Source organism: Loktanella agnita, assembly GCF_046640325.1.
Lineage (GTDB): Bacteria > Pseudomonadota > Alphaproteobacteria > Rhodobacterales > Rhodobacteraceae > Yoonia > Yoonia agnita.
The window spans coordinates 1-57,671 of the sequence record NZ_JBJMBF010000019.1 but is presented as its reverse complement, the minus strand read 5'-3'; the positions used below and the strand labels follow the sequence as shown (position 1 = coordinate 57,671).

Annotated in this window: 40 protein-coding genes; 19 read left to right on the top strand and 21 right to left on the bottom strand. The window is 55.2% G+C overall.

Annotation, left to right across the window (positions count from 1 at the left end):
• Positions 1-255: 255 nt before the first annotated feature.
• Positions 256-1,821, top strand: a complete 1,566-nt coding sequence (locus ACJ5NV_RS17745; RefSeq protein WP_411645879.1) for a hypothetical protein — start codon at positions 256-258, stop codon at positions 1,819-1,821.
• 48 nt (positions 1,822-1,869) lie between these two features.
• Here the strand turns inward: ACJ5NV_RS17745 and ACJ5NV_RS17740 are convergent, their stop codons facing one another.
• Complete coding sequence (locus ACJ5NV_RS17740) at positions 1,870-2,919, bottom strand: glycosyltransferase family 2 protein (protein WP_411645877.1); 1,050 nt, start codon at positions 2,917-2,919, stop codon at positions 1,870-1,872.
• A gap of 163 nt (positions 2,920-3,082) precedes the next feature.
• Between ACJ5NV_RS17740 and aroQ the strand changes: the two genes are divergently transcribed.
• Positions 3,083-3,532: a type II 3-dehydroquinate dehydratase gene (aroQ, locus tag ACJ5NV_RS17735; protein ID WP_411645875.1), complete on the top strand. Its 450-nt coding sequence runs from the start codon at positions 3,083-3,085 to the stop codon at positions 3,530-3,532.
• Positions 3,525-4,286: a LuxR family transcriptional regulator gene (locus ACJ5NV_RS17730; protein WP_411645874.1), complete on the top strand. Its 762-nt coding sequence runs from the start codon at positions 3,525-3,527 to the stop codon at positions 4,284-4,286. Before aroQ ends, ACJ5NV_RS17730 begins: the two co-directional genes overlap by 8 nt.
• Before the next feature lie 318 nt (positions 4,287-4,604).
• Here ACJ5NV_RS17730 and ACJ5NV_RS17725 read toward each other — a convergent pair whose 3' ends face one another.
• From ACJ5NV_RS17725 to ACJ5NV_RS17710, 4 genes are all read right to left on the bottom strand, one after another.
• On the bottom strand, positions 4,605-6,131 hold the full coding sequence (locus tag ACJ5NV_RS17725) for a hypothetical protein (RefSeq protein WP_411645872.1): 1,527 nt from the start codon (positions 6,129-6,131) through the stop codon (positions 4,605-4,607).
• A 128-nt stretch (positions 6,132-6,259) separates the two neighbouring features.
• Positions 6,260-7,132: a translation elongation factor Ts gene (tsf, locus tag ACJ5NV_RS17720; RefSeq protein ID WP_411645870.1), complete on the bottom strand. Its 873-nt coding sequence runs from the start codon at positions 7,130-7,132 to the stop codon at positions 6,260-6,262.
• 75 nt (positions 7,133-7,207) lie between these two features.
• On the bottom strand, positions 7,208-7,990 hold the full coding sequence (gene rpsB, locus ACJ5NV_RS17715; RefSeq protein WP_411645868.1) for a 30S ribosomal protein S2: 783 nt from the start codon (positions 7,988-7,990) through the stop codon (positions 7,208-7,210).
• Positions 7,991-8,200: 210 nt separating this feature from the next.
• The gene (locus ACJ5NV_RS17710) at positions 8,201-9,592 is read right to left on the bottom strand and encodes a HupE/UreJ family protein (protein WP_411645866.1); all 1,392 of its coding nucleotides are present in this window, start codon (positions 9,590-9,592) and stop codon (positions 8,201-8,203) included.
• Between ACJ5NV_RS17710 and ACJ5NV_RS17705 the strand changes: the two genes are divergently transcribed.
• The 6 genes from ACJ5NV_RS17705 (at position 9,591) to ACJ5NV_RS17680 (ending at position 13,866) form a co-directional block, all read left to right on the top strand.
• Complete coding sequence (locus ACJ5NV_RS17705; RefSeq protein WP_411645864.1) at positions 9,591-10,391, top strand: DUF4198 domain-containing protein; 801 nt, start codon at positions 9,591-9,593, stop codon at positions 10,389-10,391. The genes ACJ5NV_RS17710 and ACJ5NV_RS17705 overlap by 2 nt on opposite strands.
• Complete coding sequence (locus tag ACJ5NV_RS17700; protein ID WP_411645863.1) at positions 10,388-10,606, top strand: DUF6500 family protein; 219 nt, start codon at positions 10,388-10,390, stop codon at positions 10,604-10,606. Before ACJ5NV_RS17705 ends, ACJ5NV_RS17700 begins: the two co-directional genes overlap by 4 nt.
• 42 nt (positions 10,607-10,648) lie before the next feature.
• Positions 10,649-11,542 (top strand): PfkB family carbohydrate kinase, encoded by an 894-nt coding sequence (locus tag ACJ5NV_RS17695; protein ID WP_411645861.1) that lies wholly within the window; start codon positions 10,649-10,651, stop codon positions 11,540-11,542.
• The gene (locus ACJ5NV_RS17690; protein WP_411645859.1) at positions 11,539-12,447 is read left to right on the top strand and encodes a pseudouridine-5'-phosphate glycosidase; all 909 of its coding nucleotides are present in this window, start codon (positions 11,539-11,541) and stop codon (positions 12,445-12,447) included. The genes ACJ5NV_RS17695 and ACJ5NV_RS17690 overlap by 4 nt, the downstream gene beginning before the upstream one ends.
• Positions 12,448-12,528: 81 nt before the next feature.
• The gene (locus tag ACJ5NV_RS17685) at positions 12,529-13,260 is read left to right on the top strand and encodes a DUF502 domain-containing protein (protein WP_411645858.1); all 732 of its coding nucleotides are present in this window, start codon (positions 12,529-12,531) and stop codon (positions 13,258-13,260) included.
• A 3-nt stretch (positions 13,261-13,263) separates the two neighbouring features.
• Positions 13,264-13,866, top strand: a complete 603-nt coding sequence (locus tag ACJ5NV_RS17680) for a LysE/ArgO family amino acid transporter (RefSeq protein ID WP_411645895.1) — start codon at positions 13,264-13,266, stop codon at positions 13,864-13,866.
• Here the strand turns inward: ACJ5NV_RS17680 and ACJ5NV_RS17675 are convergent.
• Complete coding sequence (locus tag ACJ5NV_RS17675; RefSeq protein WP_411645857.1) at positions 13,859-14,890, bottom strand: patatin-like phospholipase family protein; 1,032 nt, start codon at positions 14,888-14,890, stop codon at positions 13,859-13,861. The two genes, ACJ5NV_RS17680 and ACJ5NV_RS17675, sit on opposite strands and share 8 nt — an antisense overlap.
• On the bottom strand, positions 14,887-15,660 hold the full coding sequence (locus tag ACJ5NV_RS17670) for a 3-hydroxybutyrate dehydrogenase (protein ID WP_411645855.1): 774 nt from the start codon (positions 15,658-15,660) through the stop codon (positions 14,887-14,889). The genes ACJ5NV_RS17675 and ACJ5NV_RS17670 overlap by 4 nt, the downstream gene beginning before the upstream one ends.
• A gap of 268 nt (positions 15,661-15,928) precedes the next feature.
• Here ACJ5NV_RS17670 and ACJ5NV_RS17665 point away from each other — a divergent pair, with 268 nt between their 5' ends.
• The 4 genes from ACJ5NV_RS17665 to ACJ5NV_RS17650 all read left to right on the top strand — a co-directional run bounded on the left by ACJ5NV_RS17665 (position 15,929) and on the right by ACJ5NV_RS17650 (position 19,331).
• Complete coding sequence (locus tag ACJ5NV_RS17665; protein WP_411645853.1) at positions 15,929-17,746, top strand: extracellular solute-binding protein; 1,818 nt, start codon at positions 15,929-15,931, stop codon at positions 17,744-17,746.
• 70 nt (positions 17,747-17,816) lie between these two features.
• Positions 17,817-18,287: an arsenate reductase ArsC gene (locus ACJ5NV_RS17660; protein ID WP_411645852.1), complete on the top strand. Its 471-nt coding sequence runs from the start codon at positions 17,817-17,819 to the stop codon at positions 18,285-18,287.
• A complete protein-coding gene (locus tag ACJ5NV_RS17655; RefSeq protein WP_411645850.1) occupies positions 18,284-18,934 on the top strand; it encodes an aquaporin in 651 nt (216 codons plus the stop codon). Before ACJ5NV_RS17660 ends, ACJ5NV_RS17655 begins: the two co-directional genes overlap by 4 nt.
• A 49-nt stretch (positions 18,935-18,983) precedes the next feature.
• Positions 18,984-19,331: a hypothetical protein gene (locus tag ACJ5NV_RS17650; RefSeq protein ID WP_411645849.1), complete on the top strand. Its 348-nt coding sequence runs from the start codon at positions 18,984-18,986 to the stop codon at positions 19,329-19,331.
• Between the two features lie 67 nt (positions 19,332-19,398).
• Here ACJ5NV_RS17650 and ACJ5NV_RS17645 read toward each other — a convergent pair whose 3' ends face one another.
• Complete coding sequence (locus tag ACJ5NV_RS17645; protein ID WP_411645847.1) at positions 19,399-20,022, bottom strand: helix-turn-helix domain-containing protein; 624 nt, start codon at positions 20,020-20,022, stop codon at positions 19,399-19,401.
• Positions 20,023-20,273: 251 nt separating this feature from the next.
• On the opposite strand from ACJ5NV_RS17645, the gene ACJ5NV_RS17640 reads away from it, so the two are divergent.
• Positions 20,274-20,582 (top strand): type 2 periplasmic-binding domain-containing protein, encoded by a 309-nt coding sequence (locus ACJ5NV_RS17640; protein ID WP_411645845.1) that lies wholly within the window; start codon positions 20,274-20,276, stop codon positions 20,580-20,582.
• 310 nt (positions 20,583-20,892) lie between these two features.
• Here ACJ5NV_RS17640 and ACJ5NV_RS17635 read toward each other — a convergent pair whose 3' ends face one another.
• Positions 20,893-21,336: a tyrosine-type recombinase/integrase gene (locus ACJ5NV_RS17635; RefSeq protein WP_411645843.1), complete on the bottom strand. Its 444-nt coding sequence runs from the start codon at positions 21,334-21,336 to the stop codon at positions 20,893-20,895.
• Between the two features lie 1,142 nt (positions 21,337-22,478).
• On the opposite strand from ACJ5NV_RS17635, the gene ACJ5NV_RS17630 reads away from it, so the two are divergent.
• Both ACJ5NV_RS17630 and ACJ5NV_RS17625 read left to right on the top strand, forming a co-directional pair.
• Positions 22,479-24,737 carry an ATP-dependent nuclease gene (locus ACJ5NV_RS17630; protein WP_411645841.1) on the top strand — a complete coding sequence of 753 codons (2,259 nt, stop codon included), beginning with the start codon at positions 22,479-22,481 and terminating at the stop codon, positions 24,735-24,737.
• Positions 24,737-26,650: a UvrD-helicase domain-containing protein gene (locus tag ACJ5NV_RS17625; RefSeq protein WP_411645839.1), complete on the top strand. Its 1,914-nt coding sequence runs from the start codon at positions 24,737-24,739 to the stop codon at positions 26,648-26,650. Before ACJ5NV_RS17630 ends, ACJ5NV_RS17625 begins: the two co-directional genes overlap by 1 nt.
• Positions 26,651-26,776: 126 nt before the next feature.
• On the opposite strand, the gene ACJ5NV_RS17620 is transcribed toward ACJ5NV_RS17625, so the two are convergent.
• Complete coding sequence (locus ACJ5NV_RS17620) at positions 26,777-27,163, bottom strand: hypothetical protein (RefSeq protein ID WP_411645837.1); 387 nt, start codon at positions 27,161-27,163, stop codon at positions 26,777-26,779.
• 264 nt (positions 27,164-27,427) lie between these two features.
• On the opposite strand from ACJ5NV_RS17620, the gene ACJ5NV_RS17615 reads away from it, so the two are divergent.
• Complete coding sequence (locus ACJ5NV_RS17615) at positions 27,428-27,937, top strand: GNAT family N-acetyltransferase (RefSeq protein ID WP_411645893.1); 510 nt, start codon at positions 27,428-27,430, stop codon at positions 27,935-27,937.
• A gap of 604 nt (positions 27,938-28,541) precedes the next feature.
• Here ACJ5NV_RS17615 and ACJ5NV_RS17610 read toward each other — a convergent pair.
• From ACJ5NV_RS17610 to ACJ5NV_RS17600, 3 genes are all read right to left on the bottom strand, one after another.
• Entirely contained in the window at positions 28,542-28,946 is a 405-nt protein-coding gene (locus ACJ5NV_RS17610) for a hypothetical protein (protein WP_411645835.1), read from the bottom strand.
• 284 nt (positions 28,947-29,230) lie between these two features.
• On the bottom strand, positions 29,231-29,863 hold the full coding sequence (locus tag ACJ5NV_RS17605) for a tyrosine-type recombinase/integrase (RefSeq protein ID WP_411645834.1): 633 nt from the start codon (positions 29,861-29,863) through the stop codon (positions 29,231-29,233).
• 141 nt (positions 29,864-30,004) lie between these two features.
• Positions 30,005-30,475, bottom strand: coding sequence for an SRPBCC family protein (locus tag ACJ5NV_RS17600; RefSeq protein WP_411645833.1), 471 nt, complete (start codon positions 30,473-30,475; stop codon positions 30,005-30,007).
• A gap of 109 nt (positions 30,476-30,584) precedes the next feature.
• Here ACJ5NV_RS17600 and ACJ5NV_RS17595 point away from each other — a divergent pair, with 109 nt between their 5' ends.
• On the top strand, positions 30,585-30,923 hold the full coding sequence (locus ACJ5NV_RS17595) for a winged helix-turn-helix transcriptional regulator (protein ID WP_411645831.1): 339 nt from the start codon (positions 30,585-30,587) through the stop codon (positions 30,921-30,923).
• Between the two features lie 415 nt (positions 30,924-31,338).
• Here ACJ5NV_RS17595 and ACJ5NV_RS17590 read toward each other — a convergent pair whose 3' ends face one another.
• The 7 genes from ACJ5NV_RS17590 to ACJ5NV_RS17560 all read right to left on the bottom strand — a co-directional run bounded on the left by ACJ5NV_RS17590 (position 31,339) and on the right by ACJ5NV_RS17560 (position 54,760).
• The gene (locus tag ACJ5NV_RS17590) at positions 31,339-32,169 is read right to left on the bottom strand and encodes a hypothetical protein (protein ID WP_411645829.1); all 831 of its coding nucleotides are present in this window, start codon (positions 32,167-32,169) and stop codon (positions 31,339-31,341) included.
• A gap of 2 nt (positions 32,170-32,171) precedes the next feature.
• Positions 32,172-32,456, bottom strand: coding sequence for a hypothetical protein (locus tag ACJ5NV_RS17585; RefSeq protein ID WP_411645827.1), 285 nt, complete (start codon positions 32,454-32,456; stop codon positions 32,172-32,174).
• 646 nt (positions 32,457-33,102) lie between these two features.
• Positions 33,103-33,789: an IS6 family transposase gene (locus tag ACJ5NV_RS17580; protein ID WP_411645826.1), complete on the bottom strand. Its 687-nt coding sequence runs from the start codon at positions 33,787-33,789 to the stop codon at positions 33,103-33,105.
• Positions 33,790-34,119: 330 nt separating this feature from the next.
• Positions 34,120-34,722 (bottom strand): hypothetical protein, encoded by a 603-nt coding sequence (locus ACJ5NV_RS17575; protein ID WP_411645825.1) that lies wholly within the window; start codon positions 34,720-34,722, stop codon positions 34,120-34,122.
• Between the two features lie 114 nt (positions 34,723-34,836).
• Positions 34,837-36,615, bottom strand: a complete 1,779-nt coding sequence (locus ACJ5NV_RS17570) for a Hint domain-containing protein (protein WP_411645823.1) — start codon at positions 36,613-36,615, stop codon at positions 34,837-34,839.
• A gap of 96 nt (positions 36,616-36,711) precedes the next feature.
• Complete coding sequence (locus ACJ5NV_RS17565; RefSeq protein WP_411645821.1) at positions 36,712-46,674, bottom strand: Tc toxin subunit A-related protein; 9,963 nt, start codon at positions 46,672-46,674, stop codon at positions 36,712-36,714.
• Positions 46,675-46,735: 61 nt separating this feature from the next.
• Positions 46,736-54,760 carry a SpvB/TcaC N-terminal domain-containing protein gene (locus tag ACJ5NV_RS17560; RefSeq protein ID WP_411645819.1) on the bottom strand — a complete coding sequence of 2,675 codons (8,025 nt, stop codon included), beginning with the start codon at positions 54,758-54,760 and terminating at the stop codon, positions 46,736-46,738.
• A gap of 877 nt (positions 54,761-55,637) precedes the next feature.
• Here ACJ5NV_RS17560 and ACJ5NV_RS17555 point away from each other — a divergent pair.
• Positions 55,638-57,074: a family 1 glycosylhydrolase gene (locus tag ACJ5NV_RS17555; RefSeq protein ID WP_411645817.1), complete on the top strand. Its 1,437-nt coding sequence runs from the start codon at positions 55,638-55,640 to the stop codon at positions 57,072-57,074.
• 105 nt (positions 57,075-57,179) lie between these two features.
• On the opposite strand, the gene ACJ5NV_RS17550 is transcribed toward ACJ5NV_RS17555, so the two are convergent.
• Positions 57,180-57,590, bottom strand: a complete 411-nt coding sequence (locus ACJ5NV_RS17550) for a hypothetical protein (RefSeq protein WP_411645815.1) — start codon at positions 57,588-57,590, stop codon at positions 57,180-57,182.
• Between the last annotated feature and the right edge of the window lie 81 nt (positions 57,591-57,671).

The following is a 57,671-nucleotide window of genomic DNA, read 5'->3' as shown; positions in this document are numbered from 1 at the left end:
ATTCTCCGGAACTGTACATGTGCTACGTGACATAAGTTACCTATTACAATTCTGCTCAACGATTGATGACCAAGCGTTTGACGAAGTCTATCACCTACCATATTCAGTTGGAAACCGCGTCGGCGCAAAAACTTGCATCACCATCCCGATCAACATGTTGTTGGTCACCGTGTGAGCCGACCTTTCCGGGCCGCAGAGGTTCATTATTGTGAGCATTGTTTGGCTCATTCGGCTGAGAGATAGGAAGCTTCTGCTATGGCACGTGAAGAGTATACAATTGCGGCACTGTGGATGGAAGGCCCGCTCAGCTATCTGGAACAGCTATGCCTGAAATCCTTCATAGATGCCGGGCATCACGTACGGCTTTATCATTACGGTCCTTTGCAGAACGTGCCTGATGGCATAGAACTGGCATCTGCCGATGATATTCTTCCGCGCACCGATTTTTTGCAGCACAACCGAACAGGCAGTCCCGCACTGCATTCGGATCTGTTCCGGTACAGGTTGCTATCGATGTCGGAAAAGACGATCTGGGCCGATACGGACGCCTATTGCGCGCTTCCATTCCGCACCAAGAGTGGACATTTCTATGGCTGGGAGTCTGATGTAAACGTTAATGGTGGTGTTCTTGGCTTGCCACAGGACAGTGATACACTTGGTGCTCTGCTTGAATACACGCGTGACGAATTCGCCATCCCTAGCTGGTACGGTGAAAAATATCAGCGTAAGTTGCAGCATGCACGCGACGCGGGGCAGCCGGTACATGCGAGCGAACAGCCCTGGGGCGTGTGGGGGCCGCATGCACTAACGCATTTTCTTCATGAAACGGGGGAAATTGAATATGCCTTTGCACGGCATGTGCTTTATCCATTCAGCTTCAGCGATCGGCGTGAAATGCTGCGGCCTATCAAAAACATCGAGAATTATATCAAGCCGGACACGGCCTCCATTCACTTTTACGGACGTCGTGTCAGACCGCGCCTAGCCCGCCGGAACGATGGCCTGCCGATTCCGGGAAGCGTGATATACGATCTTGTAAAAATGCACGGGATTGAGCCTGAAAAAGCACCTGTCCCCCAGCCGAAAGGCATGCAAAGCGAAAAATCCGGGGGGTCAACAATGAAGACGGCCAACACTACACCATCTCCGCTGTTGAACCTTTCAGATCTTGCGTTGGAATTCGGATCGGACAAGGGGCCAAGCAAACACCGCTATACCGAACTCTATCAGATGTTGTTGCACCCTTTCCGTGACCAGCCTGTCAACTTTATGGAAATGGGGCTGCTGATTGGCGGGCCAGAGCATAATGTTGAAAAGGACCGCGAGACAAAGGATTTGCCCTCCATCCGGATGTGGCTGAAGTTTTTTGAGACGGCGCAGGTCCATGGCCTTGATATCTCCGATTTTTCTTGGTTCGAACATGAACGCTTTACCTTTCATCGTTGCGATATGGATAAGCGCGAGAATATCGCCTTGGTTGCGGAAACATTGCCCAAGATGGACATCATTCTCGATGATGCATCACACGCGTCACACCACCAACAATATGCGTTTCTAGAGCTCTTTGATCGTCTCAAGCATGGCGGCCTTTACATCATCGAAGACCTACGCTGGCAGCCGCCGCATATGGAAAGGCCAAATTTCACAAAAACGGCTGCACTTTTTGACGGTTTCCAAAAATCCAGGTTATTTGAGCATAGTGACAAGGCTCTTCAGGCCGAGCTAGAGCAGGTCGCAGACCAAATTTCCGGGTGCTTCGTCTTTCAAGCAAAATATAACAAAAAACGGCAGGATCAGGTGGCAGTCATTCACAAAAAATGACTGCCACCTGATCCTATACGTGCATCACGACCTTCATTCGCAAGCGCATTACGCGGTAGTAGACGGTCCAACATCTTGTATTTTAAGGTTCCAAGACGTTCTGGTTTGGCGGTCTTTTGGATGACAGGCAACCGGTGGTGAGTTGCAGATCTTATGATAGAGCCTTTTGTAATCGTCTTCTTTTGAAAGCTCTTTCAAAAGCGACTTATGCCAGCGGAAACCGCGACGATGGAGTTTATCCAACGCTTCATCCGCCCGAAAAACTGCCAGTTGTGAACGCATTGCAGCGGCGTATCGATGAATACTCTCATCAGGTACGCCACCGCGGTTCCACCTGTCCCAATAGCTGGTGTCAATCATCTGTCCTGTATGCGACGATCTACCGCGCAGACGTTTGAGAAGATATGACTGTGCAGAGCGTACAGCGTAGTGATTGACCTGCGCAACGTCGTGGCCGAAGGGTGGCGGCACATGGTTGCCCATCTGCATATTGGATGCATCAATCCCGCCAGGGCGTACCCAGATCAACTTGCCATCGTCCTCGTCGCGCAGCAGTGGATTATGTGATCCGAAACGCAGGTATGTCTCGTTATTGCGGAAAAGTGATTTCACAAATCGCCGCCCTGCCCCGCCTTCTTCATAGGAAGGTTCAGCATCAGTAAATTGCTCGGTCACCAAAGAATCACGCAGCACATATCGTCCGTTATTCGAAAATATCCGCCATGGGATCTGGATCACATCGACATCATCGCCGCCACTCGCCGCAATCAGCGCATCAACGGTGTTATCACCAGCGTGGATATTCAAAAACTCATCGGCATCGGTCACATAGACCCATTCCGCTTCTTTGACGACGTTCAGCGCGCGCGCGCGTCGCAGGGCTGATCGGTGCACACCACCACGTCCTGGCTTATGAGAACGGAAAGTCAGGTAGCCCAGCTCTTGCAGCCGAGTAAGCAATTCGTCAGTGCCATCCGTACAGTCATTTGTAAAAACGACGATGTGATCAAAACCGATGATCAGATGATGCGCCACCCATTCCAGAATATAGGGGGCCTCGTTCTTCATCGTGGTGATGATGACCTTGGAATGGGGCACTTGGACAGTCTCACTTCGGGCTACGGCAGCAAAAATCGATACATATTTCTATCCGCTATTGCGGATCATGCACAGGGATAGACCATCCAGACTATCGCATCCAGTGGCCGAGCGGCGGAAATTAGCCTTTTGGCTAGGTAGTTAAAAGTGTTAAAGCACGTTCATGAAACGCTCTCTTCTCATTCTGAACGGTCCTAACCTGAATCTGCTCGGCACCCGCCAGCCAGAGGTCTATGGATCGACCACCCTCAAGGACATCGAAAACCTTTGCGTAGCCAAGGCGTCCGCGCTTGGCGTAACGCTCCATTTTGAGCAATCAAATCATGAAGGCAAGCTGATCGACGCGATCCACGCGGCACAAGGCAAGCATAATGGAATCATTCTTAACGCCGGCGCCTACACGCATACATCAGTCGCACTGATGGATGCGATTGCATCTGTCGCGCTGCCGGTGGTCGAACTGCATCTGTCGAACATCCACGCAAGAGAGACGTTCCGACACAAATCCTATATTGGCCGGGTGGCGGTCGGGCAGATTTGTGGCTTTGGCGCGGCAGGATACCCGCTGGCCATGGACGCACTCCTGTCCCATATCGGAGACATCAATGACTGATTTTGTGAATCAGCTCGACAAGCTGACAAACGCACGCTCTGTCGAAGAGCTCTGGGATATTCATACGACACAGATGGGCGGCTACGGGTTTGACCGGCTGATGTATGGTTTTACCCGCTACCGGACGTCCAGCTCGCTGGGGGATCCGCAAGATTGGGTGCTGCTATCGACGCAAAGCCCTGAATACATGCGGATGTTCTTTGACGAAGGCTATTACTATCACGCGCCGATGCTGAATTGGGCGCTCGCCAATGATGGTGCGTGCAGCTGGCGCTGGATGATGGATATGAACCGCATCGACAACCTGACGCCCAGTGAAAAGCGGGTGATGGAATTCAACAGACAGATGGATGTCACTGCAGGCTATACGATCAGCTTCCGCTCGATCTCGGAGCGGACCAAGGCTGCCATTGCGCTGACCGCCAAAGCCGGGATCAGTCAGGATGCGGTTGAACAGACTTGGGCCAAGCATGGCGACGAAATTATCGTCATGAATAACGTCATGCACTTGAAGCTGCTCACCCTGCCCTATTCCGGTGAACGGCACCTGACCAAACGGCAGCGCGAGGTGTTGCAATGGGTTGGTGACGGCAAGACCACGCAAGACATCGCACTTTTGCTGGGGCTCACATCGGCAACTGTCGAAAAACATTTACGACTGGCACGCGAAGCGCTGGATGTGGAAACAACTGCACAGGCCGTACTCAAAGCTGCCTTCTACAACCAAATGTTCATCATGGATGTCGAAGTTTGACGCAATCTTGTTACATCTGACGTGGCGGAAAAAATTATTAAAAGACGCAGGGTCAGGTTTCCCTGACTTTCTTAACTTGACGTAAATCGGCAAATTATCCGTGTTCCGTGAGTGGTGGCCTTAGGCCTGGGAACAGCGGGTATAAACCTTGTGATTTCAGGGCTCTGATACCTGTGCCGGGTAACCGGACGCTGACGTCCAGGGTTTGCCTATGGGCGTCAGCCGCCGATGCTGGTCTGTCCCCGTCCCGTTTGGACAGGCACTGCGATCGTAGCGGCACCGCGTTTCTCCCGAGCGCGGTGCCGCGTCTTTTCAATATCAGGCGATGTCAGACAAAGCCGTGAACGCAAGATAGTCGAAGTACGCGTCAGGTACATCTTCAGCAGTGTCATAATTCACGGTTTGATTGCCATCTTCACCGTAGGTTGTCACGCTGAGCAGCCACGTCTCATCACCGTCGCCATCGACACGCACTCTTTCACTGCGTTCACCATCTTCAAAATTGAAAATGATCGTGTCGCCATCATCATAAATAGTTGCACGGGATTCGATCTGACCGGAGGAGCTATATAAGGTTTCGATGCTACTCCATTCGGCATTTCCACCATCCACGGGTGGCGTATCAAAGGTTGGGTGATACCCATCAGCTTTAAGTGATGAGAACAATACACCATTCTCAAATCGGTCCAGCTTCACATCGCCGTTGTCATAGGTTGTTTCGCGGAAGCTAATTAAACCACTGACCTCATAGGATTCAGTGATCGTTTCCCATGGTTTTACGCCACTATCGGCAGGTACGTTTTCCGAAATTGGCATAAAACCATCGCCAATATAGACCCGCCAGAGTGATCCTTGTTGGTAAGTCTCAAACCTGACAACGCCATCGTCAAATTCGTATGTTTTGCCGAATATTTCACCATCCGGGTGGTAATCGGTGATCAGTCGCGTCCATGCCATAGAACCGCCATCCTCCGGGGGGGCCTCACCGAGAGTCGGATCAAATCCATCAGTCTTGATTGTAGACTGTAATAGCCCCGGGAACCCATACGCACTATAGTAGCCTTGCTCGACAATATAATTGTCATAGATGATCTTGTGCCCAGTTAATATTCCGCCCGAGTAACTATAGGCCCGGAAATCCCAAGAGAACGCGCCGCCATCTGTAGGCGGAGCGCTCCCAGACCACGGGTTATACCCATCAAACTCCGCCTTGAAAGTGATTTGGCCATCTTCGAAGCCTTCATCTCTATATATGCCATTATCGAATTCTGTTTTGCGGCTTTCAATAAGGCCCCAGCTATCATAACTGGTTTTGCGTTGGGTCCATGATTTCACACCGCCATGTTCAGGTGGCGTACCGTCACCTATCTCGAATCCATCAGTTTCAACAACGCTTCGGAGCCATCCACCGTTAAAAAGCTCGGAGCGGATCACACCATTGTCATAGGTTATAACCCGATCTGAAATCGTTCTTCCTACGGAATTTGTTTCGATTGTTGTCCAGTTCGCAATGTCATCAAGGTCTTCTTCAAGGGTCATTTCCACAGACCCATCAATCATTTCTGTCAATGCGCGACCATCATCATATATGGTATAACGTTCTTCCAAGCGGCCGGTCGCATCATATGACATCAGGACTGAGGTCCACGGTTTGATCCCGCCATCATCACCGGTGTCAGTTTTAAGCAGTGAGGTCATCTGTCCGCTCTCAAATGTTTCTAGCGCGCTGATACCGTCATCAAAATTAATAGTGCGGGTGAGCATGACACCGTTGTCATCAAACTCAATTTCTATACTCGTCCAAGGATACTGATTATTTTCGTCAACAATCGTTTCCACAGGCATCGGGATTCCTTTAATTGGGTTGTATTGGACCCTCACAATTACACCTAGAAATAGATTCGAGTACCCTTGTTTTGAAATAAAAAAGCCCGCTCATTTGAGCGGGCTTTTAATTGAAAATTCGGTAAAGATCAGCTATTCAGCTTAGCCACTTCAGCCGCGAAATCTTCTTCAGCTTTTTCGATGCCTTCGCCAACTTCCAGGCGAGCATAGCCGGTGATTTCGACACCGGCGTCTTTTGCAGCCTGGGCAACAGTCAGGTCAGGGTTCACCACGAATTGCTGGTTCAGCAGCGTGACCTCGGCCATGTATTTCTTCATCCGGCCAACAATCATCTTTTCGATGACAGCCTCAGGCTTGCCGCTTTCGCGAGCGATATCCATCTGGACCTGCTTTTCCTTCTCGACCACTGCCGGGTCAAGATCATCCTCGGACAACGACGCAGGGTTGGCGGCAGCAATATGCATCGCAACCTGACGGCCGAATGCCTCATTGTCGCCCGTCATGGCGACCAGCACGCCGATATTGCCCATACCGGGGGCAGCAGCATTGTGGACGTAGTTCACCACGGTACCACCTTCAAGCGCAACCATCCGACGCACGGACATGTTTTCACCGATCACGGCAACAGCGTCTGTCACAGTCTGCTCGACGGATTTCCCGTCGATCTGCGTGCTTTTCAGCCCGTCCAGATCGCTCGCATCCAAGGCGGCGTTGGCGATCTTGCCGACCATTTTTTGGAAGTCAGCATTTTTCGCAACAAAATCTGTTTCGGAATTCACTTCGATCGCGACGCCTTTGCCGTCTTTAACAGCAACTGCGACCAGACCCTCGGCCGCTGTACGGCCAGCCTTCTTGGCCGCTTTGGCCAGACCTTTGGTGCGCAGCCAATCAACAGCCGCGTCCATGTCGCCATCATTTTCGGTCAACGCCTTTTTGGCGTCCATCATGCCTGCGCCTGTAGTGTCGCGCAGCTCTTTCACCATTGCAGCGGTGATTGCCATTTTAATTCTCCTTGACGGAATGAATGCATTCCGGGCGGGGCATAGTGCCCCTGCCCGACTGTTTTATGACGCTCCTTAGGACGCGGCAGCTTCTTCGGCTGCGGCTTCCCCGGCAATCACTTCCTCGGCCAGCTCTTCCATGGCGCCCATATCGACACCAGCAGCACCCAGCTGTGCGGTCATGCCGTCCAGCGCCGCGCGGGCGGCCAGATCGGTGTAAAGTGCGATGGCACGGGCTGCATCGTCATTGCCAGGAATGATGTAATCCACACCATCGGGCGAGCAGTTGGTATCAACCACGGCTACAACAGGAATACCCAGTTTTTTCGCTTCGGCGATGGCAAGGTCTTCCTTGTTCACGTCGATGACGAACAGCAGATCAGGCGTGCCGCCCATTTCGCGGATCCCGCCCAGCGAGGCCTGCAATTTGCCCTGCTCACGCTCCATGCCCAGACGCTCTTTCTTGGTCAGGCCGGTGAACCCGTTTTCCGAAGCTTCATCAATCGCCTTCAGACGGTTGATGGACTGAGACACTGTCTGCCAGTTGGTCAGCGTGCCGCCCAACCAGCGGTGGTTCATGTAGAACTGTGCGGATTTTTCGGCGGCGTCCATGATGGGTTTGGCTGCCTGGCGCTTGGTGCCGACGAACAGAACGCGGCCGCCTTTTGCGACGGTGTCACGGATGATCTGCAACGCCTGATCCAACAGTGGTACGGTCTGTGTCAGATCCATGATGTGGATGCCGTTGCGCGAACCGTAGATGTATTGACCCATCTTGGGGTTCCAACGCGCGGTCTGGTGACCAAAGTGTACGCCTGCTTCAAGCAGCTGACGCATGGTGAACTCGGGAAGAGCCATATATTTTCCTTTTCCGGTTTCAAGCCTCAGCGGGGGATTAGCGTGATGCCAACCGGTGGATCGTCCGGGATTTCTCCCCATCGGACCCGCCCCCGCCTGCGGGATTAAGTGAGCGCCTCTTAGCGCTGGTGTCAGCTGGTGGCAACCCTCAGATTGCCAACAGCCCGTGTATTTATGTTAAATTGCCGACCGGCTCAGCAAATGCCTCTGTTACAGAAACGCCAAGCCCCCGATCCGGTCAAGGAACCAATAGGCCCCGACAACAGCAATGGCGACGGATGCGGGGTTGGATACCAGACGCCGATAAGCGTCCGGTTTATCCCGCAACTGAATGGATGCGATGCAAAGCACGAACAGTGCTGCAAGTGGTGCAGCAAAGACCCAGACAGGGTTCTCCAGCGCGACGACAAGCGCCGCAGGTTCAAGCGCCATGAGCGCAGCGGCGACGACCAGCAGTACACCGTAAAGCGCAAAGCCTTGGTTGGCCTCATTGGCACCGCGGTCAACCCGCAACGCCTGCCAGACACACAGGAATACCACCGCGATAACGGCAAGCTGACCGACCTCAACGCCAACGTTAAAGCCGATTAGGGCAGGTACAAATGCGTTATCGGGCAAACCGAATTCCGCCAGCACAGAGGCAAAGCCAAGCCCGTGCAACAAACCGAACGCAAAGACAACAAAGGGCCGCCAAGGGCTGATCCCTTTCATAAAGATGTTTTCGACCGCGACATATACAATCGAAAGCGCAATCAACGGCTCGACCACGGCAATAAATTCAATCCCAAAGGTGTTGAGAAAGAAATCATCCAGGAATTGCGTATGCCCCAACGCGGCCAGCGCGAGCGTGATTGTGTGGGCCAAAGTGAACAGCGATACCTGAACCAGCAACGGGCGCATCCGGGCCGCAAGGAAAAACAGCCCCAAGACAAAGAGAATATGATCCAAGCCTTTGGGAACAATGTGATCAAACCCGATTGGGATGTAATCGACAAAGACCTGCCAACCGGATTGCGCATTACCGCCATCAATGTTGAATGAACCGGACATGTCGCCGCCCGACAGGGTGCCGGTATAGGGTTCATTGGCGATATCATTCTGCCGCACGATCAGCGTGCCATACGCGGCGATCCAACCAATATCGAGCGTTGTGGCATCCGTAGGGTAATCACCCACAAGGCTTACACGGGTTTCACGGGGCAGTTCACCGTCCGCTTGGGGTTGAACGATCACCCCATTATTGCGCAGAGTCACAGGTGCACCATCGGCAAGCACGGTCAGGTTGTCCGCAAAAGCTGGGAAATAGCTGTCAAACCGGTCTGCGATCTCTTGCGGGGATAATGCGCGCAGATTGTCATAACTCTCTGCATTCTCGGCCTCATCCGTATCGGCCACGGCGCTCAGATCGACATCAGCCAGTAACGCTTCGGCGTTGACGTCCACCTCGATCAGGATCACACCATCGTCAGCGCGGAGGTTCAGAATGCTGGGAAACACCTCATGTGCCGATGCCGGTCCCGCCGCGATCACAATCAAGGCAAGAATACTTGACAAAAGCGCGTGATACGCAACCTTAAGCCAGTTCAAAAAGGAAATCGTCATGCGTTGTCTCACCCTTGTTTTGTCTTTGCTCGCCGCGCCGGTTACGGCCCATGAATTCTGGATTGAGCCTCTGCGCTACCAGATCGCCGGGGACCGTAACCTTGAGGCGAACATTGTCAATGGGCAAGAGTTTTCAGGCAGATCGCTCCCCTATGTACCGGGACAGTTTGTGAATTTCGTACTGTTTTCCGGGGATGAGACAGCCCGTGTCCGGGGCCGCGCTGGCGACCGCCCTGCCCTCAATCAGGCACCCGTGCAGGAAGGCCTGAATATTGCAGCCTATCAGGCCAAGAATGCCGTCGTAAATTACGAAACCTGGGGAAAATTCCAGACCTTCATCGACCACAAAGATCTGGGCAACCTGCTACCACGCCATCAGGAACGCGGCCTGCCCGAAGAGAATTTCAGCGAAATCTACTCCCGCTATTCCAAATCCTTGATCGGCGTCGGAAACAGTGCGGGCTCCGACCGGCGCGCCGGGTTGGAAACAGAGCTTGTCGCCCTCAACAATCCTTATACAGACGATCTGACCAACGGGTTCAGCGTCCAGCTGTTTTACCGCGAGAATGTGCGCGCAAACGAGCAAATCGAAGTCTTCGAAAAGCGCCGCGGCGAAGCCGCCAGCATCAACCTCTACAGAACGGACGATCAAGGGATCGCCACTTTCCCGGTTAAACCAGGCCACCGCTATATGATTGATGCGGTGGTCATCCGCGAACCCACCGCCCAACTGGCTGAAATGACCGGTGCCGTCTGGGAAACGCTGTGGGCGAACCTGACATTCGCGACACCAGAATGAGAGCCGCACTGCGCGCAAAAATCATCGACGTCTGCGACCGCAAGATTGTCCAGAAAGGTGAAAATGTCGGCCTGTCCTTCTATGCGTTCTTTGCCAACCGCAACGATGATCCGCCACTTCTGATGGAGGCCGCAACATGGTGGATCGAAACCCACAGGCTGGATCATTTCGAAAAGGCCGTGAAAATCCGCGACATGGTGCAACGCGGGGTATGAACGCCGCTTGCGCATTATCTGTCGCTCCGCCAAAAGGCGCCCATGACAAAGACCCCTGATATCCTTTGCATCGGTTCCGTCCTGTGGGACGTGATCGGTCGTGCGGCCAGCCATATGCGGGTTGGCTCTGACGTGCCGGGGCGGATCACCCGCCTGCCCGGCGGTGTCGCGATGAATATTGCCATGACGCTGCGCCGTTTTGGTATGACCCCTGGCCTTCTGACGACCATAGGACGCGACGCCGAAGGTGAAGAGCTGACCGCCGAAGCCACCCGGATGGGCATGATCTGCGACCATATCTATCGCTCTGATGATCTGCCGACAGATGTTTACATGGCCGTCGAGGGGGCCAACGGGCTGATAGCGGCGATTGCCGATGCGCATTCGCTTGAGGCCGCAGGCGACAAAATCCTGCGGCCACTGGCCAATGGCGCGCTTGGTTCTGTGCACACCCCCTTTGCCGGGCCGGTCGCACTCGATGGCAACCTGACAGAGGATCTGCTGCAAGAGATCGCGCAATCGCCACTTTTTGCACGCGCGGATCTGCGGGTCGCGCCTGCTTCGCCCGGCAAGGCGGAACGCTTGCTGGCACTGGTTGGCCACCCCTCGGCGACCTTTTACGTCAATCTTGAAGAGGCGGGGCTGCTTTGCCAGACACGCTTTGAAACATCCGATATCGCAGCAGCTGCGCTGATCAAGCGCGGCGTCCACCGTGTGCTGGTGACCGATGGTGGCAAATCCGCCTCCGAAGGCACAGCCGGCGATATTATCACCCAAACCCCGCCCGCCGTCATGGTCACACGCGTGACTGGCGCAGGTGATACATTCATGGCGGCGCATATCGCGTCAGAGGCGCAGGGCGATGACCGCCCGACAGCCCTGACCCGCGCTCTGAACGCCGCCGCAACTTACGTATCCGGAGAGACCCCATTATGACCATCCCGATGAAATACAGTGTCGAAGTCTCGATGGCGTTGGCCGATAAGGCGCCGATCGTCGCGCTCGAAAGCACGATCATCACCCACGGCATGCCCTTCCCGCAAAACGTAGAAACCGCGCGTTTGGTCGAAGAAGACGTGCGCGCGGCGGGTGCCGTGCCTGCAACCATCGCGGTCATTGACGGCACGCTGCATATCGGGTTGGAGCCTGCACAGCTTGATGCATTGGGTCAGGCCGAAAATGTCGCCAAACTGTCGCGCGCGGACATGGCCGCTTGCATCGCTACCGGCGGCACCGGGGCGACCACCGTGGCGGCCACAATGATCGCGGCGCATCGGGCCGAAATCCATGTTTTTGCCACTGGCGGCATTGGCGGCGTGCATCGGGGCGCTGAGAATAGCTTTGATATCTCTGCTGACCTGCAAGAACTGGCGCAAACGCCGGTGACGGTGGTTGGCGCAGGGGCCAAGGCGATCTTGGACCTGCCCAAGACCTTTGAAACCCTCGAAACGCTGGGCGTTCCGGTCATCGCTTATGGGCAGGACATGTTACCGGCCTTTTGGTCTGCCAGTTCCGACATGCCCGCACCGCTACGCATGGATAGCGCTGCCGATATCGCAGCAGCTCAAAAGATGCGCAGCGCGATGGGGCTGTCAGGGGGGCAGTTGGTGGCCAACCCGATCCCGATCGCCGATGAAATCCCGGCGGATACGCTGGCACCCATCATCGCCCAAGCATTGGAGGAGGCAGACGCGCAAAAAATTAGCGCCAAAGATGTCACGCCTTTTCTGCTCGGTCGGATTTTCGAACTGACAGAGGGCCGGTCTCTGACTGCAAATATCGCCCTCGTGCGCAACAACGCGCGGCTGGCTGCACAAATTGCAAACGAAATGGCAAAATAGCGGCATCAAAATGGCATCGCCGCTTGTCGGGGTATGTGGCAGCGCTTAAATGCTGTCCGACAGTTGAATTTGGATAATCTAATGATCGACCCCAATCATGAAGAGATCAAGCGCCGCAGCAGACCCGGCATTCTTGCCCGTATGCGTAGCAACTTCCTCGCCGGGTTGATCATTGTTGCGCCAATTGGCCTGACGCTCTGGCTGATCTGGACGGTTGTTGGCTGGGTTGATAGCTGGGTTTGGCCCTTTGTGCCGGGTGCCTACCATCCCGAAGAACTGATCAACCGGGTGCTGGGGCGCGAGGGGCTGGATCGGGTCGCCGTCAACGTGCGCGGGGTCGGCGTCGTCATCTTCCTGCTTTTCACAGTGATCGTTGGTTGGATCGGCAAAGGGTTGATCGGCAAATCTTTCCTTGGGCTGGGCGAGCGGTTGGTTGATCGCACCCCCGTCGTCCGTTCAATATACAACGCGGCCAAGCAGATCGCGGAAACGGTGTTTTCCCAGCGCGATACCTCGTTCGACAAGGCCTGCATGATCGAATATCCGCGCCGCGGCCTGTGGGCCATCGCTTTTATCTCGACCAATGCCAAAGGGGAAATTGATGCCAAACTGTCAGACGGCGAACCCATCGTCACCGTTTTCCTGCCAACCACACCGAACCCGACTTCCGGTTTCCTGCTGTTTTTGCCGCGCAGCGACGTGAAGGTGTTGGACATGACGGTCGAGGATGCAGCCAAACTGGTAATCTCTGCCGGGCTTGTCTATCCCAACAACGGCAAAGACCTGACACAGCTGCCCCACGCCGCCGAATAAGTGCTGCTTTCCCCCGCAATCACCGGTTTCGCGACCGCTTTTGCATTAATTCTGGCCATCGGCGCGCAGAATGCTTTCGTGCTCCGGCAAGGGTTGGCGCGGACGCATGTATTCTGGCTTTGCCTACTTTGTGCTGCATCGGACGCCATTCTGATCACCGCAGGCGTGCTGGGTTTTGGCTATATCGTCACGCTCTACCCCGGCCTGCCGCTTTATATGGCTTGGGGCGGCGTTGCGTTTCTCTTTGTCTATGGCGCACTGCGCCTGCATGCCGCTTGGCAGGGCGCATATGCGATGCAATTGGCCGGACAATCCGCCAGTCTTTGGGCGACGCTGGCAACGGGCGCGGCCTTCACTTGGCTAAACCCGCATGTTTATCTTGATACGCTGGCGCTAATCGGCGCCATCTCGACAGAGTTTCCGTCAGGCGCCCCCCGCATGGCCTTCGGAATTGGCGCCGTGACATCGTCGTTCGTGTTCTTCTTCGGGCTTGGCTATGGGGCGCGGCTACTTGCACCGATCATGCAGTCCACACAAGCTTGGCGCATTCTGGATGTGCTGATCGGGCTAGTCATGTGGGCACTGGCGATAAAGCTGATCAGCTGAACATCCCGGTCAGGTTGACTGTGCTGCGCTGATTCAGATCATCCTTATGGTTCTTCAAAAACGCTTCTGCCGCATCTTCACCCGCGCTTTTCAGCCGGGCAATCACCACTGCATTCGGGATCGTTTTGGTCGCTACGTTCAGCTCGTTCATCAGCGCGTCATCGGCGATCATATGCACCAGCACATCTTTCATATTACCGGGTTTAACCATCCCGTCCCTAATCAACCGTTTCACAAACTCAATCGCCCGCAGTTCGCGGAAAAGCGAACTGTTAAAGCTGATTTCGTTGATCCGATTTTGGATCGACCGGCTATCATTCGGCAGTTCCTCGCGGTGCAGCGGGTTGATATTCACGATCAGAATATCATCTGGTAAATCCTTGTGAAACAACGGAAACAGCGCTGGGTTACCGGTATAGCCGCCATCCCAGAATGCTTCTGTCTTGCCGGTGCTTGGATCAGTGAATTCCACCGCTTGGAACAGGCTTGGCAAACAGGCAGAGGCCATGATCACCTCTGGCATGATCTCATCCCCCGCGAAAACACGGATCTTGCCCGTTCGGACATTCGTCGCGCAGATATGCAAATCCGGACCATCGCTGGCGCAGACCTCATCATAATGGAATTCGCGCACGATACGCTCCAGAGGATTGCGCATGCTTGGGCCGTAAATATAGGGCGATAACATCCGCGTCGTCATGTCAAACGCCATATAAGCGGGCGAGCTTTCCATCGCCTGCGCCCATAAATGCGCTGTCGGGGCCAGCGACGATACCCATTCGCTAAAACGCGGGTCGGTTATCGCGCCAACCTGTCCCCAAAACCATTCCAGATTTTCAAGCGCGCCGGTGCGACCATTCGCGACCCAGCCAGATTTCAAGGCGGCAGCGTTCAACGCTCCCGCAGAAGTGCCTGATATCGCAGAAATTTCAACGTCTTCTTCATGTAACAACCGGCACAGCACGCCCCAGGTAAACGCACCATGTGCGCCCCCGCCTTGCAGTGCCAGGTTGATCCGTTTCATAGCGCGGTCCAGCCACCATCAATACTGATCGTCGTGCCGGTGACCTGCGCCGCAGCGTCAGAGCACAGATAAACCGCCGTACCACCCAGCTGCGCGACCGTCGCAAATTCCTTGGACGGCTGGCGATCCAGAAGCACGTTTTTGATCACATCCTCACGGGACATGTCATATTCTTTCATCGTGTCAGGAATTTGCGCCTCTACCAGCGGGGTCAGCACATAGCCGGGGCAGATCGCGTTGCAAGTGATCGGATCCTGCGCAGTCTCTAATCCAATTGTTTTGGTCAACCCGACAATGCCATGCTTGGCCGCCACATAAGCCGATTTATAGGGCGAGGCGGTCAGCCCATGCGCGCTAGCGATATTGATGATCCGGCCCCAACCACGGTCGCGCATCCCGGTCACAGCAGCGGCTGTTGTATGGAATGCCGAAGACAAGTTGATCGCAATGATTGCATCCCATTTTTCAGGCGGAAAGTCCTGCACCGGTGCCACGTGCTGAATGCCTGCGTTGTTTATCAAAATATCGCAACCGCCCGTAGCAGTGATCAGGCGGCGACAATCCTCACCCTTGGACATGTCGGCTTGGACATATTTCGCATCCACCCCGCTCGCCTCTGCGATTTCGGCGGCCAATGCATGATCTTCTTCGCGGTCGGTAAAGGAATTCAAAACGACATTCGCGCCAGCCTTGGCCAATTCGCGGGCCACACCCAGCCCGATACCAGAGTTAGATCCGGTGATGACGGCAGTTTTTCCTGAAAGCGACATGAATAAGCTCCGATTCTCTGCTTTACGACCAGTGTATATGTCGCAATTGCAATGACCAGCAAACGGTGCCGAAGCCCATAAAAAAAACGCCCGCACAAGGCGGGCGTAAAGTTATTGAGGCAGGTTTCATACAGGCAAGAAACCTATCGAGCAGTGACCCCTTTATAAGCAATGAGCAGCGTCCATCCAAGCTAAAAGTTTGAAAAGGCTGAAAACCCGCTTTACGATCCGGTTTCATAATCATTCGTGACAACAGGGGCACCATCCAATGACAGTACAAACAGGCAGGATCGCAAGGGCCGTCAGCCTTGCCGCTGGCCTTATCGCCGCAGCACAAATTGCCAGCGCCGAACCGCAGCATGGCATAGCTATGTATGGCGATCCGGCGCTTCCACCGGATTTTGTGTCCCTGCCCTATGCGAATCCCGATGCGCCCACCGGCGGTCAGATTGTCACGGCAGAGGTCGGCAGCTTTGATAGCCTCAACCCTTTTATCCTCAAAGGCTCCGTGCCATGGCAGCTCCGCTTCTTTCTGGGTGAAAGCTTCATGGGGCGCAGCATTGATGAACCCTTCTCGCTTTATGGGGTACTGGCCGAATCGATTGAAACAGGGCCGAATCGCGAGTGGGTTGAATTTACTTTGCGCGAAGGTGCGGCATTCTCAGATGGCAGCCCCGTGACCATAGAAGACGTGATGTGGTCCTATGAAACACTCGGCACCGAAGGGCACGGTCGCTACCGCGGGTTCTGGGAAAAGGTCGAAAGCATGGAACAGACCGGCGAACGGTCAGTGCGGATCAATTTCAACGTCGAAGATCAGGAACTCGCGCTGATCGCGGGTCTGCGCCCGATCTTGAAAAAGGCACAGTGGGATGGGCTGGATTTCGCGGAAAGCACAACCGATGTCATTCCGATCACCTCTGCACCCTATGTGATCGACGATTTCGAACCGGGCCGCTACGTCTCGCTCCGCCGCAATCCCGACTATTGGGGCAAAGACGTACCCTTCCGGCGCGGCACCAATAATCTTGACGAAATCCGACTCGAATTCTTCGGCGACGAAACCGCTGCGTTCGAAGCATTCAAGGTCGGCGAGGTCAACGCGACCCGTGAATTCAACGTGGTACGCTGGGACACACGCTATGATTTCCCTGCAGTGCAAAGCGGCGACGTGGTGAAAGAGGTCCTGCCTCATGGCCGCCCTTCTGGCATGACGGGCTTTGCGATGAATACGCGCCGCCCACATCTTGCGGATTGGCGGGTCCGTGATGCGCTGATCCACGTCTTCAACTTTGAATTTATCAACGAAACCATGACTGGCGGGGCACAGCCGCGTATCACTTCATTCTGGTCGAACTCGCCACTGGGCATGTCAGACGAAGCGGCCAGCGGGCGGGTCGCTGAATTTCTCGCACCATTTGCAGATGATCTGCTCCCCGGCACCCTTGACGCCTATAGCCTTCCAGTTAGCGACGGGACAGAGCGTAACCGCGCGGGCATCCGTGCCGCGCTCTCGCAGCTAGAGGCTGCAGGATGGACGGTCCAGGACGGGACGCTGAAAAACGCGGAAGGCGAGCCGTTTCAGTTGGAAATCCTGCTCGACCAAGGCGGGTTGGAGTTTCAGTCGATCATCGACCTCTACCGTGAATCGCTCCAGCGGATCGGAATCACGCCAACGATCACCGTCGCTGACAGCGCCCAGTTCAAAGAACGCACCGACGCATATGATTATGACATGGTCTATTACAGGCGCGGCGTGTCACTTTCGCCGGGAAATGAGCAGTATGTTTACTTCGGGTCCGAAAACGCGGACACACCCGGCGGGCGCAACCTGATGGGTGTCAAATCACCTGCGGTTGACGCGATGATTGGCCGGCTGCTGACCTCGGCAACCCAGGATGATTTTGTCTCCGCAGTTCAGGCGCTCGACCGGCTGCTTACCACCGGGCGCTACGTCATCCCGATCTATCAATGGAACGTCAGCCGAATTGCGCAGGTCAAAGAACTGAAGCATCCCGACTACATTCCCGTCTGGGGGGACTGGCCCGGCTGGCAGCCGGATGTCTGGTGGTACGAAGAAGACTAAGATACCGGCCCCGCTGTCATGGACTTGTTACAAGCCATCCATAAGCGGGGCCAAAACACCAAAGGCCCCTATGAATATCCTCATTCTCTGCACCGGAAACTCTGCCCGTTCCATTCTTCTGGAAAGCATCCTGAAACACCGCTCTGACGGGCGGATCAAGGCGTGGTCCGCCGGATCAAAGCCTGCGGGTCGGGTGCATCCGCAATCCATCGCGCTATTATCCGAAAAGGGCTTTCCGACCGATTGTCTCAGCTCGCAAAGCTGGGATGACTTCGCCACGTCCGATGCGCCGGTGATGGATGCGGTGATTACTGTCTGTGGCTCTGCCGCAGGGGAAGAATGCCCTTACTGGCCCGGGACACCATTGCGCGCGCATTGGGGTGTCGAAGATCCTGCTGCCGCGCCACCAGATGATCAGCCCGCCGCATTCGAAACCGCATATGCACAGCTCTACGACCGTGCAACACAACTGATCGCCCTGCCCTTTGAAGAAATGTCACAAAACGATCTGCATGCCGCCCTGAAGCGGATCGGCGCATGAGCGTGCAAAAGCTTTGCGCCGAAGGGATCGGCACGGCCTTCCTGCTGATCGGCGTCGTTGGCTCTGGTATCATGGGGGCGGCGCTGGCGGACGGTAACAATGCCATCGCACTGTTGGCCAACGCCATTGCGACCGGATGCACGCTCTATTTCATCATCACCATCCTCGGGCCAATTTCGGGCGCACATTTCAACCCGGCGGTCACGCTCGCCTTCTTTCTGCGGCGCGAAATCACACCCGGCATTGCGACGGCCTATGTCGCGGTCCAGATCATCGGCGGCATTCTTGGGGTCTGGGCCTGCCACATCATGTTCGACCTCGACATCCTGCAATTTTCAAATACCGACCGGACCGGCGTGTCACAGTGGTTTTCAGAAATCCTTGCCACCTTCGGGCTGCTTTTCGTGATCTTCGGCGGCATACATTCCCCCCGAGAGGCGGTGCCGACCTTGGTCGCGCTCTATATCACAGGCGCTTACTGGTTCACCTCATCCACCAGCTTTGCCAACCCGGCGGTCACAATTGCACGCGGGTTCAGCGACACATTCGCCGGGATCAATCCCGGTCACATCCCGATGTTCATCCTGATGCAGCTGATCGGCACCGGCCTCGCCGCGCTCATCCTGCCGCGACTTTTCCGGAACTAACCTGTCACTCGCGGTGTTGGCCCCGTAAGCAACAGACAGGAGAAGAAGAATGCAATGGAAAGATGTCGCACAGAACTGGACAGCCTTCACCCCCCGTATCCTCACCCGCTGGCCCGCCCTTGACGAAGATGAGGTGCTGGCAATCGACGGTGATCAGGATGGTTTCCTGACCTATCTTTCAAAAACCAAAGGCGAAGACCCTGTCGCCGCCCAGATGGAACTAGCCGATTGGCTGATGGGGGAAGAGCCGGCAGATGTTGTGATGGACCCTACCCGCGACAACGCGCGTATCAAAGCATCAGGCCAGAACATCCCAGCAGGTGAAGACGCACTCTCTGATGACAAGCGCTTCGGCGATGACGACACCCCGGAACCGCCCGTCGCAAAGGCAAGCTGAACATAAAAGGGGCGGCACCGTTGCCGCCCATCGCGACACACCAGTGACGCGGCAAAGCTACAGGTATTCAGGTAAGCGATGTCACCCACAGGATCGTGGCATCGTCTTGGCTAACCGACACCACATTATGGCCCATACTGGCATCGTAATAGGCACTTTCGCCGCGTTTCAGCTCTACCGGTTCATAAAACTCTGTATAAAGCCGGACTTGCCCGGTCAGAACATACAGGAATTCTTCCCCGTCATGCCGGACCCAGCCATCGAAATCCGCCATGTCGCGGGCACGGATACGGGCACGATACGGCAACATTTTTTTTGATTTTAATGTATTGGCCAGCAGGTCATGCTCATAGGTCGTGGTGATCTGCTCAACCGTTTCACCAGTGCGGGTCACCGCCATCCGCCCATTCACCTGCGCCTTCGATGGCGGCGTGAATAGCTGCGGAACCGAAATCTCTAAACCCACCGCCAGCTTTTTCAACGCATCATAGGTCGGCGACATCTGCCCGTTTTCGATTTTCGACAGGGTCGACCGGGCCAGCCCCGCCTGCTGGGCCGCCTGTTCCAACGTCCAGTCACGCGCCTTACGCAGCTCGCGCACACGCGCGCCCAGATCAAGCGGCTGCGCCACAGCACTGTCGCCATCCTCGCGTGCTATCCGGATCAGGTTTTTGGGGTCTGTATCTGACATAGCGCACTATCTACGGCGCGGATGAAACTGTTGCAACATACCCATATGGGCGGGGCTGGCAGGTTTCTGTCCGATGGAAATCCGACGCTATTACCTTGTCTGCAGCAGCATGGAATATCCCGACTGCCCGATGTCGCAGGCGACAAACCGAAGCGGCAGAAGTTCAAACGATAGAGTTTGCGCCTAGTGTCGATGTGTTCACAACCTGCTACAAGACACCAATCGAGCGCGTCGCTATTGAGAAAACGGCGATGAACGATTTGGCACGCGACGCCATGCCAGACGATCTGCTCGCACCTCACATCATGCAGCCCTTCTGGTTCGGTGAACCCGCCTACAAGGCCACAGGCTGGTATTTGCGCGGCCTACCCCCTCTCCGCGCCACAGACTTACTCCGAGAACCGGAACGCCATTCCGACGGATGGTGGCTCTGGAACCGCATCCACCGCATGCCACCCGGCCCCGATCGCGCCCGACTGCGCAGCCGCTCATTCCCCGGGATGATGCAGGCCGCAGCAGCCCAGTGGGGCGAAAGCGCAATGCAGCAGATGGCCGCATGACAGCCCATCACCACGAAAGATCACGATTTAAGAACGGACAAATGATTATGAAACAACTCATTGCCATCCTGGCTGATTATGCCAAGCTAATCGGGCGCAGCACCCGTTCCTTTCTACGACGGGTCGATGACAGATCCATACAATTCAGGATCATCGCCAGCGTCCACATGGTGCGTTTCAATCCAGACTCTTAGCGATATCTGATGAGGATGCATTGTAATAACGAATCAGCATCTAGATATTCTTGTGCCCCACAATGCGGGCCAGGTCGAGAACGTCCAGCTTCTTGGCAAGGCGCGTCACCGCAAGGTCAATCCCTCAATGCCAGCACGATCACGCAGCTTGCGCCACAACGCATCTCGCTGCGCACCATCCAGTCCAAACACAGGGTCCGGTTGAGGAAACGCCTCCAAATGAAACTGGCACATCGCGCGCTGACGTTCTTGGTGATCGACATATGCGTCACGCGCGCCGCCAGATCAACGTCATCCCAGCGCAAACCGACAATTTCGCCCGATCGCATACCCGTCTCGATCGCAAACAAGAACGCATGATAGGTGCGCGCTGTCGCCACTGACAGACCACTACCTGCCGAGATCGCCAGCGCCTCCAATTCCCGGTCTATAGGCAGGCGATCGCGCGACGGCGGCTCTGCTGGACGCCTGACTGAGGCCATCGGATTCTCGGGCAGATATCCCCCTTCTCTCACAGCCTGATTCATCACGCCGCTTACCAGTTGCATCTCGCGCCGCAAGGTTCCTGGGGAACCGTCCTTAAGACGTCGTCGCGCCAACGAGCAAGATCAGACGACCGAAGATCCGACATCATGATCGCAGCGAAAGGTTCCTTGCGCAATTTGGCCAGTCGGATGATCTCCCAGCGCTCACCACGCTTTTTGGATGATACCTCACTTGCATAGCGCTGAAATGCATCCCCCAAGATGACGCTCTCGCCCTCGGGCCGGGTGTTGAGGATGGCATATTCTTGCTGTCATGCCCAGTCATTGGCCGCGCACTTGCAGGAAAACGACTTCGACTTGCGAACACCTGCACAGCGAAGTCGAGACTGCAAGCAGAGCGAGGTGCACAAACTGGTGTGACTACTATGATTTTACTGACAAATGCGCGACAGGCGCTGTCAGTATTGGTGCCGATGGAGGGCAACTTAACAGACTGTACTAATTCAATAATAAATCTAAATTCGTAATATTTTCGCAATAGTGCGTAAATCTTTTGGCATCAAGTTCACGATCCGATCTGCTCCAATCAGTGAGACTCAGATGTCACACCCCTACTCGCAAGAACCTTTCCAACTTGAAGTTTGCGTAACACACCCAACCACAACGGGATCGGCCTGCCCTCTACCAAGATAAGGACAGAAGCAGGCGGACAGACAGGGACTATGAGAACACAATATTATCAGCATCGTAGATTGGCAAACGCAGTCCGTATCGGGCAAATGAAATCAATGCGTTAGCCTCTCCGGTGGCAAAAGTTTTTCACTAAGATCGGCGCTTCGTGAGAATAGCTTCAGGGGTAATCAAGCCGGTCTGACGGCGGCAATGCAGACGTTGGTTTGTCGTGGTGCCGCCCTCGGGCCGGCCATCCACAGGAAGGGCGGATAACGGTCGTTCGCTGTAAGTGCGAATGCACCTTTGCCTCATCACGGTAGCGGACATTCAGCTCCGATCCGTGCCAAGTTTCGGCATGGTCGACTCGAACGGGCGGGTTGCGGCCATTCGCTGCTATTGCAGTGTGGGTCTCCAATTTTCGCAAAGCCGACCTTTAAGGATCTGTCATCTCAGTGCATTCGCTGGCACACATACAACCAGAACGGTCTATCATTTTTTGTCGGCTGGCCTATGGTGAGTTCATCGACTCAACCAAGGTATAACAAATGAAAATTTCAAAGGTTGAAATTAGAAATTTTAGGTTACTCAAAGATGTACGCCTCGATCTGGAGGATGATCTTTCATTAGTTATTGGCAAGAACAACTGTGGCAAGACATCTCTTCTTTTGCTGCTCGAAAGGTTTCTTGGACGAGGCGCGTCGTCTTTTGCCTTCGAAGACTTGAATTTAGATGTTGGGCGGGCGCTCGCAACGTGGATCACATCCGATGGTGCGGAGCAGAACCGACCCGAGGATGTCAAAATCCAGATGCTCTTGTTTATTACGTATGACAAAAGCGACGATCTTTCCGCAGTCGGCGATACGATCCTGATGGACTTGGATCCAAACAATTCTACCATTGTGTTATCTTTCGAGTATGGAGTTGATGCCGCTGCTCTTGACCGAATTAGGGAGGACTTCATCAATGAAAATAAGCGCAGAGACGAGGTAAAAATAGACTCCGTATCGGCTATCGATTTCCTAAGTCAAGAACATGATAAGTATTTCAAAACGCGCAGAAAAAGCGTCCTGTTTGATTTGGAGCACTGCCGTCCAGATTTTGAGCACTACACCGACTTAGATAAAGAGAAGATCAAGCTTGATCGTATTATAAGATTTAGCGCTCTCGGTGCACGTCGTGACGTCTCAAATAAGGAAACTGACAATACGCTGTCTGCCCAATCTGCTGGGGAATATGATCGAATAATCGCTACCAATGGAGAATTGGAAGAAGTCGAAAGATTTAAAGATAGTCTTGTAAAGGCAGACAGAGATTTGGACGGAGTTTACAACAAGCTTTTCGGAGGTGTGCTAAATGATGTCGCTCAATTCGGTGGGGTACAGAAAGATGAAAGCCGAATTAAGATAGTTTCGGCCCTACGGAGCAGCCGTCTTCTCAAGGACAACACTATCGTCAAATATGCTAGCGGTTATGACGGCCACGATCTGCCGGAGAACCACAATGGTTTAGGTTACCTCAATCTAATCAGTATGATTTTTGAGCTGAGGGGGGTAATGCAAGATTTTTCCGGGACAGTGGAAGCGCCCCCGGCGAACATCAACCTTTTGTTTATTGAAGAACCGGAGGCGCATACGCACCCACAACTTCAGTATGTCTTCATCAAGAATATCAAAGAGTTATTGAATAGATCATGCAATCCAGTCGGGCGACCTGCCTTTCAACTGCAAACTATTTTATCAACTCACTCCTCACATATCGTTTCGGAAAGCAGCTTTGATGACATCAAATACTTGCGACGCAATGAAGGAGAAGTTGAAGCACTAAACTTGAAGGATTTGGAGAACAGATACTCGGACAGGCCGAGTTGGTTTAAGTTTCTAAAGCAGTATCTGACTGTTCACCGTTCTGAGCTCTTTTTCGCGGACAAAGCAATTTTCATCGAGGGTGATACAGAGCGTATCCTGATGCCGGCGATGATTGTTAAAGCCGATCAAGATTGCCTAATCGAAGAACTGGAGTCTGGAACCGACCTCAGTTTGCCGCTCCAATCTCAAAATATTTCTATAGTCGAGGTAGGCAATTACTTCAGAACTTTTGAGAAGTTTGTCCAGTTTATTGGCCTGAAGTGCCTTGTGATTACTGATTTAGACGGTGGACAGAGAGTTCCGGTACTCGACGATGCTGGGAACCCGAAGCAAAACGCAGATGGGACTGAAAAGCAAAGAAATGAAGTCTGCGCAACTGATAACGCTACTTTGACAACTAACGAGACGTTGAAGCAGTTCTTCCGTGATCCCGAAGGAACAAGCCCGATCTCATTCCAGAACTTGAAAGATATTCCATTTGGAAAGAAGGCTTTTCTTGCTGAAAACGGTAGTTGGATTGGGCATAAGGAAGGAACACTGCGCGTTGCGTTCCAAACTGAAGAGACCAATTCAAAGGGCACCAATTATCAAGCGCGTAGTTTTGAAGATGCCTTCCTGCACGTGAACTACGATCTACTTAGCGACGCCTGCACCATGGACGATGGGGCTGTCAAAAATGATCATCCTTTTCCAAGTTTAACAAACAAGCATCTCAGAACATTCTTGGCCAATAGGAAAGCCTATGAAATGGCTGAAAAGGGCATCGACAGCAAACCATCATTTGCGATCGAAGTCTTGCTAAACAGTCAGGAGAAACCAAAGACAGTAAAGCCGCATGAAGACCTAGAGCTCGACGAGCAAAACCACCTTCATCTGTTCGGAAATTGGAATACACCTGAGTACATCCGAGCGGGTCTGATCTGGCTGAGGCAAAGCTGATGCTGGAACAAGAAGTAGATGATATACTTGGGCTCATTGATAATGGTGAGAACTTCTTGTTAAGCGGAGGCGCAGGGAGCGGAAAGACCTACTCACTAGTTCAGGTCATTCAGGAATCTCTTCGCCAGCATCCATCGATCAAAATTGCGTGTATGACCTACACGAATGCAGCGGCTAAAGAAGTCTTAGAGCGGATTGATCATCAAAACCTTGATGTCGGCACGATACACGACTTCCTTTGGCGCATCGTTAGACCGTTTCAGCGAGAGCTGAAGAAGACTCTCGTGGAACTTCACAACGATACAGAAGATGATCGAATACGCTACACTGGGACCGACATAGCCCTAGAGGACTTACAAGAAGAGAAAGTTGAGTATAAAGAATACGTTGCGGTGCGCTCTGGCATTGTTTCGCACGATGAGGTGATTAAGATATCCGAGGCTTTGTTCGCTAGTTATCCGAAACTTTCTCACATCGCACAAAGCATGTATCCACTCATCCTGGTAGATGAGTACCAAGATACGTCCCCTGATGTTGTAAGAATTCTACTCGATCACTTTCGATCGAGCGGTAAGTCAGCAGTTGTTGGTTTTTTTGGGGACTCCATGCAGTCCATATACGATAAAACGGTCGGCGATCTTAATGACTATCTTGGATGCGGAAGAGTTCGCGAGGTAGTCAAGCAACAAAACCGCCGCAACCCGCAATCTGTTATCGACATCGCGAACGCTGTTCGCAACGACGGACTAACCCAGCTGCCTTCCTCTGATGAAAGCGCGCCCAACATGACTGACGGTCAGGTGAAGAAGGGAGTTGTTCGATTTATTTATTCGATGGATTCAGCCCTCGACACGGATGAAGTAAGAAACGGTCTCGGTTGGGATTTTTCTGACGCTCAGAACACTAAAGAGTTGAATCTGACACATAACCTGAATGCGCCCAGGGCAGGTTACCCGACCCTGATGGACATTTATGACAAGGACAAAATCCTTGACTATAAGCAGCGGATTTCAAGGTATGTTAAGACGCAGGGCATTGAGACAGATTTCTCGGGTAAGACATTTGGTGAAGTAGTTGATTCCCTAGTTGGGTCGGCTGCAAACAAACAACAGGTGCTACCGACAGCAGGAATGCAGCGTTTTATAGATGAGAACCCCGAATTACTCGCTCTAGCACGGGCTCAAGACTATGAGGTTTTTCGAAAGCTATTTGTTTCCAAAGAACAACTGATCGACGACAAAAAAGACAGTGAGAATGAGGAAGGGTCAACCCGATCGACACGAGATGATTTGATAAAGCACTTGTTCTCGATCCAGTCGATTTTGTTCTTGTATAGTCGCGGAGAGGTGTCCGATTTCCTTAAAAGAACAGACCTGAAAGTCCACAGTTTGGCTGACAAACAAAGACTTGCTGACGCGATTACCAAACTTCGAGGTATGTCTGACGCCAGCATTGGAGAGGTTTTGGAATTTTGCGATAGTTCCGGACTGCGTCGCTTGGATGATCGGATTAAGGTGTTCAAGACAAGTAAACCGTATCTATATCACCGGCTGTCTGCGGTACGATACAAAGAGTTTATGAATTTGTTTGAGTACCTCGAAGGGCGGACTCCGTTCTCAACACAACATAAAGTCAAAGGTAACGAGTTCGAAAGAGTTTTCGTAGCTTTAGATAACGGGAACTGGAACTTCTATAATTTCGAATACTTGTTTTCCGAGAGCGGCACCGCCAGTGTCTTGGAACGAAGTCGGAAAATCTTTTACGTTTGCTGTACTCGCGCACGGGAAGAACTCGTAGTGTATTTCAACGGGCCTTCGGCGGTATCCATCGAAAAGGCCAAACTATGGTTTGGTGAAGATAACGTCACTTGTATTGATAAGACTGCGGAACAGGCTGAAGTCAGCCAGCAATAACCGAGTTGCTCCGTACTGCGGTCACTTGGCACATCCGAGTTTTCAAACTGGTACCAATGTCGGCTTTGTAGAAACTAACGCGCGGTTTATCCAAGGAAGGCGAATGTCGGCTCTGGGCCGAAGTCGCTAGATGAAATGCTCTTCCAGAAGAGTCGTAGTAGGTTGGTCGAGCGCGGCCACTTTGTTGTGCGCTTGCCGGTATAGCATTCGCGCTAATTCTGATACCGGTGAGCCATCCGCCACATCTCTAAAGGGCGCGATTTCGGTAAGATCAAACGGGCGCTGAACGGCTGCCTCGACGAGGATATCTACTGCCACGCGAGAGCCTATAATTTCAAGATTAGCAACGCTACCGACCGCGACGAGTCCTCGGCCTCCTTGGTGCTCAGATGTCCAAATGTAGATCCGTTCGCCAACCGCTATCTGGTTGCCGCCATACATCGTGCGCTCATCAATATGGATATTTTGCCCAACCACCATTTCGACAGGAGAAATCTTCGCAATGAAAGCCATTTCTATTCCTTAGATCAATTACCTTTCGCGACGTTATAGACATCAATACATTGGGGCAACGTGGCACTTGCTCGAATGTCCGCTTCGGGAAAGCTGAACTACCGCGTCGCGAACGCCGGTCAATGTCTGGTTTGGGCCGGGAAGCCACAGATACGCGTGATCGACCATGCGCCCGCCTCGCTGCAACGCCGCAAGTCTGCTCTGAGCCCAGACCTACAGGCGGAATCAGCTTTCGCAATCGCAGAAAGGGTGTCACACCACAGCATGGTTCTTCGCGCAGCAACTTACTCCGACGCATCAAGCATCGCAGCTATCTCTATCGAGGTATGGATTGGCACCTACCTGAAGAGGGGCGTGAGTGCGTTCTTTGCGGATTATGCGCTAGAAGAGTTCACGGTTGAGAAGACCGAGAGGCTGATTGGCGACCCCGAACAATTCATGTTGGTTTCTGAGAACGCTGACGGAATAGACGGCTTCATAAGGGTTTCTTCGAACAGCCCTGCGCCAGTAAATGGATGTTCTGACGTGGAGATTTCCACCTTTTACGTTCAGCCAAGACATCATGGAAAGGGTATCGGGAAGCGTCTCCTGACTGCGGCTCTCGACCACTGTCGCGATGCTTCTGTCGGTTCCGTGTGGTTAACAACCAATGCGGAAAATGATCCTGCGATAGCTTTCTATCTTTCGAAGGGTTTTGCACAAGTCGGTGAGACACACTTTCGAATTGATGATCAGGGCTACCTGAACAACGTCTATCGCTTTTCCTTGCTCTGAATAGACGCGGTGGAATTAACGGTGGCTTTGTCCCGCGAACTGTGAATTCGCCCATCGCTGGGTTTTGCGCTTGCAGCGAATGTCCCCTTCGATGGGCCGCACTGCGGCATGTTCGAGGGTCGGTGAATGACCAGTAAGGGCGGGAAGCCCCGCATCACCTGGTTGTCATGGGTCCGCTCCGCTGCACCGCCGCAGGTCTGCTTCGAGCCCAGAGTGATCGATGCTGCGAAATGCACAAATGTCCGCTATCACAGAGGGACGAAAACCTTCAGCTTGGAAGGCAATTAGCAGCCTGTTTTCTTGGCAAAGCCTAAAATCCGGCACGTTGGCCGACGTCACAGCTGTCATCCGGCCCTGTGTACCCTAATCAGTATTTCTATGCGGTTCAGCTCGCGCTCTCTCATGACCACCGATCCCACATTCACACTCCAATCCTGCCTCGACAGAGAAGTGTGACACTTTTACCTTGCGGTTCTGCGACATTCTTACTTCGCATGGATGCTCAAGGGTCGTTGCGACGGTCTCTGCTATCTCAGTGTCAAAAGTTCGTCCTTGAATGCCTCGGTCGGCGCTCGCCACCCAAGGCACTTTTTGGGTGTGGCGGTCAGTTGCCACTCCCGCGCTGGAACCACAAGATGATATCGCGCACGATAACCTTGCCTTCCCACGCCTTGAACACGATGCGGTTGCTCTCTCCAGCCTTGAATTTCCGCCCGTCCACGGCTTCCCACAGGCCGTAATCGGAATGGTTGTCAGTTGTCCAATTCAACGAGATAACCTGCTCGGATGACACAAAAGGGTCGGCCACCGGATTGACCCAGCCTCCAACCTTTGACGAGCGCGATTGCGGATTGATAATATAAGCGAGGACAGGTTTTCCGAAACGGACGCCAACTGTGAAATTTCTGGGCAAGTCAAAATCTATCATCACCCGGTCTGTGCCGCTCGGGTGACTGTTGAGAGTGGCGGGACCGTCTTGTAATACCATATAGTCAGTCATGGATGCCATGTCGTATTCCCTTTTTGAAAACCGTCACCCTAGAATAAGATGACGTTACGGCAGCATAGCGCCTGTTTAGACCTTCGATCAAGGTTTCCGAGGCTAGGGCCATTGTTACAAAGCGAACTTTGGGGCACTTGCAGCGAAAGACGGTTTTGTCCGCGATGCAGTTATCGAGCATGCCGAAATGCTGCGCTCGTAACGCAATGTCCGTTTTGCGGGCTGCAACTGCAGAATCCGATAAAGGCGTCGAGAGTCCGCAATGGGCCGTCTGTGAAGACGGCCCAGGGACGTTAGATTTCGATGGCTTCTGCGATGGCCAAAGCATCTTCAAGTTCGACACCAAGGTATCGGACAGTGCTATCCATCTTAGTATGACCCAACAAAAGTTGAACAGCGCGCAGGTTGCCTGTTTTTTTATAGATCTGTGTCACCTTGGTCCGGCGCATCGAATGAGTGCCATAAGCGGTTGCTTCTAGCCCTATCGACGTGACCCAATCCCGAACGATCCGCGCGTACTGACGGGTTGAGATGTGCAGACGCTCGTGGAAGCGGCCAGGCCAGAGATACTCGGACCCAACCATCAGCGGGTCTTCCATCCACTTCGCGACCGATACCCGCGTGCCTTCCGAAATCTCGAACCGCACTGGTTTCTGCGTCTTGCTTTGCAGCACCGACGCCCGCTCCTTGATTTGGCCTGACGCCATCACATCGACGACTTGCATGCGACAAAGATCACACCCGCGAAGCTTGCTATCAATCGCCATATTGAAAAGAGCAAGATCACGATGGTTCTCTGCAAGTTCTAGTCGGACCCTGATCGCCCAGACATGCTTTGGCTTCAGTGGGCGTTTCTGGCCGACAATGCGGCCTTTGTTCCAAGCAGGCCGAAGTGCGCGAATGGCAGGTAAGTTTGGTGTTTCCATGACTGATCCTCCGATCCGCCAATCCCTCCCACAACGACAACCCGACGTTGACGGGGACACTTTACCACAAGATGCTGCGCCGCCTCCGATGGCAGAAATGAGCCCTTTGGAGACGGATGCTGCGCGTTGAATGAATGTCTGCTAAGTTGAGACATATGGGCTTGGCTCTTCGCCACACAAGAACGACTTCAGACTGTTTTTGAAGAAGTGGTTCCAGCCATCAAGGCAAATCCCCCAACAATTCAGCGTCGGCGTTAGTCCATCATGTATCATCTTGATCTCGGTCTTGTATCCAACCGTTTTGAATTCCCAAATGATCTTTGTTCCCAGCCACTCTTGATCGATCTCCTTCGGTTGGCCTTCGACTTTGTGGTGCGCGTCAGTGCATATCATCTCGATGCGATTGGGACTTTCGAAAGATATGGCCTCAAACGTCCAAAACCCATAGTCGGGCGGGAACCGCGCAGTCACTATGTCACCGACCCCATTGAGGCCCCCTTCGGTGGACCGGGTCCACCACTTGTCCATCTGTGTCGCGACAGCTTGGAAACAGGCCTTCTGAGATGCAGAGACTTGGATGGCTTCTTCATAGTTTTTTGACAGTTCGATCAAGATAAGCTCCATTGAGGTAATTTGATCTAAACATACTCAACACATTCGGTTTTAAAAGTAGGCAGTATTTTGATACTTAAGTATCAAAACGATACTATTGGAGCGTCAATTGCAAGACTATACCAGTTCGAACCTTTGCCCCGCACCACTTGTCTTCGCGATGATCGGTGGAAAATGGAAGCTGTCGATACTGCAGGTACTTATCGTTGATGGGACAAAGAGGTTTGGGGAGCTTCGGAAAGCGATCCCTGCAATCACACAGACGATGCTGACAAAGCAACTACGGGATCTGGAACGCGATGGTCTCGTCAAAAGAATGATTTATGCCGAGGTCCCCCCCAAAAAAGTTGAGTACAGCGCCACCGAAGACGGCGTCGGGTTAATGCCCGCATTCAAGGAAATGCACTCATGGTGGGAAACACGAAAGCGTTCGCCAAAGGCACCATAAATGCCGCGATATCGCTGCTTAATATGGCTGGAAATTGAAGAAACCCTAAGAAAAGCAGACCTTGCCGAAGCAATCCTAAATGGCGGCTTAGTCCGCATAGCAGACCTATGGGTAGTCAAATTGCTGCACAAACGACGAATGACCGCTTTAGAGATGCCGCACCGCAGCGTTCAAACCCAGCGTGAAGGTCGGCTTTGGGCCGTGAATGACGTTACCGCATAAGCGCCGTACTTCGGATGCCGCGATGCGGAGAATGGCGGCAGAGAGCCCGAACTGACAAATGCTGCGCTAGGAATGAACGGCTGCTTTTTCTGTCCCGCAATTCTCTTGTGGCGGATTACTAACGTTTGTTGGTAATCGGCTTGTCACTGGAGCAGACTCCTTAATTTGGCGAAGACGTCATCATCGTGCAAATTTAGGGCTGATCAAGAGCTAAAAACGCACACACCTCATCAAGATTGAATGTGGCGAGGAAGGTATATTCGGCCGAAGTCCCCAAAACACTGAAACTGGATGTGACACTTGGAGAGATAGTCTCTGGCAATATGGGAAAATCACAACTGTAGTCTAGGGCTTCAAGAAATAGTTGTCTTGCAGAGGTTTCTGCAATTACCTTCAGCCGAGCGTGTAGTAAATCACTTTCTCCATCATCATCCTCCGTGACTTGAACAAGGACAATCGGCGTATCCGGATTACTTGTCGGAACAGAAAGCGGAAAAAAACCACTGGACAGCATCGAATCAACAACTGGATCGCCGAGATAACTCGAAGACAAAACAGGACTATTGATAGTCGCTTCCAATTCGGAAAAAACTGATGCTGCGGCGAGCAGAATTTCCTCATCTTCGACTACTACTCCGAACATAGTTGCCCCTTGGGAGAGACCAGGAAAAGATATATTGCTAAAAAGATCATCGATTGGCCATTTTTCTTCACCCAGAATAATGATCTTTCCGTCTTGAAAGCCCATCTCGAACGTGGATTGAGTGGGTATAACGCCACGAGCCGGACAGGCTTGTCCTGTACAAGTTACGTAATCACTGCTAAGTCGAAGCAATCCCAAAGCGGTCGAAATAACATAGGCGTCAGTTTCAAAATCGACATATTCGCCGACGATGCTGATTGTTCCGTCATTTGACATGAGCGTTATTTCTGAGTCGACCTCTTGTCCTACGACAGCAAACGGCAAGAAAAGGAATGAAAGTGCAAATGAAGATAAACGAAGAATTGGAACTAGCTCGCGCATGTTTAGGCTTTCTCTTCAATTGACCGAATGAGCACAGCAACATCAACCAAAACACGATCACGAAGAGTAGACGCCCAACCCAGAAAACCCGCAAACAGGCACAAGAGGATCGGTAGCGCTCTCATGAGCCAGTCAACTTCAGCCAAATCAGGCACGATAAGTGTTGCTGGCGAAATTGGAGATATTTGGATGTAGCGCCCGATGATTAAACCTGCTGCAGCATAGAGCATAGTTTTGCTGACGCTAACAACAACTACTTGTGTCTTAAGTGATGAAATGCTGTTCATGTAAGGTTACTACCACGCAATATAAGAAAGTATTGATCGACGTTCTGACGCTAAGTCTTGCGGAGCGTTTTTGCAATCATCAACCTGAAAGCGGTCATTCGAAAGCAGCGGACGAACGGCAACTTCGTCCGCAGAGCAGACCTCGGCAGGCGAAACGCGCTGCGCGACCAATGAATGTCCGCTTCGGGGAAGCTGCATCGCCGCATTGATCGCACCGGCCATCGGCAGGTTTGGGCCGGAAGCCCCGCATCACCTGGTTGTCATGGGTCCGCTCCGCTGCACCGCCGCAGGTCTGCTTCGAGCCCAAATTTCACGATTTCTGCAACGCGGCCAATGTCGGCTTTGTCGATACTGGCTTCGACCTTAACGCATATTGACCGACGAATATGCTCAGGAGGACAACCATCATTCCGAAGCTTTGCGAAACGCTCAGCGTTTCATTTAGAAAAACCCAACCGAGCAATGCCGCATGGCCCAGGCCGCAATGGAAAACAGAGATACGTCCGTTTCTGAACTTTGCAAAGAACTCGGCGTCAAACCCGTCACACTCTACCGATACGTCGATCCCAATGGAGATCTACGGGACTACGGGAGGTTCTGTCGCAAATTTTTCGTCAGTTTGTAGGGCGGCTTTCAGCGGACACAGTTATCCAGCGAGGGCGTCAAACTGCTTGAAAGCTGAGGTGCCTGTTTGACCGAGTTGCCCCTTGCGGATCATGTGCGCCGCCTCAATCCCAGCCAATGTTGCTGCCGCTGAATGGAACGCTTTGAAGCCTAGCATTGGCCGTGTGATCCGTTTGATGAAACGGTGGTCCTGCTCCACGAGATTATTGAGGTATTTGGATTGGACGATACCGATAACCCGACCAACGCCCGTAAACTTGAGGATGACATTAAGATTCTGCAACCCTGCTAGATTGGCGCCGCTCTTGTCGATGACAATGCGCTCCGGGATTCGGTTGATGCTAACTGCACTTTTGAAGAACCGCCGCGCTGCAGCCGTATCACGGTTCTCAGAGAGCATGAAATTAAGGGTTTGGCCATCACGGTCGACTGCACGGTACAGATAGACCCACTTGCCGCGAACCCTGATGTAGGTTTCATCCATGCGCCAGGAACAGGCCGTTGGCCTCTTCCTGACTTGCGCATTTGCGGCGATCTGCGGAGAGAATTTCACCACCCATCGGTTCAGCGTGGCATGGTCGACATCAACACCGCGTTCAGCCATGATCTCTTCAAGATCACGATAGGAAACCCCGTAGCGGACGTAGAAGAAAACCGCATATAGAACCACCGATTTTGGATAGTGGCTGCCCTTAAAATCAATCGTCATGTTTGAGCATCCGCATGCAAAATCAGAAGCACGCCGCTAACACAACATTGCCAGCCTGCCAAATGCACAGATATTTGCGACAGAACCCATGATCCGCAAGGGGCAAATCAGTCAAACAGGCACCTCAGCTTTCAAGCAGTTTGACGCCCTCGCTGAATAACTGTGTCCGCAGAAAGCCGCCCTACAAGCTGACCAAAAATTTGCGACAGAACCCAGCACGCTACTCCGCCCGCCGGTGCCCTTCAAAAAATTAGACTTTGGGGGAACGCGGGGCGCAGCCGCGGTGGCGCAATCCCGCTGGCCGTCGCCCCCGCGCTGATCCCAGATGCATCAGCGGCTGTGTTCTGACGCCCGCGGTACAAGTGGTTCGCCCCAGCGAGACACGCCAGGCGTGATCGGATGCGGCTCCGGGCAGTTCTCTTCGGGGAGCCGAATTTTCGACATGGTCACGCATCCGCAGCTGGCGCAGGTGCGTTTGCCCAACCGGTAGCCTGTCTCGTCGCGGACGCGGATTAGGCTACCCGCCGCCTTTTGCAGCAGCGACGTCGGCGCTTCGAGAAAGGGGCACGACAGGCAGGCCTGCTCGCGCTGGTCCATCTGTTCCGGCTCCACCCGTTTGAACCCGGTCCCGGCCCACCGGGCCAAGGCCGTGGCGGCCTTGCTGGCCAGGTCCATCTGACTGTACTGCCCCCCCTTTTTAGCGGCCAGCGCGGTTGGCGCGTAGGCCAAGGTGTCAGGCGCTTCAAACAGAGGTTTCAGAAAGCCCGGCGCATCCTTGCAGGTCATCAAGTTGCCTGCGAATACGTCATCGTCGAGGGCCCGCAACAAGACGCACTCCGGGACGGGTTCCTCTGCCCCAAGGATGTCGCCCAATTGCGCCCGCATCTCAAAGACGGACAGGTCGTCCGCATTCTCGGCCAGCTCAGAGATCATGTTGTTTCCTTTCAGCCGTCGCCTATAGCACGTCATGGCGAGGCGGTCTTGTGAGGTAGGATTGCCGATAGCGCCCGGGGCCGGAAGAGATCCGGCCCCAGACAGGGATCACCCTTAGGTGTGGGGCACTTTGAACGAGGCCGAACTGCGGCTTTCGACCAAGGGATGTCCATCTTTGGACAGGATATCAACGGCGTGAACCACATACCGCTTTCGCGATTTCAACTCGACGTCGATCAACACCGCGTCATGTGAATCGCTCAGCTCAACCAACGAGGCCGGCGCGAGCGGGGCGAACTCATAGTTGCCGATCATCGTGGCCGTATCGGGATCAACGGGTTCGTTGAACTGGACACGCAGCAAGCCGCTGTCTTCCACGGTGGCTTCAACCACCTCAAGCGTAGGGATCGGTGGACCGCCTGCACATTCCGGCAGCGCCTTGAGGTACAAGGACGCCTCAATCGCGGATTTCCGACACTCGATGGAAATTCCGTTGCAGGTGTCGCCGAGAATGCCCTTCGCGTGGTCTGGTTTGATGAAGTCGAACAGCGCAAAGACCTGTTCCATCGCGGGCTGCACATAGGCTTGCCCGAAGTGCCCAAACCAGATGTAGGGGAATACGGCCGGGATGACGTCGTAGTCCGCCTCTCCGTTGCACACCATGCGGTGATCGCCGTCCCTGGCGTTGCTTTGGAACTTGTTCATCTGACGACCGATGATGAAGGCCAGGCCTTCATAGCCCACTGCATTGGTTCGAATCAGACCACCATTCACCACAACCACCTTGCGACCCAGGCTGTACACGGAATAGGCGTTCGGCTCTTCGACGTGGTCATCCAGATGCACGTCGATCGACGGATAGAACCCGGCGAACAGCTTTTGCAAATAGTGGAAGATTTCCTTGCCCGCGCTGGAGTAGTTCGGCTGGCGCGGTGCATTGTCGAAGATGTCATGGGCCTGTTTCTTGGTAAAGAAGGCATGTTCGTAGTCCACCGGATGCCTGTGGAGCTTTTGCAGCATCTCGTCGCGAGCATCGAACCCTTCAGCGTTTGGCAGCTTGGCCTCAAGCGCCTTGGGGTACGCGCGATGATGATCGGACTCGAGGTGAACATGGGTCCTGTCGTAATCCTGTGTCCCAAATTCCGGCAGATCATCGTGACCGTCCACCATCAAGTGGGCTGCGGCGTTGCCCAGATCGGTGATCTGGAGGCTGTAGTCGCCGACCACCACCCCGTTCGCGATCATCAGGTGCCCTTCTACATCCGTCGTCGGCGTGCTGCTGGTCGAGATGTGGTGAAGCCCCCGCTTGTAGACGCCGGACGACAGCGACAGGATCGGGGCGAGCGAGCCATCCGCACGGGTGAGATGATCATGCTCGGGGATCAGCCTTGAGGCACGCTTGAGCCTGCCGTCCTGCACCATGAACAACTGATCGCGGGTTGTCAGCACGACTTCGGGATTCTCCGGTTCGCCGAAATGCACCTGGATCAGGTGCGCCACGGTCTGGTCGTTCGTGCCGCTGCTGAATTCGACGGGAAGCTGATCCCAGGTCGACAAATCACGATCCATTGCGACATAGACCATATCGCCCACTTTGAAATCGGCAATGATGCGGGTGTCTTCCTCGTCGAAAGCCACCTGCGTGTCGCTGGCAAAACACCCGCAACAGCAATAGCACCCCTCAGGCCCGATGACGTAGACCGGGCTTTCGGCTTCGTAGGAACAGCAATTCTGGACGTTGTTGTCGCGGCAGCCGTTCGGGTAAGGATCTTGGCAATTGCAGACCGCGTGCCAGTAGTTTTGTGAGTCCGTGCAATGTTGTTGTGTACACAAGGTCCCGCCGATTTTTTCGACGTTCTTCTGGCACCCGGGTAACCACCATGGATCAGCCATTTCTATCTCCTATTTCAGTTATGATAATGAACGTGGGCTTGGTGCCCCTTCTTGATTTTGTAATGTCTGCGCAGCACGCGCGGCTTAATGCGGGGTCTATTTGGTCCATGACAATTCCCCTTCGAAAGACAGGGCGAGCCCGATGTCGCGCAGGACCTCCGCATCGAGTTGCCCAGTGTTCGCGTCCTTCAAATCGGACGGGGTTTTCGCCAGATCGAACGTGATGGAACAGGCGCCCTCGACCTCATCCATCCGTGGCGCGGCCGGGAAGATCAGCAAGAAGTTTCCGTCTTTGTCCGGGGTCAGCGGCACGGGCTTGGACGTCCCCAAGGTCACGGTGATATAATCTTGCGACGCCGACGCGTTGGCCTGATCGGCCAGATCAAGCTTCAATAAAAGCCCGGTCGCAATGCCGTCCGATACGTTCGGCGGGACCAGATCCTCCAGCGTGAACGACAAGGTCTGTTTGGTCGTCGAGGACGGCTGCTGCATGAACTGATACCATTGCGACGAATACCGCTGAGACATCTCGAAATACGCGCTGAGCGGCTTTTTCTTCATCGCAGGCAAGGACAGCACCTTTTTCTTGAAGGCATCGCCGCCGCTGACCGCGCGGTAACTCAGATGGATCACCACATCGTTCACGGTTGCAAAATCGAAAGTGTTCGATGCGACGGGCAGTTCCAGTCGCCATGCAGACACGGCGCCGGTCCCTTCGAAGGGCAAATAGCGGTCATCCACGGACGACTGGAAATACCCAGTGTCGTTCATGCCCTGCGACAGCACAACCGATTGATTTGCCATCCAGTTGTTTCGTAACACGGTGGGCGACGGCACCTCCGCACCGTCTTCACCCAGCAGGAACGACGTTGCATCGAGATTGGGTTTCAGCACCACCTGATTGCTGAGCTGGGTCAGCGTTGCATGAAGGTTCTGATAGGGGCCTGTGACCGCCGGGATCGACACCGACACAGTCACGATCTTGCGCAGGAAGTGTCCCGGAAAATCATCGTCGAACATTTTCTCCGACAGCTCGAAGATGCATTCGCCTGTTTCGACCAGAGACATCAGAGCGACCGGATTCAATTCCCGCAGCGAGACGGTTTTCTCGATCTCAAGGGGCCGCTTGTTCTTGTCCAGATAGGATTTCTCCATCTGGTTCAGGCTGAGCATCAGGCCCTCGCCGGACAGCAACCCCTTACGGCCTGCGTCCCAGTGGTTGTTGACCAGATAGTCCGTCTGGTCGTTCATCTCGAAGCGATAGGCATTCTGCGCCGATCGGGCCATTTCCATCGCCAGACTGAAGCTTTGGAAATAGAGGGTCGACAAACTGCTCGACATCCACTGGTACAGCTCCTCGTTGGTGAATTTGTCCGACAGGAAGGCTTCCATTTCCTCGTTTTGTTCGAGCGACTTTTCGTGCATCGCCAAATCGCGTTTGGCAATGTCGACATGTGCCTGCGCCGAGGTTTTCTGATGCTCGATCTGGGCGATATCCAGAGTGGTTTGCCCAAGCTGCAGGTTCCACTCGTCCTCACGGCGCTTGTACTGTGCGAGCGTTATGCTCATCTGAGCGGCGAAGTTGGCCAGCATGCCAAGCCCCTCCAATACCGATGCGCCGGCGCCGATGGCCGCGCCCAACTGCTGACCGCCGTAGGTCATCGCGAAGGGCGAGCCCACCTGCGGCACGGCATAGGCAATCGCGGACGCGCCGCGCATTACCGAGCCAGAGACATTGAAGATCGTCCCCAGTGTCATTGAGGCGAGGTTGATCTGCTCCCCGATGCTAAGGCCGTCATCCACCTGCTGTTGGTAGTAGGTCTGGCGGCCGACGGCTGCGTCGTAGCTTAGATCAAGCGCGCTTTGCGCCTCTTCAGCTTCAAGAATTTGCTGCTCCTTGACCAGTGTGGCCATCTGTTGAAGGGCGCGTTCCTGACCGACGCGAAGTTGCGACAAGGCTTCCGCGTCTTTCTTTTCCAGCGCGGCAAGCAGGCTGCTGCCGAACTGGACAACAAGGCTGGCATAGGCCTTGGCGCGCTCGATTACGCTGCCGAAGCGGTAGAGCGGCACCCCTGCCCCACCCGATTGCAGAATGCTGATCGCACCCGATCCGGCCTGCGCTGCTGCGATCAACGCGTGTGGGTCAATGGGCGGAGCGAACAGGGCTAGGGACCGCTCTTGTCCGTGGATATTCATGCAATGCCGGATCTTGAACAATCGGTCCTCGATCTGATCCCACAGCCCCATCAACTCGCTGTTTTCGGGCACGCAGAAATAGCTGTCGATGTCATTGAACGGCACATCGGAATACTCGGCCCCGCCCGCACTGTTGAATGTCGGCGTATTCTCCAGACGGATCAGGAACTGCGGGATGCCCTGCATGAAGACCTTGTATTGCGAGGTGTCGTCCGGGATCGTGCTCCATACCGCGTCCAGGGTCGCAACCTTGGTGGCGCCGTCGTAGGCCGCGATGTAGCCGATCTGGCCCGACCCTGTGCCGGCGGTTATCTTCACGTAGTCACCGGCGTAGGCGTCGTTCACGTCCGACGCAGACGCAGCCAGGGTCAGACTGTTGGTACTGCCTGCGGCAACGTCGCCTTCGGTCACCGTGGTGTTGTTGTACTGGTCCTTGACGTTGTTATAGCTTTTGGCCGGCGGGGTCTTGATCTTGCCCACCTCGACCGGGCGCGGGCCCAGAAGATCGGCGGCCATCACGTAGATATTCGTCGCCTGATTGATCGTCTCGCGCGTGTCTTGGGTGAACAAGCGGTCGGCCCAGGCGATCAGGTTGTTGACGTAGCGGATAACGGTAGCTTTCGCGTAAGCTGACGTGCGCAGACTGGCGATGGCGTCGGGATCAAACGGTTCGTCGTTGTAGACCTGAATCTGTTGACGGTCCGTCAGAATTTCCGTCAGCGACTCGATGGTCATCGAGCGGAATGGCATGAACCGCCAGAAACGGATCGTCGGATCAGGGTCCGACGGGTCGAGGCTTTGGGTGGGGTTGAAGATGAACTCCAGCCAGGTTTTTGAGTCTTCGAAACGTTGGTTCGACGCCAGCATCTCGGCCACCAGAAGCGGCGCGTGAAAGAATATCTCCCAAAAATAGAGCCCGTAAGCCCCGTTGAAGTCGACCTTATCGGTCGCCGGGGGCACGACGCTTGCGGACGGCTTCAGGCGGCTGAACGGAAGCTCGGGCGAATTTTGCGCCTCAAGCGACAACATGGACGCAATACCACTCAGCACCAGACGTGCGTTGAGCCCCTCCGCCACCTTCGAGGTCAAACGCTCAAAGCTGTAGGTCAGCGTGCTTGGATCAATAGGACTTGCCGCATTGCTGAAATTCGAGCTTTGCAGATAAAACTGACCGTCTGGAAAGCCGCTCAGTGTGGCCGAGGCCATCAGCCCTTCGTTCATCGGGACAACCCCCTCCGCAGAGCTTCGGACGGTGAAGGCCTCGTCACCGTTGTCGAAGATCATGGAACCCGGGCGGTTCTTGATCGTGCCGGACGTTGCGGTGCCCGTGGCCACCTTGGACAGCAAGGTTGCCTCCGCGGTTGAGAAGAAGAAGGATTCTTTATTGGGGTAACTGTCGCCCAGATAATCGGTCTGGATCAGGTTGTAATGCCTTGCGGTCGCAACCTCCAATTCACCGGTCGTGTAATTCACGTTGGGGCCGAACGGCTTGTACGTATATCCCTGAACGCCATTGATCAGCGTCAGTGGCAGGTTTTCGATGATCCCCCCACTGTCGATGGATGTCGCGGGCAAATATTGCGTGCTGCCCGTCATGTTGGTCGCCGCACCTTGCACCAGAGCGTTGTAGTTCTTGTGGGTCTGATAGGCATCATTCGCAAACTGAAGCGTGGATGCAGGCTGCTTCGTCGATGGCGCTTTGATTTGCGGCATAGCCGGTCCGCCAACCTGAAAGGTGATGGGCAAGCCGAAGTTCAGGACGATGCGTCCGCCGTTTGGATAATCATCCGGCGCAGTCAAATTCTCTTCCCGGACATAGACCGGATAGAGTTTCTCCCAGAAATAATAAGTTTGCGGTTCGAATAGCGATGTCCAGCCGGGCAACGCCATGGCCACATAGGGGTCAAGTTCGTACCCCAAGGTCGAGCAGGTCACCGAATTCTCAGCCACCCGGTACGGCACCGACCAGATCTGGTCTTTGTCCATGGTCGATATGTTGATCGATACGCTGGTGGTGGTGACGTTCGTGGTTTCGGGGTTGCCCGAGGCATTCAGATCAATCTTGGTGCTTTCGACCAGTTTGGTCTCGGTCCACAGCAGGTGCAGCTTGTTGAACGCGTAGACCGGGCTGACGTAGGGCGAGGCCGCTTTCAGCGTGATCTCCTGCCAGGGCGACCAGCCTTTGAGGCCCGAATAATGCCGCCAATAGCGCGCGTTCGGGTCTGTCGGTTCATTGGCAATGTAGTACGTGGACTCGTATTTGGCGTTGCCGGTCACCGAATAGTTCGATGTCGCGTCGGGGGTTGTTTTCCACTTGGGCGAAATCGTCGCTATCCGATTGCTGCCATTGTAGTCCGTGATCCGCGCGGTTTCCCCGACGCCTGTGCCGCTTACGATGCGAATTTGCATCCCCACGTAGTAGCTGAAGATTTTCGACGCGCTGGCGGCCAGTGTGACCGTATCCTCCGTCGCGGCCATAACTGTTCCGGTGTCGTAAAGAATGCTCGTGCCGAACTGCGTCTCGTCATAGCTGTAGGTCTGGAAATTGGTCAGCTGACTGACGTTTGAGAAACCTTCGAAATAGGTCTGGAACGCCTGCGATACCGTCGCCTCTGTCACATCGTTGGACAACAGCGTTTCCGTCAGCGTTTTGAACTGCGGCGTAGCACCCTGACGCAACGATGGTGTGATGTAGTTTTCGGGGTAGAGAAAGATTTTACGGTTCGCTTCCCAGACCCGGTAGGCTGACATCCAGGCCCACCACGCTTCGGGGATCTGCGCCATGTCAGTCACACCGGGTTCCAACATCATCCGACAACGCTGCATATAAAGCTGGATCGCGCTGATGCCTTGCGCGATGTAGCTGGACTGGTCACACCCGCCGGTGTTCACATCGATCAGCAAGAACTGGAACAACTGCTCTGAGTTCTTGAGTGTGATGCCCGCGTTGTTGAGAATCCAAAGCGTGTAGCCGATTAACATATCCCGCTTGGCTTCATTGAGGCCTTCATTGATATAGCTGTAGACTTTGGTAAAGCCCGCCTCGCCGACGCTGTTCTTGACCGCTCCCAGCGTGACATCCGCCAAGGCGCTGTACTTGCGCCAGTTCTCGAGGTCGACCGTGTCATTTGACGGGTCTGCGACGGAAACCCGGCCAAGAGCCTGCATTTCAAGCAAGGTCGAGATGTTCAGCTGCGTGTTGTCGCAAAGATCGAAGGCTGCCGCCATACGGCTCAACCCGCCAACGGTGTCTGCGCGGTAATAGTCGTCACCGTTTGAGGTCGGCCAGAACTGCTCGACCAGATTTGCAATCTGATCCAGCGGCCAATGCGACACAACGGACAACGCCGCAAGCGAGCTTGCGCGCCCTTGGGCCGTGTTGGGATAGCGCAGATATTCCAGAACCGCATCCGAGTTGCCGGAGAAATCGGCGACGATCACTTTGAAAAGCGCCAATGTCTCAAGGTTTTCGAGGCGCAATTGCCCGTTCGCAGGCCAGCCAAATACATCTTCCATCTCAAAGACGGCGGCCGACTCAAGCGGGCTGTAGATCAGCGTGTCGAACAGCAAGGCATTCTGCGCCAGCGCCTTGATGAAATCAGACAGCGTCCTGGTCACTTGCCCTGCCGTCAACGGCGTCAGCAGATCCGGCAGGACATCCACTAAGCCGGACACCTGACTGGCATCCTCAATCAGCGTCGCAAGGCGGTCCTCGGATGTCGACAGGAAGTCCGCAAGACCGCGCAGGGCAAGCGCAAACTGATCGGTTTTCGCGGTTTTCAGCGCTGTTGCGGCAAAGGTGTTCTGGGCGCTGACGGCATCCAGCACCCCGCGCACCGCGCCCACCCGGTCATTGATGTCGGGTTGTTCGACGATTTCAATGGTCGTCCCGTCGTAGGCCTTGTCGCTGGTGGACGCATCGGCGGCCAGCAGGATCGAAGAGGTTGCGCCTCCGCGGGCATAGCCTTCGGTGATGATCTCCTTGACCACATACTGCGAGGTCTTGTCCGGGGCCACGTCGAAGGGTCTCTGGACCGTCGCGGTCCTGGACTTGCCATCATAGCTGTAGATGCGTCGCTTCTGACCGACCCCGGTGCCGCTTGTGATCGACAACCACAGCCCTTGCAAAGCGCTGTCCTTTTTCGGGGCTGTGGTCGCCAACTGGATCGAGCCGTTGGTGCCTGCACGCGCGGTGCCAGTGACCGTTTTGCCGATAATTTGATAGTAGGACGTCGTGTCCGGCACGGTGGCCCAGCTTGTCGCGACGATCAATTCGCGACCCTCGCCGTCATAACTTTGCGCGCTGGCCGATTGCCCGGCGCCGGTGCTTTCGAACAGGCTTTTGAGGGTGGCGTCGCTGACGCTGTTTGGTTGCAATGTGCCGGAGGCGTCGATTTCAAGCAGGCAGTTTTCGTATCTGGTGTCGTTGGAACTGGCGTTCGAATCGAGACCGATTTCATCGCCGGAAACGGATAAAACCTGCCCGTCCACACGACTGTCATAGACGGCATAGCCCACGCCCGCCTGGGGCAGGCTGTCCCACGCCGGGGCGACCTTTGCTTCACGGGTGTCGCCATCGTACTGGACGATCTCGGCGCTCAAGGCCTCACCGAGGGGACCTGGAATTCGTAAAGTCATCCCGACGTAGGCACTGTCGATGTTGGACGCACCGGCATCCAAGGTGAGCGAGGTGACACCAGCGCCTTGTGCGGTCCCGGTGTCCTTGGTGTCCAGAACGCTGTAGAGGCTGCCCGGCACCGGCTGGGTCGCGAGGCGGGCAGCCAGCGTCACCGTCCGCGACGCAGCATCATAAGACGCAATCGTTCCCTGTTGACCGCCTGCCGGGTCAAGCGTGACGACGGGGGCCTTTTGTGCTGCCAGATCGTTTAGGATCGCCGCGGATTGCTGCGGTGAAATCATCGCGTTGACGAAAGCATCCGCAGACAGCGGGAACGCAAAGCTCAGCTCGTCAAACGCGATACAGCCCTGCACGGACAGCAAGATGCTGAGAACCTGATTGCGCTTGTTCGCGGCGTTCTCATCGCCGGGGAACAGATAATCGAGCCGCTGATTCTCGGACACGGGCCGGGCCAGCTGGGCGGTTTTGTTCGTCACCTTCTCCAAGACCGGTGGGACTGCGGCCAAAAGCTGTGCGTAGACCGCCTCGGATTCTGTCTTGTCGATATCGGCTGTGAAGAAGCTGCGTTTGGTAAGCTCGTTCTTGGCCGAGGCCGTAAGAAACCGGCCCAAATTGTTCCTCATCACACCAATGTCGGTGCAGAACCCTGTCGTGCTTAGAAGCTCGTACAGAAGATCCGCGCGCTCGGTGTCGATATCCGCGCCGTCGAACGCCCCCGGAACCAACAGGTTGGGCTGCGCCGTCGTGGCAAGCGTGTTGACGAAGGGTGCCACATCCGACGGCTTGTAGGGCGGCGTGAAGTAAGGGCTGACCCTACCCAGCATGATGTATTGTGCGGTGTAGATATCGAACTTGGAGTTGACGAACCATTGCGCGGTTTCAAATTGCCGCCAGACTTCCTCGACCGCACTGGTGCCCACATCGTTCTCCGACAGCTCCAGCAGCTTGATGAAGACCAGATAGGCATCGATGCTGAGCGAGAGTGTCCGTGATATCTGGGCCACCCGAAACATCTGCGTCAAATTTGCAAGCGTCAGCGAAATGGTGGTACCCCCACTGCCAGAACCGCCCTTGATCAGGTGGCGGGCAATCAGCGTCAGATCGTCGTCGCTGACCATCAAGGCCCCCAGCAATCGGCCGCGGATATTGGCATCCGCGCCGGTTGGCACATCGTAGTCCCAAGTCAGGGGACGGCTTGGATCGAAGGGGATCGGGACGCTGCTGGTATACGGGTCCTGCCCTCGCAATAGGCTTGGACTGTTGTAAATCCTGTCGAACAGATCGGCGGGCGTTGGGCCATTGCCCTTGCCATCGGTCTTGATGTCGCTCCACAGGACGGTCAATTCGATGATGTCGGTCCCGGTGCGGGCCGTAAGTTGTTTCATCGTACTCAGCGCGATGATCAACTCTTCCGTGATCTCCTCCGCGCCGACGGATTTCATCACCCAGTCAAGCGCCTCGCTGCTCCACCCCAGAACTTGGTGCAGCCTGACAAACCGCGTGATGCGGTCCAGTCGCTTCAGCGACAGATTGGTCAGCTTCATGAAGGGTTTGGACGGGTTGGTCGCGTCCTGCACGATCTCAATCGGGTCCAGAGGCTCGCCGGTGTCATTGATAAAGAAGCCGCCCGAGACTTTGTCAGCCAGCTCCTGATCAGAAAGCCCCTGCACCAACAGATCGACCAGTCCTTGCCAGTCAAGGCCGCTGATCTCCAGAAACGTCTGAACAACCGCCATGTCCTTGAGCTTGAGGCTCGATAAGCCATAGCGGGCCGCCACGCCGGCGTTGGTGTCGGACACGGTGGTCAGCAGCTCTACCTGCTCAACACTCAGGCCGCAGGTTTCACGCTTTTGCGGGAAAATATCGTAGATTTCGTAGGCGGAGGTCGTGTCGGGAACCGTGGTCCATTTGCTGGCGGTCGTGACCGTCCGATTGCTCCCGTCATAGCTTTTGATCGCGCGGCTTTGGCCCAGACCTGTGCCCGCGACGATTTTGATGCGGTTCGACGTATAGGCGCCGTCTGTCTTCGAGGCAGATTTCGGCAGCTGTGCTGAGGCCACCGTGGCGGCCACGATATTGCCGACGTTGACGGGCCCGGACACCGCCGCATAGATCGACTGAAGGTGGCAGCCGATCTGTGCCAAATCACGGCGCGTCTCGATCAGTGGCAGGTTGGCCGGCAGATTGAACGGATAAGACGCCACCGCCATCCTTTGGTAGGCGGATGCCGTCAGGGCATATCCCCATGTATCGGTCGGGATCCGCGTCCAGGGCTGATCCAACGTCGCCACTTTGGTAGAGGCATCGTAGTCGACCACGGTGCGTGTCTGAACGACCTTGTTGGTGTCTTGCACCCACAGCAGCCTGCCGATGATATCGCGCGCCTTCGCGGGGGCGTTGCTGTCCAGCGTGGCCGTGTCTGTGGTCGCGGCGGTCAGGTCGCCCAGCTTTTGCGTATCGCGCAAAACGACTTGCTCCATCACTTGATTGGCGATGGTCAGTGTTGGAATGGGCAGATTGGTGTTCGAACAGGTGAGCTGAAGATTGAACAGGTCCGGCCGGCGCGACGACAGCAACAGGTCATCGGGGATATTGTCACTGGCCTTGGTGGTGTTTGGATCGGTGATGTAGTCATCCGCAATCCGCATCATATCAAGGAAATACGCCGCCGGTGAGAAGATCGAAGAGCAATGCTCGCACGCGCAAAAGTTCAGCCCGCCGAACAGGGACTGGTAGTTCGGCATATCGACCAGCTTTTGATATTGCGCGTCGATCTGGCCCTTCTGAATCGCCTGAAAGTGCGGCGACGCATGGGTGGTGCGGACATCCGTGACGAAGTGTTTCACGGCCGCCTTGATCGAGGTCGCGCGATCATAGATCGCCGCCGCCTCTTCCTGGGTGACCTCAAGGTGTTCGACGGCGCCCTGGACGAACCGGTGTCTCGGCACCTGCGCGACGGCATGGGCTGAGTCCAACCGGTGTTTAATAAGCTGACGTGCAACATGAGGATCGGACGTCAGGCGCGCCACACGTTGTTGGGCACTGAGAACCGCGACGGTCGCGGTGTCGTGACTGTCCGAATATTCACGCGGGCCGTCGCCCGCAGGGTCATAGAAATCGTGATTGAGCAGATCAAAATCCGGGTTCTCCTCATGAAATCGCGAGGCCGCATCATGACCTTCGCTCATCACCATTTTGTGCTCAAAGCTGAGGGGGGCTGTCATTGATTTGCTCCTTTGAAATTCATGTCGCTTTTGTGTCGGGGACCAGTGTTTCGGGGCTGCTTCACTTGTTCCCTCCGGGCGAGTTTTCCCGACTTCGAAATTGCCAGAAGGTGGCAAAAGAAGCTCCGCCAATGGCCGCTGCTGCCAATGGATTCCTCATAGCTGCGCGCAACACCTGCTGGCGTAGCTGCGCCATCGCGCCTGGGAGCGGAATGTTCACATTCGGTCGTGGAATGACGGCGGGCGGGCCGCCGACGGGCGGTCTGTAGGGCACCACCTGGTTCATGATCGGTGGCACAAGCTGCATGGCGGTGGGCCGCGGCCGGACCTGCACCAACGCCCGCACCACCTGTTCAATGGGGGCCAGAGCAGTCGGCTGGGGGCGAGGAACCGTCGGCGCCGTGATACGCCGTCTGAAAAGCTGAAGTCCGGTCGCCTCGACCCGTGGCAACGCCAGCTGGAACTGCCCGGGGTTGTACAGGACCGGCAGGTTGCTGCTGCGACCGGTCCCCTGCTGCATGGATTGCAGAACGCTCATCGTCGAACTTGACGGCATTTGCAGCAGCCAAGAGGCGAGCCCGGTGTTCGGACCACCGACCTGCCCCAACATCCGGCTGACGTTGGCCATCCCGTGCTGCTGGACCAAGCGCCGGAACTGCTGAGCCACCGCGTTGCCGGTGCCGCCGGACCCGCCGGATCTGCCTGCCCCGGATGAGCCACCGCTGGGCGGGTGCCAATTGTCGCGCATCCACCGCCCGGCACGCGCCGCCGCGGCATCACCATAAAGCAGATAAGCCACCCCAAGGGCCGCCAACCCCACAAGCGCTGCATCTTGCACGCCGGACGCGGCCCTTTCGCGCTGTCTGGAGTAAAGGTCCAGCCTCGTCAAAAGCCGGTCAAATCCGATGGCGGAACGCAGGTTGTTGCGTCGCCAAAACGTCCAACTGCTGATGCTATCCTGCTCTTGCCGATAGGTCAGGTAGTTCTGGTGACGCTCATCCAGCATCCCGGCGATACCAAGGGCAAAGCCCCCGACGAAAATGGCGGCATTCACGCGAGGTGAGAACCTCTGGCCTCGGATCAGGCTGGGAATGGTGCCCGTGAACAGCCCGGTCGCCATGACGCCGCCGATTCCGTTGACGAGCAAGCCCCCGAGCGTGGATCCCGCCAGTCGGGCGGCATCCGAGCCGCTGGTGTTGTATCCCATCATCCATGTCGCATAACTGGCAGGGCCGGCGGCAAAGTCCAAAGCTCGTGCAAACGCCGGCATCGACGACGGCCGCGGCACATAAGTCATTGCAGGCGACCAGAACGCGTCCGGGTTCTGACGGCGCAGGTGACCCGCTGCCAAATAGGTGGCGACATGCAGTTCGTTCAAAAACCCGGCGGTGTCCTGCCGAGCCGAATCCTGCTCTTTGGTCGTACCGATGATCCTGGCGAGTTGTCCCAACAGCCTTGGTCCGCCGATGAACGTGCGAAAGGGTTCATTCAAAAGCCCTTCCATGACCTCCTCGGCCAGAACGCGCTGGTCCGGGCCGAGAAATCCGTTTCGCCGATTGGTGCTGGACTGGTTGCTAGTCGGGCCGTTTTTGCACATCCCGTCCGGGTCGATCAGCGTCATCGGGTTGTTTCCGACAAACTGATAAAGGTTCAGTCCGTCCGTCGTGCCCGCCGGATCCGGGTTGATCCACCGCCCCTGCCAGGTCGGGTACATCCGCGCGCCATAGTCATAAAGCCCCGTGTTCTCATCCACCGACTTGTTCGAATATCGCACCCGCTTCTGGCTGACGACGGCCTTGTCGGACCCGGCAATCACCGCCGTACCGCCAAATGGAAAGTACGCCTCGTAGCTGGTGATGTCCCCCGCGAGGTTCATCTCGACGCTGACAGAGCCAAGGCGATCCACCAATTGAATCCGCTGTTCCGGCCCACCGCTCGCGGGTGAGAGCGTTTCCGTCACGGCCAACGTAAGAGGCCCCTCCTCGATCCTGGAAAAGTTCGTCACGGTCGATGTGCCGCGGGCGGCATCATCGAGTTGTCGCGACACCAGCGCATCGACGGTGAAGTCCGTGGTCGTCTGCGCGACGCTGCCACCGGGCTGCGCGCGTCTGGTGATCCTGTGCCAGGCGCGTAGCTGCGCGTAGTCGTAGGCGGTTTCATTGGCTTCCTCCGCCCCGGAGCCAAGCGTGATCGGCCCCACGTGCGCGACGGAGTTACTCTCGTTCCAGCCAATCGGGGTTGCGGCTTCCAGATCAATGCTCAGCGCATTGCCATTGTCGTCATAGCCGAGCCCTTTGATGCGGTTGGACATGTCCTCGACGGGATGGTTGCGGGTGAAACTCTCGCTGGCGGCTTGGTGATCCTGCTCCACCATGTTGCCAGAAGCGTCGTAGGTGAAGGTGTCGGTGTAGCGCTCCAACGTGATCGGTGGCGTTCCAGCCGGACACAGCTCTGCGTATAGAGATTGCATAAAGCCGGTCGCATGGGTCTCCGCTTTGATGCCCGGATGCTGAAGTCCGGAAGCGCTGATCAGGCGGTACAGCGCATCATAGCCAAATGCCGCATCGTTTTCAGGCTCAGTACCACCGCAAAACAACAGATTGGCGGTGCGATCCCATGTCTTCGCCAGATTGCCTGCCGGATCGAACATATAGCGCATCGATTGCACCTTCGGATCCCGCGTGCCCCCGCCCGGCAGCTTCGATGGGCGCACGGTGTCGAGCGCGATCGTCCGCTCGGTCGTATCTTCGTATGTGCGGGTTTGGACGATGCCCTGACCGAAACTCACGGTGTCGACCTCATTGGCGGCAGTGTAGGACGTGTCGCTGATCAGAACGGACGGTGGCTGTCCCGGCGATGCGACGGTCACGGATTTCAGCCGGTTTGACGGCCAGTAATCGCGGGTGATCGTGGTCGCATCCGCCAGTTCCTTGCGCTCAACCTGTCCCAGCGCGTTGAACGCATATTCCGTCTCGAAGGTCCGCCCCGCCATCTTTGGCGTGCCGGTCCAATCGACGGGCTTCGCGGGGTTTTTCAGGAACTGACGGCTTTGCATTTCGGTCAGTCGGCTGATCCCGTAACGGCTGAATTGCAGAATGCCGGACCCGTCCCGCACGCTTGCAATCTCACCGGCCCGGTTGAGCGCTTGCTCGGCCGGCGTCTGAAGGGCTACGTCGATCCGGATCGCAAGTCGCGTCTTGCCGGTGGCATCCGTGGCATAGCGTTCGACCATCTTGCCCAAACCATCATAAACACTGAATTTTGACTGACCTACGGCATCGAATTCCAAAACCAGGTGTCCCAGTGCGTTCTTAAGCTGCCACCGGGGTCCGGCATCACAGCTGTCGGTAAACAAGGCCTCGTCCGACCCCATCGGATACTGGTATGTGACGTTCTGTGTGGATTGCCCGCCGCTGACCTCGGCCAGAAACAACCGTGGATCGCGGGCACCGACCACGCGGTAGATCCAGTCGCGGCTGATCTTTGTCGTCAATCGGTTCTGCGTCAGCAACTCCTTGACGGCCCCCTCAAACTGGGCGTAAGGCGCGGGCAGGTTGAAGCTGAAACCGGCAACGTAGGGCTGAAAGCTGTCGCTGACCCAGGTCCCCTTCGGATGGGTCAGCGTCTCCAGATACCCCTGCGCGACCAGCTCATCCCAAAGTGCCTGTGCCGTGATCGAAGTGCCGCTGACAACGGGGTCAAACAGGCTTGCATCAATGGCGCCCAGATTGCAGGCAACCTTGCGCACCGGCTGCCCACCCGGCCCCAAGAGCGCGACCGACGGCGTGTTGTAGAAGGCCACAGCTGCGTCCAGCACCGCCTTCTCGGCCTTTTGCTGTGGGGTTGGTGTCTTGGGGTAGGTCTTCTGAAACTCAATGTAATAAGGCGCGTCGAGCAGGCTGTCGTTCTCATCGAACTGGCTAAACTGCCAACTATGATGGTGTTCAAGGCTCAAATACCCCTTGGGTTTGATCGTCTTGATCACACGGCCAAGTGCGTCATGCCGGAACACCTTCGGGGCCGGCACGAGATTGCGCTTGGCCAATTGTTGTTGGTCCTGGAAGGCGGGCGTGTCCGAATAATAGGCGAAATAGCGTTGGCATTCCGCGCCCGTGGACCCGGCCACGACACGTTTGTTGCCGCGCCAGCGGACCGGGCCGCCGCTGGCCTCCGGCTCACATGCCAGTTTCTCTTCCATTTCATTGCCGTCCGCATCGACGTAGGACACTGAGGTTTGGATGAAGGCCGCTGGCTGATTGGCGCTGACATACTGGCTGCGCTGCAAACCTGCGGTCGAAACCGGTTGTGCAGGGCTATCAACGGCGGCCAGATAATTGGGGAATGTGAAAGAACTTGCATCCTGTAGATACTTGGCAGGGTGCGCCACGATATCGCTCAGACTGGGGGATGCGACTGGTTGGTAATGATCGAGATCCCCGTCCCCGACCCGTGGCGTGCCCGCCCGTGCCGGCTTGAACCTCGACGTCACCATGATGTCACCCAACGGCCAGAACCGATGCTGGGTCACGTTCCCGTTGGGATCGTCCGTCTGCCGGACCTGTAAGGCCTGATAGTCATAGGTCGATGTCTCGGAAAGCCGATTGACCGGATCAACGTAGGTTTCGACCGAGGTGACAAACATCGAAAACGGGCTGTCGAAATCCTGATCCCGCCGCGCGAACAATCCTTGGTCCGTGGAGGCCGACGCCTGAGAGCGAAGCTGAAAGAATTTCTCCGGCTGGCCAGGGCCGAAATACGTCTTGATCTGGCCGGTCCTCCACCAATACTTGTTCGCGTCCACCTCGAACCCACAGACATCACGCAATGTTTGTGCAGTGATTTTTGAGCCAAAGACCGCGCTGACCCAGGCCTCGGAAAACACCGCCTCCCGGCTGTGATGCTCCAAGGCGCGCGACGCGATCTTGTTTGCCTTCAAGGGCTTGGTTTGCGCATCATTCCAGTAGCAGGTCTGCTGCATGCTGATCGGCATGGATTGTGGTGCAGAGCCGGAAAAGTCGGCGCCATATGCGACCCGGTTGCTGTCAGCGACACAAAACAGCGCGCGAAGCTCTGCAACCGTGTATATGCTTGTCTGCGGCGCGGTTGGACGTCCCACCACGGTTGCGATGGTCTCGAACGGTTGGCCGATCAGCCGCACATCAGAGTCCTCGACCCGCGCTTTCGTGTTGACCTCGAACGACACGCCGATCTCGCGCTGTTCAGGCAAGACATTCGGCGCAGTCAAACGCCGGGGGTAGGAGATTTTTGCCGTCGTTTCGGTGTAGAAGGCATCAGGATTGTTCGCCAACACGGTCGAGGCCAGTGCCACGGAATGTTCAAGCCTCGGGTCATCCGCCCCCTGTTCGTAATAGGCTTCAAGCGTCTCCACATCCACGATCAGCAAGGACCCGTACCCCTCTGGTCCGTAAGGCTGTACGCCCTGAACAACCGAATTGTGCTGGCTGATCAGTAGGGGTGCCGCCCCCGCTTCGGCATCCTGCGCGCTGTTGTAATGCTCGCGACGGGTCTCGCGCCCCGCCAGCGCACCGAATGCCTGTCGAACGACACTTGCGGGTGCCTCCGCCAACAATGCCTTAGAGACCTTTGAAGCGGGCACAAAGGCCTGATCAGGATCGCCTTGATAGCATTCGGCCCGCAACTGCGCCGTCAACGCCGCACGGTCATAGTAGCTGCCGACGTCATACCAAACCCGTTCATATCGCGTCTGAGGGGCCAGATCCGCATTCAGGCGCGCAATCGGCCAATCCTTGGCCTTCTTGAATGGCTTGAACGTCTGCGCCTGCGCGTCTTCGATGTAGGCAAAACCCTGAAACTGCCTCAGCTGCGGATCGTAGTAGCCATCATGATACTCGTAGCTCTGCGTTCGTGACGCGCCTGTAAACGCGTCCTCGGACCGTGTCTTCGCCATAGTCTGCACCACGAAGGGCAAACGACACACCCGCGCCCTGCCCGCGCGCTTATCGGCCAGATAAGATTGCGCAGAACTGCGATAGGTGAATGTGTTGGTCTGCCCGATCCCGTTGTCAAAAGAGGTCACCAGATAAGGCTTGGGGCTGACCACACCGGATGTCTGACCATCCTCCGCGCGCGCCAGGTCAATGAACCAATGTGTGACCTCTGGCGAGACCTGCGTGAAGATCAAGCTCGTCGAGCCAATCCCGAGAATGTCAGCGAAGGACACTTGATCCATTGGCGTCACACAAAACGGCAAGTCCACGCGCTGTGCCTCGGCAAAGCCCTGCCCGCTTTGGTTCATGTAGATCAAGAGTTGGTCGCCATTGACCAGCACGACATCGGTCGTCCCACTGCCGTCAATATCGGCGAGATAGACCTGACCCTGCACATTTGTCCCCACCGGAAACTCTGGAGAGTTCGCGAACACGAACGCCGGCCCGAAATTGCCATTGCCCAAATTCGGCCAGACCGCAAAACGCCCATCCTCGATCAGGACGCGGTGGGACCGGCCATCGCCAAAGACATTGGCAAACACGATCTTGTTGCTCTCAGACGCCAGGGATTGCGTCGGAAACCCTTCAGGTCGCGCGGCCGTCAGTGGGCGGACGTACCCACTTTTGAGGGAGAACCGATACACCGACAGTTCGGATTGGCCGACATTCACGAGGTCGGGCATACCATTGCCGTTGATATCGACCGTCTCGAAGGTCTGCGCGCCCTGCACCGAAAGCTTTGACGGCAGCGCGGTATAGCCTGACCACTTTCCATCCTCGGTCTGTTGGAAATAGCCCGGGTTCGACAGGTCGGCATTCACCAACTCAAGGCGCCCGTCCCCGTTGACGTCCCCGAGATTTAGCTTCGGATTGCTCAGATCGCTGAAATCGGGGAATTGCGACAGGGTCTGGCCCGATGTATAGTACCCACCGCCCAGCGGCGCGTAGTAACGCGTGCCATTGCCATTGCTTTCAAGAAAGCCGGGAACGCCTTCTCCGTACAGGTCGATAAGTTGGAATTGGCCATCGGCAATTGCCCCCGGAAGGCCCGCCTTGTTCTGAACCTTCAGCTGCTGAAACCTCGGCGCCGTGCTGAGCCGAAATTCACGGTAGGAGAATTGCCGGGGCGCTTCAATCTGCGCCAGCAAGTTGCCACCGGCTTGCAATTGATATCCTTGTGTCGATGCGCTTGCCAATTGCGACATCAGCGGGCTTTCATCATAGGTCAGGCGAAGGGCTTTGGTCAGAACCGGCTTTGCATCCAATACGCCGGGAAAATGATGGAAGACCAAAACGTTTTGGCACAGCCTGCTGGTCAAAAGGTTAAAGCCGTAACCGAAGTCGGAAAACTGATCCTGTCTCTGCAACCAAGGATTGTTTTTGTTAGGGCTTGTGGGTAGATCTTGCCCAACGTGACCCAGATCAAACTGGCCGTAATCGAATTGCACCGTATAGGCGAATTTCAGGTCCCCGTTGTCGAGGTAATTCCCATACCTGATCTGATCGATATAATTCGCCGTGGCCTGGCCCGCGGGCACACGGGCACCTTGCTGCGCATCGGCGATATACTGAAACTCAACCAGGTTGCCCTTCGCATCTTCCTGACTGTCGATCAGCCAGCGGGCAATTTTCGTGGCATCATGCGGATCGGTCAGCCGGCTTGAGGGCGATTGCCCGAAGGTCATGACCGTGTTGTCTTTGGTGCGGGCCCGCCAATGAACATCGCCAGGATCAGCGGTCGCACTCCACCTCTCAATCTGCGGAAGGTAGATATTGGATTGCGGTAAGAATTGACGAACGACCCAGGCTTTACCGGCTGAATCAACGGTCTCAACTTGATCCGGAACCCAAATTTCCCCTTGAAAGGCGCCCTTCTGCACCAAATTACCAAATGGATTGCACGACAGTAGATCGTCGTCCCGATATCTGGGCAACCCCTTCGCCAGCGACCTTGAAACGCTGGGAAGGTCAAGATGCCAACCAATTCCAAATGGTCCGTTGCCCGAACTGGAATCGTATATCAACGAAAATGAAAGGTCGCTGTCACGACTGGTGGGCACCGGAAGCGGTATGGCCAGCGTCGCACTGCCCCGCGCCCCTGGAGGCGTAAACGACACAGCAGCCTTCTGATGGGCCCCGCCCCCCCGACCGGTTGGTTGATCCGCCTCCGAAATACCCAAACGCACGCACTCCCCGGTGAAGCGAACTTAAAAAACCAACGTGAAGACGTTGGTGAATTCAAATAAGCAGTACAAAATATATGCGAAAATACAGACTCGAACAGAGTTTCTATTTAGGCACCAAATCACGAACAATACAACTAAAAAGAGATCGGCCTAAACAACAGAGGTTTACATCGCCTCTTGTTTGGCTGACGCCCGAACGTAAGAGCAATAGGTTTATGAAGAAGAAAAATTTTGGAAAGAGTCGAATGGTTCGGCCAAATTAGATAGCCTGCTACGATGTATCCGAGAATAACGAGAGGATGCACAGATAACGTTGAGACGCAGTATTTCGGACCAATTTAAGGCCATACCAACGAGCTTGCTTTTCAACCGCCAATCATCAAAGTGCAATGAAAGCGAAGAACGGGCCAGACGGGGTCGATTCCGGCTGAGTGCAGAATAGGGCGCTAAGGATTTTCTCATTCAGGTTTGTGGGATAGCGATTCTTCGCTGCGTCGTGCACGAACTGGTAAGATGCGGGACTCTTCTACCGGTCGCTGCTGTTGCATGAATGACCGCTTCGAACGCGCAGCGGCTCAATCTCAAGGCATTGCTGCGAGACCACGATTTGTCAGCTGGGTACGTTTTGTTCCACAGCGCTGGCCAACCTGATCCTGGCGGAATAGTTCATTTGAGTTTTCAGTTCTTTCGGTCTTATCGGCCTGATCTCCGCTGGCTTCTGACACCCAAACCGGATCTAACTGACCAAGAAACTCAAATCGGTAGAACCGGACTTATTGGTCCGGACCAACCTTGAGGAACGAACAAAATGATAGACCCATTAGATCTTGCTGCTCGTTTCCCCGCAGACTTTACCTTCGGCGTCTCAACCTCAGCCTACCAAATCGAAGGCGCGACCCGCGAGGATGGCCGCGGCCCTTCCATCTGGGATGCGTTTGCCAACATGCCCGGTAGGGTTTTCGAGGGGCACACTGGTGACGCCGCTTGTGACCATTATCATCGCTGGGAGAGCGACCTAGACCTCATTTACGACCTTGGGATGGACGCCTACCGCTTCTCAATCACCTGGCCGCGCATATTCCCTGAGGGCCGTGGCAAGGTAAACGCGGCTGGCCTCGACTTCTACGACCGCCTGATCGACGGCTTGGTATCGCGCGGAATCAAAGTTTTCCCCACACTCTATCACTGGGACCTCCCCCTCGCGTTGACGGGCTATGGCGGCTGGACGGATCGCGATACGGCCGACGCATTCGCCGAATACACCTCGGTTGTCGTAAGGCGCTTCGGCGACCGCATGGACGCGCTTGCCACCTTTAACGAGCCGTGGTGTTCAACTTACTTGAGCCATTGGGTCGGAAGTCACGCGCCGGGCGAGCGGTCGATCGATGCGGCCCTTGCCGCTGTTCATGTTACCAATCTTGCGCACGGCCTCGGTGTTCAGGCGGCGCGTGCGGAACGTGCCGACTTGTCGATCGGAATCGTGTTCAACGCACAATGCTTCTATTCTGCGTCGGACTCCGCTGGTGACAAGGCAGCTACAGAGCGCGCGTTTCAATTCAATAACGGCGTCTTTTTTGGCCCTATCTTTGATGGTGCCTATGACGCTGAGTTCACGGCTGCGCTTGGTGACAAACTGAAGATACAGGACGGTGACCTCGCCACCATCAAACAGCCGCTCGATTGGTGGGGGTTGAACTACTATTCCCCCGTTACGGTGCGCCACGTCGACAGGACAGGTGGTCAAAACAGAACTCCATGTGCCGACGGAATGGGCGTGTTTGAGAGCGGAGCAGATGCCGCATCCCAATTTCTTTCTGTGGCGTCGATCCCGACCACGGAGAATGGTGCCAAAACGGATAACGGTTGGGAAATTAAGCCCAAAGGGCTCGCTGATTTGCTGACACAGCTCTACGAACGCTACGATCTACCGCCCGTCTACATCACCGAGAATGGAGCTTGCTACAATATGGGTCCCGGGCACGCTGGTACGGTCAATGATCAGCCACGCGTGGACTACTTTGCCGAACATCTTGATGTGCTGGCAGGCGCGCTTGACGAGGGCATTCCCGTTAAGGGCTATTTTGCCTGGAGCCTTATGGACAATTTCGAGTGGGCGGAGGGTTATGCGATGCGATTTGGCATCGTTCATGTTGATCATACGACCCAGAACCGGACGATTAAGAAGAGCGGAGAATGGTACCGAGATCTGGTGCGTGCCCACGGCTCCCGTGACCAAGTCGACTAGACAAAGCAGACCTTCGAACAAGCCGCAGCATTGGTCAACAATGGGCTCGTATGCAACACTTGGGGCGGCATTGAAACGCGACAAGTCCACTATGTCTCAAGTCATTTAATGACGCACAGTCGCATCGCGAACTGCATTGGCAATGAGGTCTGGTTCTGCGAGCTGAAGAAAGTGGTTAGTAGATACGCTGTAGGTAATGCTAGTATCAGAGTTCAGTGCTGACAGGTTGTCTTGTCCAGTACGCCAAGCATTTTCGATTTCATTGTCATCTTCAAACAGTGCTCGCGATATCACTCTGACAGGTATATCTTGTCTCAAGTCCGGTAGGTTTTCAAATTGCACTAATATTTGCGGTAATGCCTCAGCTTCGTCTGCTATGGTCCGAATGGAGGAACTATTGTAAGCGTTGGCCAGCAACTCGTCTCGCAAAACTTCAGATACATCAGATGGTAGTTTTGCCAATCCAAGCATGCGTGGAATGCCAAATTTTGCACTGAACGCACCTAGCCGTAACATCCAGTGTCCGTCATCAAATGGTTTGAGACAAATGGCGTTTTGACTTTGAAGAGTTATCGCTCATCTGGTTTTAGTTAAGCA

Bases quoted from the DNA above. Each gene is read 5' to 3' on its own strand.
- ACJ5NV_RS17745 (WP_411645879.1), top strand. From the start codon at position 256: ATGGCACGTGAAGAGTATACAATTGCGGCACTGTGGATGGAAGGCCCG.
- aroQ (WP_411645875.1), top strand. From the start codon at position 3,083: ATGAAACGCTCTCTTCTCATTCTGAACGGTCCTAACCTGAATCTGCTC.
- ACJ5NV_RS17730 (WP_411645874.1), top strand. From the start codon at position 3,525: ATGACTGATTTTGTGAATCAGCTCGACAAGCTGACAAACGCACGCTCT.
- ACJ5NV_RS17725 (WP_411645872.1), bottom strand. From the start codon at position 6,131: ATGCCTGTGGAAACGATTGTTGACGAAAATAATCAGTATCCTTGGACG.
- tsf (WP_411645870.1), bottom strand. From the start codon at position 7,132: ATGGCAATCACCGCTGCAATGGTGAAAGAGCTGCGCGACACTACAGGC.
- rpsB (WP_411645868.1), bottom strand. From the start codon at position 7,990: ATGGCTCTTCCCGAGTTCACCATGCGTCAGCTGCTTGAAGCAGGCGTA.
- ACJ5NV_RS17705 (WP_411645864.1), top strand. From the start codon at position 9,591: ATGCGTTGTCTCACCCTTGTTTTGTCTTTGCTCGCCGCGCCGGTTACG.
- ACJ5NV_RS17710 (WP_411645866.1), bottom strand. From the start codon at position 9,592: ATGACGATTTCCTTTTTGAACTGGCTTAAGGTTGCGTATCACGCGCTT.
- ACJ5NV_RS17700 (WP_411645863.1), top strand. From the start codon at position 10,388: ATGAGAGCCGCACTGCGCGCAAAAATCATCGACGTCTGCGACCGCAAG.
- ACJ5NV_RS17695 (WP_411645861.1), top strand. From the start codon at position 10,649: ATGACAAAGACCCCTGATATCCTTTGCATCGGTTCCGTCCTGTGGGAC.
- ACJ5NV_RS17690 (WP_411645859.1), top strand. From the start codon at position 11,539: ATGACCATCCCGATGAAATACAGTGTCGAAGTCTCGATGGCGTTGGCC.
- ACJ5NV_RS17685 (WP_411645858.1), top strand. From the start codon at position 12,529: ATGATCGACCCCAATCATGAAGAGATCAAGCGCCGCAGCAGACCCGGC.
- ACJ5NV_RS17675 (WP_411645857.1), bottom strand. From the start codon at position 14,890: ATGAAACGGATCAACCTGGCACTGCAAGGCGGGGGCGCACATGGTGCG.
- ACJ5NV_RS17670 (WP_411645855.1), bottom strand. From the start codon at position 15,660: ATGTCGCTTTCAGGAAAAACTGCCGTCATCACCGGATCTAACTCTGGT.
- ACJ5NV_RS17665 (WP_411645853.1), top strand. From the start codon at position 15,929: ATGACAGTACAAACAGGCAGGATCGCAAGGGCCGTCAGCCTTGCCGCT.
- ACJ5NV_RS17660 (WP_411645852.1), top strand. From the start codon at position 17,817: ATGAATATCCTCATTCTCTGCACCGGAAACTCTGCCCGTTCCATTCTT.
- ACJ5NV_RS17655 (WP_411645850.1), top strand. From the start codon at position 18,284: ATGAGCGTGCAAAAGCTTTGCGCCGAAGGGATCGGCACGGCCTTCCTG.
- ACJ5NV_RS17650 (WP_411645849.1), top strand. From the start codon at position 18,984: ATGCAATGGAAAGATGTCGCACAGAACTGGACAGCCTTCACCCCCCGT.
- ACJ5NV_RS17645 (WP_411645847.1), bottom strand. From the start codon at position 20,022: ATGTCAGATACAGACCCCAAAAACCTGATCCGGATAGCACGCGAGGAT.
- ACJ5NV_RS17640 (WP_411645845.1), top strand. From the start codon at position 20,274: ATGAACGATTTGGCACGCGACGCCATGCCAGACGATCTGCTCGCACCT.
- ACJ5NV_RS17630 (WP_411645841.1), top strand. From the start codon at position 22,479: ATGAAAATTTCAAAGGTTGAAATTAGAAATTTTAGGTTACTCAAAGAT.
- ACJ5NV_RS17625 (WP_411645839.1), top strand. From the start codon at position 24,737: ATGCTGGAACAAGAAGTAGATGATATACTTGGGCTCATTGATAATGGT.
- ACJ5NV_RS17620 (WP_411645837.1), bottom strand. From the start codon at position 27,163: ATGGCTTTCATTGCGAAGATTTCTCCTGTCGAAATGGTGGTTGGGCAA.
- ACJ5NV_RS17615 (WP_411645893.1), top strand. From the start codon at position 27,428: ATGGTTCTTCGCGCAGCAACTTACTCCGACGCATCAAGCATCGCAGCT.
- ACJ5NV_RS17610 (WP_411645835.1), bottom strand. From the start codon at position 28,946: ATGGCATCCATGACTGACTATATGGTATTACAAGACGGTCCCGCCACT.
- ACJ5NV_RS17605 (WP_411645834.1), bottom strand. From the start codon at position 29,863: ATGGAAACACCAAACTTACCTGCCATTCGCGCACTTCGGCCTGCTTGG.
- ACJ5NV_RS17590 (WP_411645829.1), bottom strand. From the start codon at position 32,169: ATGCGCGAGCTAGTTCCAATTCTTCGTTTATCTTCATTTGCACTTTCA.
- ACJ5NV_RS17585 (WP_411645827.1), bottom strand. From the start codon at position 32,456: ATGAACAGCATTTCATCACTTAAGACACAAGTAGTTGTTGTTAGCGTC.
- ACJ5NV_RS17580 (WP_411645826.1), bottom strand. From the start codon at position 33,789: ATGACGATTGATTTTAAGGGCAGCCACTATCCAAAATCGGTGGTTCTA.
- ACJ5NV_RS17575 (WP_411645825.1), bottom strand. From the start codon at position 34,722: ATGATCTCTGAGCTGGCCGAGAATGCGGACGACCTGTCCGTCTTTGAG.
- ACJ5NV_RS17570 (WP_411645823.1), bottom strand. From the start codon at position 36,615: ATGGCTGATCCATGGTGGTTACCCGGGTGCCAGAAGAACGTCGAAAAA.
- ACJ5NV_RS17565 (WP_411645821.1), bottom strand. From the start codon at position 46,674: ATGACAGCCCCCCTCAGCTTTGAGCACAAAATGGTGATGAGCGAAGGT.
- ACJ5NV_RS17555 (WP_411645817.1), top strand. From the start codon at position 55,638: ATGATAGACCCATTAGATCTTGCTGCTCGTTTCCCCGCAGACTTTACC.
- ACJ5NV_RS17550 (WP_411645815.1), bottom strand. From the start codon at position 57,590: ATGTTACGGCTAGGTGCGTTCAGTGCAAAATTTGGCATTCCACGCATG.